At 68.4% G+C, this 56815-nt stretch carries 55 protein-coding genes, 3 pseudogenes and 1 riboswitch (1 of these 59 only partly in view); of the genes and pseudogenes, 31 read left to right on the forward strand and 27 right to left on the reverse strand.

The annotated features are described in order from the left end of the window. Positions 1 to 52: 52 nt before the first annotated feature. Positions 53 to 1468, forward strand: coding sequence for an acetate metabolism transcriptional regulator RamB (gene ramB, locus G6N26_RS14680; RefSeq protein ID WP_067166416.1), 1416 nt, complete (start codon positions 53 to 55; stop codon positions 1466 to 1468). Then, complete coding sequence (locus G6N26_RS14685; protein ID WP_083019442.1) at positions 1465 to 2025, forward strand: carboxymuconolactone decarboxylase family protein; 561 nt, start codon at positions 1465 to 1467, stop codon at positions 2023 to 2025. The genes ramB and G6N26_RS14685 overlap by 4 nt, the downstream gene beginning before the upstream one ends. On the opposite strand, the gene G6N26_RS14690 is transcribed toward G6N26_RS14685, so the two are convergent. From G6N26_RS14690 to exaC, 6 genes and pseudogenes are all read right to left on the reverse strand, one after another. After that, the gene (locus G6N26_RS14690) at positions 2020 to 2301 is read right to left on the reverse strand and encodes a hypothetical protein (RefSeq protein ID WP_067166422.1); all 282 of its coding nucleotides are present in this window, start codon (positions 2299 to 2301) and stop codon (positions 2020 to 2022) included. The two genes, G6N26_RS14685 and G6N26_RS14690, sit on opposite strands and share 6 nt — an antisense overlap. 7 nt (positions 2302 to 2308) lie before the next feature. Next, the gene (lpdA, locus tag G6N26_RS14695; RefSeq protein ID WP_067166425.1) at positions 2309 to 3706 is read right to left on the reverse strand and encodes a dihydrolipoyl dehydrogenase; all 1398 of its coding nucleotides are present in this window, start codon (positions 3704 to 3706) and stop codon (positions 2309 to 2311) included. 49 nt (positions 3707 to 3755) lie between these two features. Further along, a pseudogene (locus G6N26_RS14700) lies at positions 3756 to 4333 on the reverse strand (hypothetical protein). Next, the gene (locus G6N26_RS14705) at positions 4326 to 4604 is read right to left on the reverse strand and encodes a putative holin (RefSeq protein ID WP_179960212.1); all 279 of its coding nucleotides are present in this window, start codon (positions 4602 to 4604) and stop codon (positions 4326 to 4328) included. The pseudogene G6N26_RS14700 and the gene G6N26_RS14705 overlap by 8 nt, the downstream one beginning before the upstream one ends. A gap of 19 nt (positions 4605 to 4623) precedes the next feature. Then, positions 4624 to 5130, reverse strand: a complete 507-nt coding sequence (locus tag G6N26_RS14710) for a DUF779 domain-containing protein (protein WP_083019444.1) — start codon at positions 5128 to 5130, stop codon at positions 4624 to 4626. After that, positions 5130 to 6653: an acetaldehyde dehydrogenase ExaC gene (gene exaC, locus G6N26_RS14715; protein ID WP_083019446.1), complete on the reverse strand. Its 1524-nt coding sequence runs from the start codon at positions 6651 to 6653 to the stop codon at positions 5130 to 5132. The genes G6N26_RS14710 and exaC overlap by 1 nt, the downstream gene beginning before the upstream one ends. Positions 6654 to 6727: 74 nt before the next feature. On the opposite strand from exaC, the gene G6N26_RS14720 reads away from it, so the two are divergent. The 6 genes from G6N26_RS14720 to nrdF all read left to right on the forward strand — a co-directional run bounded on the left by G6N26_RS14720 (position 6728) and on the right by nrdF (position 12462). After that, positions 6728 to 8821, forward strand: a complete 2094-nt coding sequence (locus tag G6N26_RS14720) for a prolyl oligopeptidase family serine peptidase (RefSeq protein WP_083019448.1) — start codon at positions 6728 to 6730, stop codon at positions 8819 to 8821. Between the two features lie 10 nt (positions 8822 to 8831). Beyond that, a complete protein-coding gene (locus tag G6N26_RS14725) occupies positions 8832 to 9158 on the forward strand; it encodes a hypothetical protein (RefSeq protein WP_067171313.1) in 327 nt (108 codons plus the stop codon). Between the two features lie 2 nt (positions 9159 to 9160). After that, positions 9161 to 10066 (forward strand): crotonase/enoyl-CoA hydratase family protein, encoded by a 906-nt coding sequence (locus G6N26_RS14730; protein WP_067171316.1) that lies wholly within the window; start codon positions 9161 to 9163, stop codon positions 10064 to 10066. 79 nt (positions 10067 to 10145) lie between these two features. Next, positions 10146 to 10598: a DUF5078 domain-containing protein gene (locus G6N26_RS14735; RefSeq protein WP_067171319.1), complete on the forward strand. Its 453-nt coding sequence runs from the start codon at positions 10146 to 10148 to the stop codon at positions 10596 to 10598. Positions 10599 to 10849: 251 nt separating this feature from the next. After that, the gene (locus tag G6N26_RS14740) at positions 10850 to 11497 is read left to right on the forward strand and encodes a superoxide dismutase (RefSeq protein ID WP_083019450.1); all 648 of its coding nucleotides are present in this window, start codon (positions 10850 to 10852) and stop codon (positions 11495 to 11497) included. Then, a complete protein-coding gene (gene nrdF, locus G6N26_RS14745; RefSeq protein ID WP_067171325.1) occupies positions 11494 to 12462 on the forward strand; it encodes a class 1b ribonucleoside-diphosphate reductase subunit beta in 969 nt (322 codons plus the stop codon). Before G6N26_RS14740 ends, nrdF begins: the two co-directional genes overlap by 4 nt. Positions 12463 to 12495: 33 nt before the next feature. Here nrdF and G6N26_RS14750 read toward each other — a convergent pair whose 3' ends face one another. The 3 genes from G6N26_RS14750 to G6N26_RS14760 all read right to left on the reverse strand — a co-directional run bounded on the left by G6N26_RS14750 (position 12496) and on the right by G6N26_RS14760 (position 16738). Continuing rightward, positions 12496 to 15435: an MMPL/RND family transporter gene (locus tag G6N26_RS14750; protein ID WP_083019452.1), complete on the reverse strand. Its 2940-nt coding sequence runs from the start codon at positions 15433 to 15435 to the stop codon at positions 12496 to 12498. After that, positions 15432 to 15980 (reverse strand): MmpS family transport accessory protein, encoded by a 549-nt coding sequence (locus G6N26_RS14755; protein ID WP_083019454.1) that lies wholly within the window; start codon positions 15978 to 15980, stop codon positions 15432 to 15434. Before G6N26_RS14755 ends, G6N26_RS14750 begins: the two co-directional genes overlap by 4 nt. 71 nt (positions 15981 to 16051) lie before the next feature. Continuing rightward, positions 16052 to 16738, reverse strand: coding sequence for a TetR/AcrR family transcriptional regulator (locus tag G6N26_RS14760; protein WP_095577854.1), 687 nt, complete (start codon positions 16736 to 16738; stop codon positions 16052 to 16054). A 124-nt stretch (positions 16739 to 16862) separates the two neighbouring features. Here G6N26_RS14760 and G6N26_RS14765 point away from each other — a divergent pair, with 124 nt between their 5' ends. Next, complete coding sequence (locus G6N26_RS14765) at positions 16863 to 18605, forward strand: cytochrome c biogenesis protein DipZ (RefSeq protein ID WP_083019458.1); 1743 nt, start codon at positions 16863 to 16865, stop codon at positions 18603 to 18605. Positions 18606 to 18614: 9 nt separating this feature from the next. Here the strand turns inward: G6N26_RS14765 and G6N26_RS14770 are convergent, their stop codons facing one another. From G6N26_RS14770 to G6N26_RS14780, 3 genes are read right to left on the reverse strand one after another with little or no spacing between them, the layout of a single operon-like run. Further along, positions 18615 to 19469: a hypothetical protein gene (locus G6N26_RS14770; RefSeq protein WP_083019460.1), complete on the reverse strand. Its 855-nt coding sequence runs from the start codon at positions 19467 to 19469 to the stop codon at positions 18615 to 18617. Positions 19470 to 19479: 10 nt separating this feature from the next. Then, positions 19480 to 19998: a mycothiol transferase gene (locus G6N26_RS14775; protein WP_067164701.1), complete on the reverse strand. Its 519-nt coding sequence runs from the start codon at positions 19996 to 19998 to the stop codon at positions 19480 to 19482. Between the two features lie 10 nt (positions 19999 to 20008). Beyond that, complete coding sequence (locus G6N26_RS14780) at positions 20009 to 20380, reverse strand: VOC family protein (protein ID WP_067164698.1); 372 nt, start codon at positions 20378 to 20380, stop codon at positions 20009 to 20011. Positions 20381 to 20427: 47 nt separating this feature from the next. On the opposite strand from G6N26_RS14780, the gene G6N26_RS14785 reads away from it, so the two are divergent. The 4 genes and pseudogenes from G6N26_RS14785 (at position 20428) to G6N26_RS14800 (ending at position 23877) form a co-directional block, all read left to right on the forward strand. Beyond that, positions 20428 to 22170, forward strand: coding sequence for an N-acyl-D-amino-acid deacylase family protein (locus G6N26_RS14785; protein ID WP_083019461.1), 1743 nt, complete (start codon positions 20428 to 20430; stop codon positions 22168 to 22170). A gap of 39 nt (positions 22171 to 22209) precedes the next feature. Continuing rightward, positions 22210 to 22830, forward strand: a pseudogene (locus G6N26_RS14790) (PPE family protein); the annotation flags it as partial. Between the two features lie 63 nt (positions 22831 to 22893). Further along, a complete protein-coding gene (locus G6N26_RS14795) occupies positions 22894 to 23295 on the forward strand; it encodes a hypothetical protein (protein WP_067164692.1) in 402 nt (133 codons plus the stop codon). A gap of 18 nt (positions 23296 to 23313) precedes the next feature. After that, a complete protein-coding gene (locus G6N26_RS14800) occupies positions 23314 to 23877 on the forward strand; it encodes a carboxymuconolactone decarboxylase family protein (RefSeq protein WP_083019464.1) in 564 nt (187 codons plus the stop codon). Here G6N26_RS14800 and G6N26_RS14805 read toward each other — a convergent pair. The 3 genes from G6N26_RS14805 to G6N26_RS14815 form a co-directional block, all read right to left on the reverse strand. Then, positions 23866 to 24690 (reverse strand): SDR family NAD(P)-dependent oxidoreductase, encoded by an 825-nt coding sequence (locus G6N26_RS14805; RefSeq protein WP_067164685.1) that lies wholly within the window; start codon positions 24688 to 24690, stop codon positions 23866 to 23868. The genes G6N26_RS14800 and G6N26_RS14805 overlap by 12 nt on opposite strands. 183 nt (positions 24691 to 24873) lie before the next feature. Next, entirely contained in the window at positions 24874 to 26499 is a 1626-nt protein-coding gene (gene groL / locus G6N26_RS14810; protein ID WP_008261313.1) for a chaperonin GroEL, read from the reverse strand. A 233-nt stretch (positions 26500 to 26732) separates the two neighbouring features. Beyond that, a complete protein-coding gene (locus G6N26_RS14815) occupies positions 26733 to 27425 on the reverse strand; it encodes a M24 family metallopeptidase (protein ID WP_067164681.1) in 693 nt (230 codons plus the stop codon). 29 nt (positions 27426 to 27454) lie between these two features. Here G6N26_RS14815 and G6N26_RS14820 point away from each other — a divergent pair, with 29 nt between their 5' ends. From G6N26_RS14820 to moeA, 3 genes are all read left to right on the forward strand, one after another. After that, on the forward strand, positions 27455 to 27946 hold the full coding sequence (locus G6N26_RS14820; RefSeq protein WP_083019466.1) for a cupin domain-containing protein: 492 nt from the start codon (positions 27455 to 27457) through the stop codon (positions 27944 to 27946). 72 nt (positions 27947 to 28018) lie between these two features. Continuing rightward, on the forward strand, positions 28019 to 28969 hold the full coding sequence (locus G6N26_RS14825; protein ID WP_083019500.1) for an SDR family NAD(P)-dependent oxidoreductase: 951 nt from the start codon (positions 28019 to 28021) through the stop codon (positions 28967 to 28969). Between the two features lie 19 nt (positions 28970 to 28988). Next, positions 28989 to 30194, forward strand: a complete 1206-nt coding sequence (moeA, locus tag G6N26_RS14830) for a molybdopterin molybdotransferase MoeA (RefSeq protein ID WP_083019468.1) — start codon at positions 28989 to 28991, stop codon at positions 30192 to 30194. A gap of 20 nt (positions 30195 to 30214) precedes the next feature. Here the strand turns inward: moeA and G6N26_RS14835 are convergent, their stop codons facing one another. Next, a complete protein-coding gene (locus G6N26_RS14835; protein ID WP_083019502.1) occupies positions 30215 to 31429 on the reverse strand; it encodes an MFS transporter in 1215 nt (404 codons plus the stop codon). 65 nt (positions 31430 to 31494) lie between these two features. Here G6N26_RS14835 and G6N26_RS14840 point away from each other — a divergent pair, with 65 nt between their 5' ends. The 3 genes from G6N26_RS14840 to G6N26_RS14850 are packed head-to-tail and all read left to right on the forward strand — an operon-like array spanning position 31495 to position 35233. Continuing rightward, on the forward strand, positions 31495 to 32217 hold the full coding sequence (locus tag G6N26_RS14840; RefSeq protein WP_179960213.1) for a phosphatidylserine decarboxylase: 723 nt from the start codon (positions 31495 to 31497) through the stop codon (positions 32215 to 32217). Then, positions 32214 to 33074, forward strand: a complete 861-nt coding sequence (pssA, locus tag G6N26_RS14845) for a CDP-diacylglycerol--serine O-phosphatidyltransferase (RefSeq protein WP_083019470.1) — start codon at positions 32214 to 32216, stop codon at positions 33072 to 33074. The genes G6N26_RS14840 and pssA overlap by 4 nt, the downstream gene beginning before the upstream one ends. Further along, a complete protein-coding gene (locus G6N26_RS14850) occupies positions 33071 to 35233 on the forward strand; it encodes an AAA family ATPase (protein WP_083019472.1) in 2163 nt (720 codons plus the stop codon). The genes pssA and G6N26_RS14850 overlap by 4 nt, the downstream gene beginning before the upstream one ends. Here the strand turns inward: G6N26_RS14850 and G6N26_RS14855 are convergent. Beyond that, positions 35207 to 35803: a TetR/AcrR family transcriptional regulator gene (locus G6N26_RS14855; RefSeq protein WP_083019474.1), complete on the reverse strand. Its 597-nt coding sequence runs from the start codon at positions 35801 to 35803 to the stop codon at positions 35207 to 35209. The two genes, G6N26_RS14850 and G6N26_RS14855, sit on opposite strands and share 27 nt — an antisense overlap. 21 nt (positions 35804 to 35824) lie before the next feature. Between G6N26_RS14855 and G6N26_RS14860 the strand changes: the two genes are divergently transcribed. The 5 genes from G6N26_RS14860 to G6N26_RS14880 all read left to right on the forward strand — a co-directional run bounded on the left by G6N26_RS14860 (position 35825) and on the right by G6N26_RS14880 (position 41177). Further along, a complete protein-coding gene (locus tag G6N26_RS14860; RefSeq protein WP_083019476.1) occupies positions 35825 to 36643 on the forward strand; it encodes a DUF2867 domain-containing protein in 819 nt (272 codons plus the stop codon). Between the two features lie 109 nt (positions 36644 to 36752). Further along, on the forward strand, positions 36753 to 38189 hold the full coding sequence (locus G6N26_RS14865) for a long-chain-fatty-acid--protein ligase (protein WP_067167467.1): 1437 nt from the start codon (positions 36753 to 36755) through the stop codon (positions 38187 to 38189). Continuing rightward, a complete protein-coding gene (locus tag G6N26_RS14870) occupies positions 38186 to 39643 on the forward strand; it encodes an acyl-CoA reductase (RefSeq protein ID WP_082991314.1) in 1458 nt (485 codons plus the stop codon). The genes G6N26_RS14865 and G6N26_RS14870 overlap by 4 nt, the downstream gene beginning before the upstream one ends. Beyond that, positions 39640 to 40560 carry an SDR family NAD(P)-dependent oxidoreductase gene (locus tag G6N26_RS14875; RefSeq protein WP_083019504.1) on the forward strand — a complete coding sequence of 307 codons (921 nt, stop codon included), beginning with the start codon at positions 39640 to 39642 and terminating at the stop codon, positions 40558 to 40560. The genes G6N26_RS14870 and G6N26_RS14875 overlap by 4 nt, the downstream gene beginning before the upstream one ends. After that, complete coding sequence (locus G6N26_RS14880; protein WP_067167465.1) at positions 40557 to 41177, forward strand: TetR/AcrR family transcriptional regulator; 621 nt, start codon at positions 40557 to 40559, stop codon at positions 41175 to 41177. The genes G6N26_RS14875 and G6N26_RS14880 overlap by 4 nt, the downstream gene beginning before the upstream one ends. A 9-nt stretch (positions 41178 to 41186) precedes the next feature. Here G6N26_RS14880 and G6N26_RS14885 read toward each other — a convergent pair whose 3' ends face one another. From G6N26_RS14885 to G6N26_RS14915, 7 genes are all read right to left on the reverse strand, one after another. Beyond that, positions 41187 to 42005 carry an enoyl-CoA hydratase-related protein gene (locus G6N26_RS14885; protein ID WP_067167462.1) on the reverse strand — a complete coding sequence of 273 codons (819 nt, stop codon included), beginning with the start codon at positions 42003 to 42005 and terminating at the stop codon, positions 41187 to 41189. Continuing rightward, positions 42002 to 43024 carry a TIGR03617 family F420-dependent LLM class oxidoreductase gene (locus tag G6N26_RS14890; protein ID WP_083019478.1) on the reverse strand — a complete coding sequence of 341 codons (1023 nt, stop codon included), beginning with the start codon at positions 43022 to 43024 and terminating at the stop codon, positions 42002 to 42004. Before G6N26_RS14890 ends, G6N26_RS14885 begins: the two co-directional genes overlap by 4 nt. Before the next feature lie 22 nt (positions 43025 to 43046). Next, on the reverse strand, positions 43047 to 43685 hold the full coding sequence (locus G6N26_RS14895) for an LON peptidase substrate-binding domain-containing protein (RefSeq protein WP_067167457.1): 639 nt from the start codon (positions 43683 to 43685) through the stop codon (positions 43047 to 43049). Then, positions 43685 to 44815, reverse strand: a complete 1131-nt coding sequence (locus tag G6N26_RS14900; protein WP_067167455.1) for a glutamate--cysteine ligase — start codon at positions 44813 to 44815, stop codon at positions 43685 to 43687. Before G6N26_RS14900 ends, G6N26_RS14895 begins: the two co-directional genes overlap by 1 nt. Further along, positions 44805 to 45488: a superoxide dismutase[Cu-Zn] gene (gene sodC, locus G6N26_RS14905; protein ID WP_067167452.1), complete on the reverse strand. Its 684-nt coding sequence runs from the start codon at positions 45486 to 45488 to the stop codon at positions 44805 to 44807. Before sodC ends, G6N26_RS14900 begins: the two co-directional genes overlap by 11 nt. Positions 45489 to 45565: 77 nt before the next feature. Next, positions 45566 to 46039, reverse strand: a complete 474-nt coding sequence (locus G6N26_RS14910) for a LytR C-terminal domain-containing protein (protein WP_083019480.1) — start codon at positions 46037 to 46039, stop codon at positions 45566 to 45568. A gap of 19 nt (positions 46040 to 46058) precedes the next feature. After that, positions 46059 to 46367 (reverse strand): DUF3263 domain-containing protein, encoded by a 309-nt coding sequence (locus G6N26_RS14915; protein ID WP_067167448.1) that lies wholly within the window; start codon positions 46365 to 46367, stop codon positions 46059 to 46061. Positions 46368 to 46570: 203 nt separating this feature from the next. Between G6N26_RS14915 and G6N26_RS14920 the strand changes: the two genes are divergently transcribed. The 5 genes from G6N26_RS14920 (at position 46571) to G6N26_RS14940 (ending at position 54080) form a co-directional block, all read left to right on the forward strand. After that, positions 46571 to 47164 (forward strand): peptide deformylase, encoded by a 594-nt coding sequence (locus G6N26_RS14920; protein WP_067167445.1) that lies wholly within the window; start codon positions 46571 to 46573, stop codon positions 47162 to 47164. Next, on the forward strand, positions 47164 to 48045 hold the full coding sequence (locus G6N26_RS14925) for an N-acetylglutamate synthase, CG3035 family (protein WP_083019482.1): 882 nt from the start codon (positions 47164 to 47166) through the stop codon (positions 48043 to 48045). The genes G6N26_RS14920 and G6N26_RS14925 overlap by 1 nt, the downstream gene beginning before the upstream one ends. Positions 48046 to 48205: 160 nt before the next feature. Further along, entirely contained in the window at positions 48206 to 49012 is an 807-nt protein-coding gene (locus G6N26_RS14930) for an exodeoxyribonuclease III (protein WP_067167489.1), read from the forward strand. A 127-nt stretch (positions 49013 to 49139) separates the two neighbouring features. Further along, positions 49140 to 49613 carry a hypothetical protein gene (locus G6N26_RS14935; RefSeq protein WP_067167441.1) on the forward strand — a complete coding sequence of 158 codons (474 nt, stop codon included), beginning with the start codon at positions 49140 to 49142 and terminating at the stop codon, positions 49611 to 49613. Between the two features lie 63 nt (positions 49614 to 49676). Next, a complete protein-coding gene (locus G6N26_RS14940; protein WP_232067460.1) occupies positions 49677 to 54080 on the forward strand; it encodes a cation-translocating P-type ATPase in 4404 nt (1467 codons plus the stop codon). Here G6N26_RS14940 and G6N26_RS26570 read toward each other — a convergent pair. Beyond that, positions 54061 to 54138 (reverse strand): annotated as a pseudogene (locus G6N26_RS26570) (hypothetical protein); the annotation flags it as partial. The gene G6N26_RS14940 and the pseudogene G6N26_RS26570 sit on opposite strands and share 20 nt — an antisense overlap. A gap of 63 nt (positions 54139 to 54201) precedes the next feature. Between G6N26_RS26570 and G6N26_RS14945 the strand changes: the two are divergent. Then, positions 54202 to 54477 (forward strand): hypothetical protein, encoded by a 276-nt coding sequence (locus G6N26_RS14945; RefSeq protein ID WP_095577870.1) that lies wholly within the window; start codon positions 54202 to 54204, stop codon positions 54475 to 54477. A gap of 28 nt (positions 54478 to 54505) precedes the next feature. Here G6N26_RS14945 and G6N26_RS14950 read toward each other — a convergent pair whose 3' ends face one another. Further along, on the reverse strand, positions 54506 to 54886 hold the full coding sequence (locus G6N26_RS14950; RefSeq protein WP_067167437.1) for an STAS domain-containing protein: 381 nt from the start codon (positions 54884 to 54886) through the stop codon (positions 54506 to 54508). A gap of 111 nt (positions 54887 to 54997) precedes the next feature. After that, on the reverse strand, positions 54998 to 55657 hold the full coding sequence (locus tag G6N26_RS14955; protein WP_225323355.1) for a PAS and ANTAR domain-containing protein: 660 nt from the start codon (positions 55655 to 55657) through the stop codon (positions 54998 to 55000). A gap of 153 nt (positions 55658 to 55810) precedes the next feature. Then, a riboswitch (TPP riboswitch) is annotated at positions 55811 to 55921 on the forward strand. Here G6N26_RS14955 and thiC point away from each other — a divergent pair. Further along, positions 55913 to 56815 carry the 5' portion of a phosphomethylpyrimidine synthase ThiC gene (gene thiC / locus G6N26_RS14960; RefSeq protein WP_067167432.1) on the forward strand. It continues 738 nt past the right edge of the window, so 903 of the gene's 1641 nt are visible here — the first part of the coding sequence; it begins with the start codon at positions 55913 to 55915; the stop codon falls past the right edge of the window. It overlaps the preceding riboswitch by 9 nt.

The following is a 56815-nucleotide window of genomic DNA, read 5'->3' on the forward strand; positions in this document are numbered from 1 at the left end:
AGCTGCCAAGTCTGCGAACCATGCCTTCACAAAGCCGGGTAACCTCGGTGCGGTGTCCAAGACGTTCGTCGGCTCGCGGGTCCGCCAGCTGCGCAACGAGCGCGGGTTTTCCCAGGCCGCGCTGGCCCAGATGCTGGAGATTTCCCCGAGCTACCTCAATCAGATCGAGCACGACGTCCGCCCCCTGACCGTGGCCGTGCTGCTGCGCATCACCGAGGTGTTCGGGGTGGACGCCACCTTCTTCTCCTCGCAGGACGACACCCGGCTGGTGGCCGAGCTGCGCGAGGTCACCATGGACCGCGACCTGGACATCGACGTCGACCCGACCGAGGTCGCCGAGATGGTCAGCGCCCATCCCGCGCTGGCGCGCGCGGTGGTCAACCTGCACCGGCGTTACCGGATCACCACGGCGCAGCTGGCGGCCGCCACCGAGGAGCGGTACTCCGACGGCAGCGGCAGCGGGTCGATCACCATGCCCCACGAGGAAGTGCGCGACTACTTCTACCAACGGCAGAACTACCTGCACGAGCTGGACACCGCCGCCGAGGACCTCACCATCAAAATGCGGTTGCACCACGGCGATTTGGCCCGCGAGCTGACCCGCCGGCTCACCGAGGTGCACGGGGTGCACATCAACCGCCGGATCGATCTCGGCGACACCGTGCTGCACCGCTACGACCCCGCCACCAAAACCCTGGAGATCAGCAATCACCTGTCGTTGGGGCAGCAGGTGTTCAAGATGGCCGCCGAACTGGCCTACCTCGAGTTCGGGGATCTGATCGACAGCCTGGTCGCGCAGGGAAAGTTCACCAGCGACGAGTCGCACACGCTGGCCCGACTCGGGCTAGCCAACTACTTCGCCGCGGCCGCCGTGCTCCCCTACCGCCAATTCCACGACGTCGCAGAGAATTTCCGCTACGACGTCGAGCGGTTGTCCTCGTTCTACTCGATCAGTTACGAAACCATCGCGCACCGGCTCTCGACGATGCAGCGCCCGTCGATGCGCGGGGTGCCGTTCTCCTTCGTCCGGGTCGACCGTGCCGGAAACATGTCAAAACGCCAGTCCGCCACCGGTTTTCACTTCTCTTCCAGCGGAGGAACCTGCCCGCTGTGGAACGTCTACGAAACGTTCGCCAATCCGGGCACGATCCTGGTGCAGATCGCGCAAATGCCCGACGGGCGCAACTACATGTGGGTGGCCCGCACCGTGGAACGACGCGCCGCCCGGTATGGTCAGCCGGGTAAGACCTTCGCGATCGGCCTGGGCTGCGAGCTTCGCCACGCACACCGGCTGGTCTACTCGGAAGGACTCGACTTGTCGGGGGACATCTCCACACCGATCGGCGCGGGCTGCCGGGTCTGCGAACGCGACAACTGCCCGCAACGCGCCTTCCCGGCGCTCGGGCGCGCGCTCGATCTCGACGAGCACCGCAGCACCGTGTCCCCGTACCTGGTGACGCAACCATGAATCCCGACGGCCGCATCCCGCCGGGGCAATTCCGCCAACTGGGACCGATCAATTGGGTGATCGCCAAGCTGGGCGCGCGCACCGTGCGCGCCCCGGAGATGCACCTGTTCACCACCCTGGGCCAGCGCCAGTTGCTGTTCTGGACGTGGCTGGCCTACGGGGGCCGGCTGCTGCGCGGGAAGCTGCCGACCATCGACACCGAGCTGGTGATCCTGCGGGTCGGGCACCTGCGGGCGTGCGAATACGAACTGCAGCACCATCGCCGAATGGCCCGCTCGGCCGGGCTGGACGCGGACACGCAGGCCGCGATCTTCGCGTGGCCCGAACGGCTGGACCCGATCGAGGGACGCCTGACCGTGCGACAGCAGGCACTGCTGGCGGCGACCGACGAGTTCATCAACGACCGCACCGTCACCGACGCCACGTGGCGCGAGCTGGCGACTCACCTGGATCGACGGCAGCTGATCGAATTCTGCTTGCTGGCAAGCCAATACGACGGGCTGGCCGCGACGATGTCCGCGCTCGAGATTCCGCTGGACAACCCGCGGCAGCTATAGGTAGACGTCGGCGAGGATGGCCAGCGTCAGGACCACGGGAAGTACCGGCAGGCCGAAGGCGAACCCGGCCCAGGCGTGCTTCCCGCGCCGGAGCTGCCAGGCACCCCAGATCGCGGCGCCGATTCCCAGTATCACCGAGACCAGCAACACCAACGGACCCCACTGGCCCGCCGTCGCGTTGTCGCCGCTCGAAATGCCCAGCAGCCACACGACATAGCCGGTCGCCAGGCCGCCGACGGCACCCGCGATCGTCTGAGGCGTGACGGTGCGAATCATGTGCGGCTCAGAAATTGATCATGTGTCCGGTCAGGCCGTGGAAGCATTCCTGCAGCGCCTCGGACATGGTCGGGTGCGTGTGCACGTTGCGGGCCAACTCAGTGGCGGTCAGGTCCCACTTCTGCGCCAGCGTCAGCTCCGGCAGCAGCTCGGAGACGTCGTGGCCGACCAGGTGACCGCCCAGCAGCTCACCGTATTTGGAGTCGGCGATCAGCTTGACGAACCCGCTGGGGTCGCCCACACCGTGAGCCTTGCCGTTGGCGGTGAACGGGAACTTCGCCACCACCACGTCGTGGCCTTCCTCGCGGGCCTGCTCCTCGGTGAGGCCGAAGCTGGCGACGTTGGGCTGGCAGAACGTCGCGCGCGGCATCATTCGGTAGTCACCGAGCGCCAAAGTCTCTGCGCCGGCGATGGTTTCGGCAGCCACCACGCCCTGGGCCTCGGCGACGTGGGCCAGCTGCAGCTTCCCGGTAACGTCGCCGATGGCGTAGATGTGCTCGATGTTGGTGCGCATGTAGTCGGTGATGCCGATGGCCTTGCGGTCGGTCAGCGCGACCCCGGCCGCCTCCAGGCCGAACCCCTCGACGTTGGGCGCAAAACCGATGGCCTGCAACACCTTCGCGGCCTTGAGTTCCTGCGCGTTACCGTCCTTGCTGACGGCGACGGTCACCTCCGAGCCGTTGTCGGAGATGGACTCGACCTTGGTTCCGAGGAGGATCTTGACGCCCAGCTTCTTGAACTGCCGCTCGACCTCCTTGGAGACCTCGGCGTCCTCGTTGGGCAGCGCGCGCGGCAAGAACTCGACTACGGTCACGTCGACCCCGTAGTTGCGCAGCACATAGCCGAACTCCATGCCGATCGCTCCGCAACCGGCGATGATGATCGACTCCGGTAGCTCGCGGGACAGGATCAGTTCCTCGTAGGTGACCACGTTGGCTGACAGCGACGTGCCGGGAACCAGCCGGGTGCTGCTGCCGGTGGCGATGATGGCGTTGTCGAACGTGACCGTTTCGGTTCCGCCGTCGTTGAGTTCGACCGCGATGGTGTTGGCGTCGGTGAACCGGCCGTAGCCGTGGATCTCGGTGATCTTGTTCTTCTTCATCAGGAAGTGCACGCCGGCCACGCGCCCGTCGGCCACCTTGCGGCTGCGGTCGAAGGCGACGCCGTAGTCGAAGGTCGCCTCGCCGCTGATGCCAAAGGTCTTGGCCTCTTTGGTGAAGATGTGCGCGAGTTCGGCGTTGCGCAGCAGCGCCTTGGACGGAATGCAGCCGACGTTGAGGCACACGCCACCCCAGTACTTCGGCTCGACGACCGCGGTGGAAAGGCCCAGTTGCGCGGCGCGAATGGCCGCGACATATCCGCCGGGACCGGCTCCGAGGACGACGACGTCATAGTGAGAAGTCACGTGCCCACCCTAGTGGGCCAGGGCCCCCGCTGGCCGTCCGGGCGAGGCGTCAATACGGAATGACGCCGACGAGGCAGTGGCCCACCCGCTCGCAGTAGTAATAGCCGTACAGGGGGGCGGCGCCGGCCACGGCGGCGAACGGCCCGGACAGCAGCGCCAGCGACAGCGCGGAAACCAGCGGCCTGCCGTGGACCATCGCGACCATCACGCCGCCCACCACGCACGCCGTCACGTAGACGAGCACCGCGAACAGCGCGGGGGTCTTGTCGATCGAGTCGTACCACCACGAGAACAGGCCTAGCCCGACTACCGCGGCCGCCACCCACACACCGAGGAGCACCAGGGCCAACTTCCACCACCTGACGTAGAGGTAGCGGCCGGGGACGGTGACCGAGGGCACCGGGCCGGCGGATCCGGTGGCGACTTCGGCTCGGGCTCACCGGGCTCGGGCTCGGGTGCCGCGGGCCGCGCGCCGGTGTCCGCAAGCCCGCTGTCGGAGTCGGAGTCGTCGTCGAAGTCGGGGACCCACGATTGCGTGCCGGTGCCCTCGGCCTCGTCGTCATCGTCGGAGAAGTCCGGCACGAAAGCCTCGGTCCCGGGGCTCGCGGTGTCCTTGTCGTCAGGCACCGGCGGTCACCCGCAACGCGACGAGCACACCGAACCAGCCCGGGGCGACCGCCAGGATGAACGACCCCAGCGTGGTGACCCAGCGGCGCCCCGAAAACAGGATCATCGTCAGACCGAGGACGCTGGGAATACCGACGACCGAGGCGATCGCGATATCCGGGCGGACGCTGGCGTGGACCACCGCGGTGTACGCCACACACGCCAGGGCCCCGACCGCGCTTCCGATCAGCATGGCGCCGGCCAGTAACCAGGGACGGGGCAGGGGAATCACTTTCTCGACTGTACTGCGGTTACCGACCCGGAGGGCATGTCTGCGCGCCCGCGTCGGCCACCACCGGACCTCGCGTCGCGGGGCGTTCCCCACGCTCGTAACCGGCGCCCGTGATGACCGGCGCGCCGGTCAGGGACTCCTGTTCGGCCGCGGTGAAGCCGCGGCCGCGCGACAGGAACCTGACGCCGTCGGGCGCCTCCAGGCTGAATCCACCGCCGCGACCGGGCACCACGTCGATCACCAATTGGGTGTGCTTGTCGCGATAGTGGGCCGCGTACTGGGGGCCTGAAATCCACACCGGCACGCCATCTGTCCCGACATCGAGCACGCCGAGCAGGACGTCGCGATCGCCGACGAGGAAGTCGCCCAGCGGGTAGCACATCGGCGACGAGCCGTCGCAGCAGCCGCCGGACTGGTGGAACATCACTGGGCCGTGGGTCGCCTGCAGCCGCGTCAGCACCTCGGCGGCCGGGGCGGTGATGACCACTCCCGGTGGGGGTCCGGCGGCATCGCGGCGCCGCTCCATCAGAAGAACCCTTGCGCCTTCTCCGAATACGACACCAGCATGTTCTTGGTCTGCTGGTAGTGGTCGAGCATCATCTTGTGGTTCTCGCGGCCGATGCCGGACTGTTTGTAGCCGCCGAACGCCGCGTGCGCGGGATAGACGTGGTAGCAGTTCACCCACACCCGGCCGGCCTGGATGTCGCGCCCGGCCCGGTAGGCGGTGTTGCCGTCGCGGCTCCACACCCCCGCGCCCAGGCCGTAGAGGGTGTCGTTGGCGATCGACATGGCGTCGTCGTAATCGGAGAACGACGTCACCGCCACCACCGGCCCGAAGATCTCCTCCTGGAAGACCCGCATCGAGTTGTCGCCGCCGAGGATGGTGGGCTGCATGTAGAAGCCGCCGGACAGGTCGCCGCCGAGTTCGGCGCGTTCGCCGCCGGTGATCACCTTGGCACCCTCGCCTTTGCCGATTTCGATGTAGGACAACACCTTTTCCAGCTGGTCGTTGGAGGCCTGCGAGCCCAGCATGGTCTCGGAGTCCAACGGATCGCCCTGCCGGACCGCCTTGGTGCGGATCGCGGCCAGCTCCAGGAACTCGTCGTAGATGTCGGCCTGGACCAGGCTGCGCGACGGGCAGGTGCACACCTCGCCCTGGTTGAGGGCGAACATCGTGAAGCCCTCCAGCGCCTTGTCCTGATAGTCGTCGGCCTTGGCCATCACGTCGGAGAAGAAGATGTTGGGGCTCTTGCCGCCGAGTTCCAGGGTGACCGGGATCAGGTTCTGCGACGCGTACTGCATGATCAGTCGCCCCGTGGTGGTCTCCCCGGTGAACGCGATCTTGGCGATCCGGTTGCTCGACGCCAGCGGCTTGCCGGCCTCGGCGCCGAACCCACTGACGACGTTGATCACCCCGGGCGGCAGCAGGTCACCGATCAGCGACATCAGGTAGAGCACCGAAACGGGTGTCTGCTCAGCCGGTTTGAGCACCACCGCGTTGCCGGCCGCCAGCGCGGGCGCCAGTTTCCACGCACCCATCAGGATGGGGAAGTTCCACGGGATGATCTGCCCGACCACGCCGAGCGGCTCGTGGAAGTGGTAGGCCACGGTGTCGTCGTCGATCTGGCTCAGCGAGCCCTCCTGCGCCCGCAGCGCCGCGGCGAAATACCGGAAGTGGTCGGCCGCCAAGGGAATGTCGGCGGCCAGCGCCTCGCGGATCGGCTTGCCGTTGTCCCAGACCTCGGCCACCGCCAGCGCGGCGGTGTGCTCGTCGATGCGGTCGGCGATCTTGTTCAGGATCGCGGCGCGCTCGGCCGGCGCCGTCTTGCCCCACGCCGGTGCGGCCGCGTGGGCGGCGTCGAGCGCCTTGTCGACGTCGGCCTCATCCGAGCGGGCCACCTCGCAGAACGTCTGGCCGGTGACCGGTGTGGGGTTCTCGAAATAGCGCCCCCGCGCCGGCGGCACCCACTGCCCCCCGATGAAGTTCTCGTAGCGAGACTCATACGACATCAACGCCCCGGCAGCACCTGGACGTGCGAAAACGGTCACTGCTCTCACTCCTCATTCGGCCGTGTAATACACCTCACAGTACCGCCGCGGCCACAATGGCTTCCATGGCTTCCATGACGTCGCAAGCGCGCACCGCCCCGCAAGACGGCCAAGACCCCTACCTCTGGCTCGAGGACGTCACCGGTGACGAGGCGCTGGATTGGGTGCGGGCACGCAACGAGCCGACGCTGACGCGCTTCCGCGACGCCGACTTCGAGCGGATGCGCACCGAGGCGCTCGAGGTGCTCGACACCGATGCCCGCATCCCCTATGTGGTGCGCCGCGGCGAGTACCTCTACAACTTCTGGCGCGACGCCGCCAACCCCCGCGGGCTGTGGCGGCGCACCACGCTGGACAGCTACCGCGCCGACAGCCCCGAGTGGGACGTGCTGATCGACGTCGACGAGCTGGGCCGCGCCGACGGCGAGAAGTGGGTGTGGGCCGGCGCCGCCGTCATCTACCCCGAGTACACCCGCGCTCTGGTCAGCCTCTCCCGCGGCGGCTCGGACGCCTCCATCGTGCGCGAATTCGACATGGCAACAAGGGAATTCGTGGCCGACGGGTTTGAGCTGCCGGAAGCCAAGTCGCAGGTCAGCTGGGAAGACCCCGACACCGTCCTGGTCGGCACCGACTTCGGCCCCGATACGCTCACCGAATCCGGCTATCCGCGGGTGGTCAAGCGCTGGCGCCGGGGCACACCCCTGGCCGAGGCCGAGGCCGTGTTCGAGGGCGCCCGTTCCGACGTGAACGTGGCGGCCAGCGCCAGTCGCATTCCCGGCTTCGAACGCACCCTGATCGGCCGGGCCCTGGACTTCTGGAACGAAGAACTCTACGAGCTGCGCGGCGCGGAACTCATCCGCATCGACACCCCCACCGACGCCAGCGTGAGCCTGCACCGTGAATGGCTGCTGATCGAGCTGCGCAGCGAGTGGTCCTTCGGCGGCACGACCTATGGCACCGGGTCGCTGCTGGCCGCGAAATACGAGGAATTCCTCGCCGGCACAGCACAATTGCAAGTGGTCTTCGAACCCGACGAACACACGGCGCTCAACCACTACGCGTGGACCCGCGACCGGCTGTTGATCGTCTCGCTGGTCGACGTGGCCAGCCGCGTCGAGATCGCCACGCCGCCATCGCGTGACGACCCGCTGCGCCCGGCTCCGCCGCCCTTGCGATCGTCACGCGGGGCCTGGCGGCGCGAACCGGTGGCCGGGATTCCGGCCGCCACCAACACCGTCGTCGTCTCCGCCGACGACACCGGCGACGAGTTCTTCCTGGATTCCAGTGGATTCGATACCCCGTCCCGGCTGATGCGGGGCACCGATGACGGGACCCTCGAGCAGCTCAAATCCGCCCCGGCGTTCTTCGCTGCCGAAAACATCTCCGTGGCACAGTATTTCGTGAATTCGCAGGACGGCACGCCGATCCCCTACTTCGTAGTGCAACCCGGCGGAGCGGCGTCCGACGGGCCGGCGCCCACCCTGCTCTACGGCTACGGCGGGTTCGAGTCGTCGAACACGCCCGGCTACAGCGGGGTGCTGGGCCGGTTGTGGCTGGCCCGCGGCGGCACGTACGTGCTGGCCAACATTCGCGGCGGCGGTGAATACGGCCCCGGATGGCACACCCAGGCGATACGCGAGGGCCGGCACAAGGTGGCCGAGGACTTCGCGGCCGTGGCAACCGATTTGGTGGACCGCGGCATCACCCGCGTCGACCAACTCGGCGCGCAGGGCGGCAGCAACGGCGGCCTGCTGATGGGCATCATGTTGACCCAGTACCCGGAGAAGTTCGGCGCGCTGGTGTGCAGCGTGCCGCTGCTGGACATGAAGCGCTATCATCTGCTGCTCGCGGGCGCCTCGTGGGTTGCCGAATACGGCGACCCGGACAATCCCGACGACTGGGAATTCATCGCCGAATACTCGCCGTACCAAAACATTTCGTCGAGCCGCCGGTACCCGCCGGTGCTGATGACCACGTCTACCCGCGACGACCGGGTGCATCCGGGCCACGCCCGCAAGATGACGGCGGCCCTCGAGGCCGCCGGTCATCCGGTCTTCTACTACGAGAACATCGAGGGCGGCCACGCCGGCGCCGCCGACAACGAGCAGGTCGCGTTCAAGTCGGCGCTGACGTATTCGTTCCTATGGCAGATGCTCGCGCGGCCATAGGATCGTCGACGTGTCAGCGATCCAACGCATCGAACTCACCCTGCTGGCGACCGGGCTGATCTTCATCCTGGCCTCGGCGGCACAGGCGCGCTACCGCTTCGTCAAGCACCGTCGTGCCGGCCGGCGGTTCTACTGGGCGACCGCGATCATCGGCATCGTCTGCTTTGCGGTGGGGACCGGCCAGCTGTGGCCCAACGGCGTCGCCGCGGCGGCGATCTTTTCGGCCATCATCGCGTTCTCGGCCTACCTCACCACCCCGTACCTGAAGATCGGCGGGCGGATCTATGCGTCCTCGCCGGAAAACCGCGAGGCCGACCCGCCCACCGAGGAGCGCTAGCGATGCCGGACTTCGAGACGCTGCTCTACAAGACGGCCGGCGCGGTTGCCACCATCACCCTGAACCGGCCCGAGCAGCTGAACACGATCGTGCCGCCCATGCCCGACGAGATCGAGGCCGCCGTCGGCCTGGCCGAGCGCGACCCGGCCGTCAAGGTCATCGTGCTGCGCGGGGCGGGCCGGGCGTTCTCCGGCGGCTACGACTTCGGCGGCGGGTTCCAGCACTGGGGCGAGTCCATGATGAGCGACGGGAAATGGGATCCCGGCAAGGACTTCGCGATGGTCAGCGCCCGCGAGACCGGGCCGACGCAAAAGTTCATGGCCATCTGGCGCGCGTCCAAGCCGGTGATCGCCCAGGTGCACGGCTGGTGCGTGGGCGGGGCCAGCGACTACGCGCTGTGCGCCGATCTCGTCATCGCCAGTGAGGACGCCGTGATCGGCACCCCCTACAGCAGGATGTGGGGCGCGTACCTGACCGGGATGTGGCTCTACCGGCTGAGCCTGGCCAAGGTGAAATGGCACTCGCTGACCGGCCGCCCCCTGACCGGCGTGCAGGCCGCCGAGATCGAGCTGATCAATGAGGCGGTGCCCTTCGAGCGCCTCGAGGCGCGGGTGGCCGAGATCGCGGCCGAACTGGCGCAGATCCCGTTGTCGCAGTTGCAGGCGCAGAAGCTGATCGTCAACCAGGCCTACGAGAACATGGGCCTGGCCTCCACCCAGACGCTGGGCGGCATCCTCGACGGCCTGATGCGCAATACGCCCGACGCTCTGGGCTTCATCAAGATCGCGGAGGCCGACGGCGTGCGCGCGGCCGTCGAGCGCCGCGACGGTCCGTTCGGGGACTACAGCCAGGCCCCACCCGAGCTCCGGCCGGACCCCTCGCACGTCATCGTCCCTGATCGGGACTGATACTGAGACAGGCTAGGGATCCGCTGGAAGTGACCTGGGAAATGTCCGCGTCCGGCCAAAAAGTGCTACCGTAACTGCTATGTCTCGGCTGAGTACCGGCCTGCGTGCAGGCGCCACGTTCCTTGCTCTGGGTATTACCGCTGCGATTTTTCCGTCGACCGCGGTAGCCGACTCCACGGAGGACTTCCCGATCCCCCGCCGGATGATCAACACCACGTGTGACGCCGAGCAGATCCTGGCGGCCGCCCGGGACACCAGCCCGGTGTACTACCAGCGCTACATGATCGACTTCAACAACCACCCCAACGTGAACCAGGCCGCCATCGACAAGGCGCACTGGTTCTACGCGTTGTCGCCGCAGGACCGCCGGAACTACTCGGAGAACTTCTACGCGCCACAGTCCGATCCGCTGTGGCTCGCCTGGCCCAACCACATGAAGATCTTCTGGAACAACAAGGGCGTGGTCGCCAAGGCCACCGACATCTGCAACCAGTACCCGCCCGGCGACATGTCGGTGTGGAACTGGTCGTAATCCTCACGGCATAAGCGGTATTCACCCACCCAGCGCCCAGGAATCTCCTCCTGGGCGCTGAGTCTTTTGGTGTGCCCTCCTGCCGTTTTTCCACGACTAGAAAGGTACGGCCCGCACCGGAGAACCGGTGCGGGCCGCGTGGCTGTCGGTACACCCACCGACACGAATTACGGTACCTCGGAACAAATTATTTGGCTACCCGAAATCTCGCGGTATGTTCGGACGACAGCCCACACCGACGAGGGAGAGCCATGCCCCACTACGTCCTGCCCGACCTGACCTATGACTACGGGGCGCTCGAGCCCGCGATCAGCGGCGAGATCATGCAGCTGCACCACGACGCGCATCACGCCGCCTACGTCAAGGGCGCCAACTCGACCGTCGACCAGCTCGCCGAGGCGCGTGCCGAGCGCAACCTCGCCCACTTGCCGGGCCTGGAGCGGACGCTGGCGTTTCACCTCGCCGGCCATGCCTTGCACTCGATCTTTTGGACGAATCTCTCTCCGGAGGCCGCCGAAAGGCCCGAGGGGGAACTGGCCGCCGCCATCGACGAGTTCTTCGGCGGATTCGAGGCGTTCCGCGCCGAGATGACCGGGGCCACCTCCAGCGTGCAGGGCTCGGGGTGGGGCGCGCTGGCGTGGGACCCGATCGGGCGTCGTCTGGTCGTCCACCAGATTCACGATCACCACATCAGCGTGGCGATCACCAGCACTCCGCTGCTGGTGTTCGACGCCTGGGAGCACGCGTTCTACCTGCAGTACCGCAACGTCAAGGCCGACTATGTCGACAGGCTGTGGTCCATCGTGAATTGGGCCGACGTCGCCGTCCGCTTCGAGGCCGCTCGCCGCGGCGACCTGTCCGGGCTACACAGCAGCGACGAGATCGGCGGCGCGCGATGAGCATCCGATCGGTGGATCGAATGCGGGCGATCAACTGGAATCGCCTGCCCGACCCCAAGGACGCGCAGGTATGGGATCGGCTGACGGGCAACTTCTGGCTGCCGGAGAAGGTGCCGCTGTCCAACGACTCGGCGTCATGGCAGACGCTGACCGCGCAGGAGCAGCAGACGACCGTGCGGGTGTTCACCGGGCTCACGTTGCTCGATACGACGCAGGCCACCGTCGGCGCGGTGTCGATGATCGCCGATGCGGTCACGCCCCACGAGGAGGCGGTGCTGACCAACATCGCGTTCATGGAATCGGTCCACGCCAAGAGCTACAGTTCGATCTTTTCGACGCTGTGCTCCACCCGCCAGATCGACGACGCCTTCGACTGGTCCGAGCGCAATCCGCACCTGCAGCGCAAGGCACAGATCGTCGTCGACTACTACCGCGGGGACGACGCTCTCAAACGCAAGGCGGCGTCGGTCATGCTGGAATCGTTTCTGTTCTACTCCGGTTTCTACCTGCCGATGTACTGGTCCTCGCGCGGCAAGCTCACCAACACCGCCGACATCATCCGGCTGATCATCCGCGACGAAGCCGTGCACGGCTTCTACATCGGCTACAAGTGTCAGCGCGGACTCGCCGAGCTTTCGGAATCAGAGCGGTCCGGCCACCGCGAGTACACCTACGAGCTGCTGAATGCGTTGTACACCAACGAGATTGATTATGCCCACGATCTGTACGACGGCCTGGGCTGGACCGACGACGTACTGCCCTACATGCGGTTCAACGCGAACCGGGCCCTGGCCAACCTCGGGTACGAGCCGATGTTCGGGCCGTCGGACTGCCGGGTGAACCCAGCGGTGCTCTCGGCGCTCGATCCCGGCGCCGGCGAGAACCACGACTTCTTCTCCGGGTCGGGCAGCTCCTATGTCATCGGCTCCCACCAGGCCACCGAGGACGCGGACTGGGACTTCTGACCACCCGCAGCGGGCTGCTCACGCTTCGTAGGATCAGCGCGGCTGTACCACTCCGCCCGCCGGGTGCTCCTCGACGTCGTTGAGGATCAGCTCGCGCACCGCGGGACGCGGCCCGTATGGCCGCAGCATGGTGCTGGCCGGCCGTGGTCGCACATGCTGCGGCCACCAGAACCAGCGCCCGAGCATGGTGGCCAGCGACGGTGTCATGAACGACCGCACGATCAAGGTGTCGAACAGCAGACCCAGCGCGATCGTCGTACCCACCTGGGCCATCACCAGCAGCGGGCTGAACATGAACGTGGCCATCGTGGCGGCGAACACCAGGCCGGCGGAGGTGACCACCGAGCCCGAACCGGCCATCGCGCGGATCGTCCCGGTTTTGAGCCCGGCGTGGATTTCCTCTTTGAACCGCGATATCAGCAGCAGGTTGTAGTCCGAGCCGACCGCCAGCAGCAGGATGACCGCCATCGCCAGCACCATCCAGTGCAACTTCATACCGAGGATGTACTGCCATAAGAGCACGGACAGTCCGAATGAGGCGCCCAGCGACAGCAACACCGTACCGACGATCACGACGGCCGCCACGACGCTTCGGGTGATCACCAGCATGATGATGAAAATCAAAGTGGCCGCGGCGATTCCAGCGATCAGCAGGTCGATGTCGGAGCCGTCGTGCATGTCCTTGTACGTCGCGGCGGTGCCGCCGAGGTAGACCTTGGCGCCCTCCCAGGGCGTGCCCTTGATCGCCTCGTGCACAGCCTGCTTGATCGGCTCGATGTGGTTGATGCCTTCCGGAGTCGCCGGGTCGCCTTCATGGGAGATGATCAGCCGGACGGCGTGCCCGTTCGGCGAGATGAACTGTTTGAGACCTCGTGCGAAGTCCGGGCTCTTGAACGCCTCCGGCGGAAGGTAGAACGTGTCGTCGTTCTTCGCTTTGTCGAAGGCATCGCCCTGCGCGGTGGCGTTGTCGGACTGCGCTTTCGCCTGTTCGTTAAGACCCTGGGTGATCGCATAGTTCGACATGATCGTGTCGAGGTTGCGCTGCTGGCTCTCGATCTGCGGCGGTATCAGCGCCACCAGCTTGGGCTGAATCTTGTCCAGCTTGTCGAGGTTCGCGCTCAGGTTGACGATGTTCTCGGCCACCTGGTCGATGCCGTCGAGCGCGTTGAAGACCGACCGGAGTGCCCAGCAGGCCGGGATGTCGTAACAGTGCTTCTCCCAGTAGAAGTAGCTGCGGATCGGCCGGAGGAAGTCGTCGAAGTTGGCGATGTCGTCGCGCAACCTCTCGGTGATCTGGACGGTTTCCTTGGTGAGCTTGGTGGTCTCATGTGTCGTGTTGCTGAGATCCTGGGTCACCTGCATCTGCTCATGCAGCGTTGCCATCGTCTTGTGCAGCTCGTCCGCCTGCTTGAGCAGGTTCGCCGCCTGCTCGTCCTGATAGTGCTGGGTCTGGATCCGCCCCGCGGCTTGTGCGCCCATCTGAAAACCGAGGGTGCTGTGGTCGAGCGGCGTGCCCAACGGCCGGGTGATCGTCTGCACCCGGCCGATACCGGGGATGTGGAAGACCGCCTTGGCGACCTTGTCCAGGACCAGGAAATCGGCCGGGTTACGCAGGTCGTGATCGGTCTCGATCATCAACAGCTCGGGATTGAGCCGAGCCTGGTCGAAGTGCCGGTCCGCGGCGGCATAACCGACATTGGCCGGGGTGTCCGCCGGCAGGAAGTGGCGGTTGTCGTAGTCCGTCTTGTAGCCGGGCAGGGCGAGCAGACCCACCAACGCGATGGCGATGGTCACCGCGAGAACCGGTGCGGGCCAACGGACGACCGCGGTGCCCATGCGACGCCAGCCCCGGGTCTGCAGGATGCGCTTCGGGTCCATGAGTTTGAAGAACGACGCCACCGTCAGTATCGCCGGAGCCAGCGTCAAAGCCGCGAGCACCGCGACCAGCATGCCGACCGCACACGGCACCCCCAGCGACTGGAAGTACGGCAGCCGGCAGAAGCTCAGGCAGTACATCGCGCCGGCGATGGTCAGGCCCGATCCCAGCACGACATGCGCGGTGCTGTGGAACATGGTGTAGAACGCTTGTTCGCGGGTTTCGCCCAGACCGCGGGCCTCGTGATAGCGGCCGACCACGAAGATCGCGTAGTCCGTCCCGGCGGCGATCGCCATCAGCACCAGCATGTTGTTGGCGAAGGTCGACAGCCCCATGACGCCGTAGTTACCGAGCGTCGCGACGACACCGCGGGCCGCTGCCAGCTCGATGAACACCATGGCCAGCATGATCAGCACGGTGCTCACCGACCGGTAGACGAACAGCAGCATCAGGATGATCACCAAGAACGTGACGAGCGTGACCTTCGCTACGCCCTTTTCACCGGCGTGGGACTGATCAGCGAACAGCGGGCCCGCGCCGGTGACGTATGCCTTGATTCCCGGCGGCGCGGGCACCGAGTCCACGATCTTGCGGACGGCCGCGGCAGACTCGTTCGCCAGCCCGCCGCCCATGTTGCCGGCGAGGTAAACCTGGACGTACGCGGCCTTTTGATCGTGGCTCTGGGAACCCGCCGCCGTCAGCGGATCGCTCCAGAAATCCTGGACGTGCTGAACGTGTTTCTTGTCTTGCTCGACGCGCCTGACGATCTCGTCGTAGTAGCGGTGCGCTTCGGCCCCGAGTGGCTTGTCGCCCTCCAGCAGGATCATGGCCGAGTTGTCGGAGTTGAACTCTTTGAACGTCGACCCGACTTTCATCATCGACTGAAAGGACGCCGCGTCGGTCGGACTCATCGACACCGAGTGGGTTTTGGCGACGACCTCCAGCTGCGGGGCCACGGTGTTGGTGACGAACACGATGCCCAACCACACCAGGACGATCGGCAGGGCCAGCTTATGGATCATCCGCGGCAGGAACGGCGGGATCAGCGGCTGCGAGATGGGCTGCGCGGCAGAATCAGCCGCGCCCGGCTCGCTCATGCGGACTTGTCCAGGCAATAGACGAAGGCGTTCACGGTTTGGTTGGGATCTGAGCGGTTCGGCGTCTTGATGACGTCACCGCTCCCGTCGTGCTTGTTCACCACGAACTGGCAGGCGATCCAACTGCCGTCGCCTTGCGCCACCAGGTTTGCCGGGATGCCGGGCTTCGTTGAACTCAATACTTTGCTCCAGGGCAAGGGCACGTTGAGTGCCTGCTGCGGATGAGAGTTTTCGTCGAGGTAGTTGATGGTTGCCGTGCTGCCCGGTGGGCCCCAGACCTCGAGCGTGATCGTCTTGGCGTTGAACTCGTCGAGGACTTCGCCCGAGGTGCCACCGCCGAACGAACCGCGGTGAACGCCGAAGACGCCGTGCAATCGGTATACGACGAACCCCGACAGCGCGACGACAGCTGCGATCGTGAGCACCAGCCAGAAACGCCCGAAGAGCCCCTTTTTCTTGGCGCGCTGCGAAGCGACCTTTTTGCCCTCGCCGCCGGCGGAGCCCTGCTTCTGCAGCGGTTCCGTCCTTGGCTCAGTCGTCGTCATGGGCGCTCCAAGTCCTTCCCGTTCACCGGTTGCCGTTCGCCAAGCCACAGCCCCCCGGCCTCCCTTCCTGTTCATTCCGATCCCGAGATGAGGCCAATGCACGTGGCAGTCAGTAGACGCGTCAGCGCGGTCGCAAAGTCCAGATTCCACTCCGGCGGAGCCACTTCCGGCTCCTCAGCGTAGACGTCGGTGAGATCCGCCGGCGGGTTCGCGACCTGCCACAGGGTGGCCGCCAGTGAGTACGCGGCCAGCAGGATGTCGAGCGACCCCGACCGCCCCAGTTCGGGCAGCGCCCTCTCGATGGCATCGGCGAGCGAGCGCGTGGCGGCGGTGCTGATGCGCCTGACCTCGATGACCCGCTCCGCGTCCACCTCGTGTTCCAGGTGCAGGTGCAGGTTGGCCAGCAGGTCGCAGAACAACGGATCGTCGGCCAGCGCCTCGGCCAGCGTCCCGGCGATGCGCGACGGCGATTTGGCGCCCGGCTCGGCCAGCTTGTCCGACACGGTATTCGACCATCGCACCCAGCCCTCGGCGGAAAGGCGCAGCAACACTTCCTTGTGCGACGTGAAGTAGCGGCGCACCGCCGAATAGTGAATTCCGGCGCGGCTGGCGACCGCGGTCAGGGTGACCGACGCGACGCCCGTCTCCATCGCCAGCGAGCGTGCGGCTTCCACGAGGGCCTCCGCACGTTGGCGCTTTTTTTCCTCGGTGCGGGCGCGCTGGAATGTTAGTTGCGCCACCGGCTGAGCGTAACGCACGTCGTGTGATTTGTATAACGCACGTTGCGTGATTTGTGCGAGGTCACCCTCGCCGACGGCGCAAACGGGTAAAGGTGGAACCATGCTCACCGTCCGGCGCCCGTGGCGTCCTTGGAAGTAGCGCGTGCAGACCATCGCCCTGATCGGGTTTCTCGGCGGCCTGATCACCGGCATCTCGCCGTGCATCCTGCCCGTACTCCCGGTGATTCTGCTGTCCGGTGCGGGCATTACGCGAGCCGACGCGCGCCGCGTGAGTTCCGTGGCCCGGCCGTATCTGGTGATCGCGGGGCTGGTGTGCAGCTTCAGCCTGGCCACGCTGCTCGGCTCCGCGCTACTGACGGCGCTGCACCTGCCGCAGGACGCGATCCGGTGGGCCGCCCTGGTGGTGTTGACCCTCATCGGCCTGGGGCTGATCTTCCCGCCGGTGCAGCACCTGATCGAGCGGCCGTTCGCCTACCTCCCGCAGCGCCAAATCGGCGCCAACGCAGACGGTTTCGGCCTTGGCCTGACGTTGGGTGCGCTCTACGTGCCGTGCGCAGGCCCGGTGCTGGCGGCGATCGTGGTCGCGGGCGGGACCTCGTCGATCGGGCCCGGTGCGCTGGTGTTGACGGCGACGTTTGCCCTCGGAAATGCCGTGCCGCTGTTGGCTTTTGCGCTGGCCGGGCGTCGCGTCGCTGAGCGCGTCGCCGCGTTCCGACGACGGCAGCGCGCGATTCAGATCGCCGGCGGTATCGCGATGATCGTGCTGGCCGTGGCGTTGGTGTTCAACCTGCCGGCGATGCTGCAGCGGGCCGTCCCCGACTACACGGCGGCGATGCAGAACAAGCTGGGAGCCAACGACATCGGACGCAGCCTGCATCCCACCCCCGTGCAGCAGCCGAACGACGGCAGCGGCCTGCGGCTGAGCCCGCCCAGCACCACCGTCGAGGGGGCGCTCAGCGACTGCTCCAGCGGTTCGGCCGAGCTGCAGCAGTGCGGGCCGGCGCCGGGCCTGACCGGCGTCACCGGGTGGCTCAACACCCCGGATGGCAAGCCACTGGACGCTGCCGCGGTGCGTGGCAAGGTTGTGTTGATCGACTTCTGGGCCTACTCGTGCATCAACTGTCAGCGCGCGATTCCACACGTAATCGATTGGTACAAACGGTATCACGACGCCGGACTCCTCGTCATCGGCGTGCACACCCCGGAGTACGCGTTCGAGCGGGTTCCCGAGAATGTGGCCAGCGGCGCCGCCGACCTGCATATCCCCTACCCCATCGCCCTGGACAACGACTACGCGACGTGGAACAACTTCGCGAACCTGTACTGGCCGGCCGAGTACCTGATCGACGCGAACGGACAAGTGCGACACACGAAGTTCGGCGAGGGCGACTACGACGGCACCGAAAGACTCATCCGCCAACTGCTCGCGGACACCCACCCCGGCGCCCCGCTGCCGGCGCCGACGAATTCGGCCGACACCACCCCGCAGACCCGGCTCACGCCCGAGACTTATCTCAGTGTCGACAGGGCGGGAAACTACGGCGGCAGTGGCGATTACAAGTCGGGTACCGCCACGCTGGACCTCCCGCCGACCCTGGCCGAGGACAAGTTCGCCCTGCGCGGCCGCTGGACGCTGGACGATCAGGGCGCCACCGCGGAGGGCGACGACTCCACCGTGCGGCTGAACTACACCGCGAAAGATGTCTACGCGGTCGTCGGCGGCACTGGGACGCTCACCGTGACCCGCGACGGTAAGACCACCGCGACGCCGATCGGCGGGGCACCGACCCTGCATCGGATCGTCGCTGACGATGGCGCGCACCGCGATCAGCTGGACATGCGGGTCAGCAAGGGCCTGCAGGTGTTCTCGTTCACATTCGGGTAGCGGAGCTCGTCAGGATTTCTTCCAAAGACTGCCGACCATCGCGACGATCACGCCGAGTCCCACCACCCCGGCGCCGGCCAGCAACGTGACGTTAAGCCATTGGTGCAGATCGGCTTCGGCGTGTCCCACCATCGCCTCGGCGACGCGCCGGATGTCGCCGGTGGTGCGGTTGAGCGCCTTGTCGACGTAGCGGCCGGCGACCTCGAGGCCGGCCCAGCCGGCCGCACCGACGAGCAGGGCGGAGACCCCTAGGCTGCTCAGCGCCTTGCCGCGGCGCCGCGCGGCCGCCAGCGTGAGCAGTGCGCAGACCCCGCACAACGCCGCCGCCCCCGCGCTCACCCACGGACCCCAGGTGGACAGCCGGCTCAGTCGGCCCTCGCGCATCGTTGGCGGCAGCGAAACCGTCAGCGGGACAGTCAGTTTCGCGGGGATGGTCACATTGTGGCGGCCGAGCAGCGGCCGGATCGAGTCATCGTTGAGCATCGGGGCGACGTCGACCGCCCATTGGTTGCCGCTTTCGCCGGCCCCCGGGTCGCCGAACAGCCAGCCGTGCGCCGCGCGGTTGGCCTGGGCGAACAGCGGCGGAAACGCCGGCCCGGCGGTGAAGGCGCTGGCGGCGTCGTGCACTTCGGAGTTGTCGACGGGATAGCGGGCCCCGCCGTGTTCGGCGATGAGAGCCGTTGCCCGCGTGGTCAGTTCGGCCGCCATGGCGGACTGCAGATCTGGGTCGGCCGCCGCGCCCCGCGCCATCGCGGCGTAGCCGTCAGGGTCAACGACATGCAGTTGCGCCCACACCGCGGGGATCGCCACCGCCAGCGCAAGCGTGGTGGTGAGCCACAACAGCACGCTCGCCGCGAATCGCACGCCTGCGAATCTACGCAATCCCCCGCACGTACGCGGCCTGCCCGAGATGCTGGGCGCAGTCGTCGATGATGCTCACCAGACGCGCGCTCGCCGTCACCGGCGGATCCCAGTTGGTGTCCACGACGCGGGCCAGCTCGTCGGCGGTCACCCCGTCGATGTAGTCGCACGTGAGCTGGTGCACCGCGTGGTAGTAGCCGGACAGCAGGTCCGCGGGCGCCTTCACCTTGGCCACGTCGTCGGGCGAATGCCCGTAGCCCATGTCTCCCTTCGGCAGGTCCAGCCCGAACCGGTCCACCCAGCCGTCGCGCAACCACACCTGCTCGACCCCGGCGACGTCCGCGAGCTGGATGTCCTGCACCCGCGCGCTGTGCCAGAGCAGCCAGGCGATGCTGTTGGCGTCCGGCGTCGGCCGATAGGCCGACACCTCCTCGGTCAATCCCCGGGTGATCTCGTCGACGTGCTCGATCAACCGGGTGAACGCGTCGCGCAGGAGGTCTCGGATTACGGCGGCATCGTCGGTGCTGGCCATACTCGCGACACTACGGGAGCGCGGCGTGGAAGACAGCCTCGACGTTGTTGCCGTCGGGGTCGCGCACGAACGCGCCGAAATAGCCCGGGTGGTATTCGGGCCACAGGCGCGGCGCATGCAGCGGCTCGGCGCCCAGCTCGACCGCCACGCGATAAAACTCGCGCACCGCTTCCTCGTCGGCGGCCTCGAACGCCAGGTGAACCTCGCGATTGGGTCCGGCCAGCGCGCCCGAGATCCAGAACGTTGGCTTGCCCGCACGCCCGTACCCGATGGCGGGCCCCACATCCAGCTGCCGGGAATAGCCCAGCGTCCCCAGCACCGCGTCGTAGAACCGCTGGGACTTCGCGTAGTCGGCGCAGTTGATGCCCACGTGGTCGATCACGGAGAAGATCCTGGCACGAGCCGCCGCCACGGTCGTAGATTGTTTGGATGACTTACGACCTCATCATCCGCAACGGCACCATCGTCGACGGGCTGGGGGGCGAGCCGTACGTCGGTGACGTGGCGGTGGCGGACAACGTCATCAAGGCGGTCGGTGCGATAAACGGCGCCACCGCCGGCCGCGAGATCGACGCTACCGGGCTGTTGGTCACGCCCGGCTTCGTCGACCTGCACACCCACTACGACGGCCAGTCCATCTGGTCCGAGCGGCTGACCCCATCGTCGGCGCACGGGGTGACGACGGTGGTGATGGGGAACTGCGGGGTCGGCTTCGCGCCGTGCCGCCAGGACGACCACGACGTGCTCGTCGACGTGATGGCCGGCGTCGAAGACATCCCCGGCGTCGTGATGACCGACGGCCTGCCCTGGACGTGGGAGACCTTCCCCGAATACATGGACGCCCTCGACGCGGGCAAGCGCGATATCGACGTCGCCGCGTACCTGCCGCACTCGCCGCTGCGCGTGTACGTGATGGGTAAGCGCGGCGCCGACCGCGAGCCTGCCACCGAGGACGACCTGGCGAAGATGAGGGCGCTGGCCAAGGAGGCGATCGAGGCCGGCGCGCTGGGCTTCGCGTCGTCGCGGTTGACCATCCACAAGACCGAAAGTGGTTCGCCCATACCGAGTTACGACGCCGCCCGCGAGGAGATCGAGCAAATCGCCCGCGGTGTCGTGGACGGCGGCGGCGGCCTACTGCAGTTCGTCCCCGACATCCCGGCCGGCGGCTACCAGCCCGTGCTGCAGACGGTGTTCGACGTCGCCGAGGACGTCGGGCTGCCGCTGACCTTCACGCTCGTCGTCGGCAATTCGGGTGACCCGGCGTGGCCGGACGCCATCACCATGATCGAGAAGGCCAATAAAAATGCGGGGGCGGGCGGGGCACAATTCACCGCGCAGCTGTTGCCGCGTCCGATCGGGTTGATCATCGGGCTGCAACTGTCGGCCAACCCGTTCGTGCTCTACCCGAGCTATCGCGAGATCGCGCACCTGCCGCTGGCCGAGCGCGTCGCCGAGATGCGCAAGCCCGATGTCCGCGCCCGCATCCTGGCCGACAAGCCGGGCCAGGGGCACCCGATCCTGTACGTCGCCCAGATGTGGGACTGGATCTACCCGCTCGGCGAGGACCCCGACTACGAGCCCGACCCGTCGACCAGCATCGGCGCCCGCGCCCGCGCGAAGGGGGTGGAGCCGATGGAGGAGGCCTACGACCGGCTGCTCGACGACGACGGCCGGGCCATGCTGCTGGTCGCGACCAGCAACCTGCAGGGCAACTCGCTGGACACCGTCGGGGAGCTGCTGCACCGCGACGACGTGGTGCTGGGCCTCGGCGACGGCGGCGCGCACTACGGCATGATCTGCGACGCCAGCTACTCGACGTATTTCCTGACGCACTGGGCGCGCGACCGCAAGTCCGGCCGGTTCACGGTGCCCGAGGCGGTTCGCGAACTCACCTCGGTGCCGGCCCGCATCGCCGGGCTGAGCGATCGCGGCCGTATCGCGGTGGGCTACAAGGCCGATCTCAACGTCATCGACCACGCCGGCCTGCGGCTGCACAAGCCGATCATCAACTACGACCTGCCCGCCGGCGGGCGGCGCCTGGACCAGACCGCGGACGGCTATGTCGCCACGATTGTGTCCGGGGAAATCATCGCTGAACACGGCGTCCCCACCACCGCCCGTCCGGGCAAGTTGGTGCGTGGCCGTCAGCCCGGTCCGGCGCCCTTGCAATAACGCCACCAAAAGTGGCATATACCAGCTAAGTTGGGTCCCGTGACGAACCCGCATTTTGCGTGGTTGCCGCCGGAAGTCAACTCGGCACTAATTTTCTCCGGTCCTGGTCCCGGGCCGCTGCTTGCTGCCGCGGCGGCGTGGGACGGGCTGGCTGGGGAGCTGGCGTCGTCGGCATCGTCATTTTCTTCGGTGACATCGGATCTCGCCAGCGGGTCCTGGCAGGGCGCGTCGTCGGCCGCCATGATGACCGTGGCCAGCCAATATGTGAGCTGGCTCAGCGCGGCGGCCGCGCAGGCGGAAGAGGTGTCCCACCAGGCCTCGGCGATCGCGACGGCGTTCGAGGTGGCGCTCGCGGCCACGGTGCAACCCGCGGTGGTGGCGGCCAACCGCGCCTTGGTGTCGGCGTTGGCGGCTAACAACCATCTGGGCCAGAACACCCCCGCGATCGCCGACATCGAGGCGGCCTACGACCAGATGTGGGCCTCGGACGTGGCGGCGATGTTCGGGTATCACGCCGACGCGTCGGCGGCCGTGGCCAAGTTGCCGCCCTGGAATCAAGTGCTGCAAAACCTCGGATTTCCCAACGCCAGCACCGCCGTCACGCGCCCCGCCAGTTCCGGCGCCGTCGCCCGCGGCTACACGTCGCGCATCGCGGGGTTCCTCACGCCCCCAGCGCCGCAGTAGCGCAGGACCGCATTCGGTTCGCACCTATCCTTAAACATCATGCGCAGCAAGAAGAAGGTCGATTTCGCAGCGCTGGCCGACGCGCTCGCCGATTTCCCGTACGCCTACCTGATCACCGTCGGCGACGACTACCGCTCGCACACCGTGACGGTCGAACCCGAGTTGCGCGGACAGACCCTCGACGTCGGTCTCATCGGCGGCCGCACGCAGCAGAACCTGGCCCGCCGCCGCGACGTCACGCTGCTGTGGCCCCCGGCCGAACCCGGCGGTTATTCGCTGATCGTCGACGGCGAGGCCGCGGTGGCATCTGACGACCGAGCCGGCGACGCCGTCGCGCTCACCGTGACGCCCACGCGCGCGCTGCTGCACCGCGACGCCGACTCCCCCGAGGCGGCCAAGGGCTGCCTGCACGACTGCGTCGTGTTCTCGCTGCCGGCCTGACGCCGTACAGTCTCATCCGTGAGCCGCATCGCACCCCTCGCCCCGCCGTGGAGCGAGGAGGATGCCGCCGGCATCAACAGCTGGGGCCACCCGGACCGCACCTATGAGCCGCTGCTGCTGGTGCGGTGCCTGCAGCGCCACCCCGTGCTGGCCTCCCGGCTGCGCAAGCTCGGCGAATCCCTTTACACCGCAGCGCTTTTGCCGCCCCGGATGCGCACGATCGCCATCCTCCGGATCTGCGCGCTGCTGCGCTGCGCCTACGAGTGGGGCGGGCAGGCCGCCTTCTGGGGTCCGATCGCCGGTGTCAGCGACGACGAGTGCGACGCGCTGGTGTTGGCCGGCCCCGACGACCCGCGGTGGGGCGCGACCGAGCGGACGCTGATCGCCGCGGTGGACGAGTGCGAGCGCACCGGCTCGTGGTCGGCGGCGACGTGGGACGCGCTGGGCGGCTTCCTCGACGACGAGCAGCGGATCGAATTGCTCACGGCCGTCGGCTGGTATCGCACGATCTGCACGCTGTGCAACGCGCTCGCGCTTCCGGTGGAGGGCTGGATGCGGCCCTGGCCGGGGTCAGCCGGCTGACCGATCCCTGCGCAGGCTCGGATGCTGGTTCTTCAACAGCGGCAACAGCACCCGTCGCGGCATGAACTGAAACAACCGGGTGCTGAGCTGGCTGGGCAGCCCGGGGATCACGGTGCCGCGGTCGTGCTCGAGCGCATCGACGCCGGCGCGCGCCACCTCACGCGACGGCTTCCACATGAACTTCGGGAACGCGTCGGCGAAGTCCCGCTCGTCCATGCCGGCGCTCTTCACGAACTCGGTGCGCACCGGGCCCGGGCACAGCACCGCGACGGTGACGCCGGTGCCGGCGAGCTCGCCGCGCAGCCCCTGGGTGTAGTTGTTGACGAACGCCTTGGTGGCCGCGTACCCGGCCTGCCCCGGGAAGGGTTGGTAGCCCGCGGTCGAGCCGACGTTGAGGATCGCGCCACGCCCGCGCGGCACCATCTGCTGCGCCGCCCGGGTGCTCAGATCGATGACGGCCTCGACGTTGACCCGCACCTGCGCGATCTCGTCGGCGACGGGGATTTTCGTCACCGACCCCATGGTGCCGACGCCGGCGTTGTTGACCAGGATGTCTATCGTCAGGCCGCGGCGCTCGACTTCGTCGAACAGGCCGGCGCGAGCGGCGGCATCCGCGACGTCGCAAGCGATCACCTCGACGCGCACCCGGCCGGCGAGTTCGTCGGCCAGATCGCGTAGCCGGTCTTCGCGGCGGGCGACGAGCGTCACGCCGTGGCCGCGGTCGGCCAGCTCGCGGGCGATGTCGGCGCCGATGCCCGACGATGCGCCGGTCACGACGGCGGTGCTGGTGGGTGAGGGAGTCGGAAGAGCCACGCGTTTAAACGTACAAGGCGGGTTTCGGGCGGCGAGTGTGAAGCCTGGGCGGCGAGTGTGAAGCCAGGGCGGCAATCGCGAAAATCCCGCAGTGAGTTCACGTTCGGCACGCACGAAAAGCCTCGGCGCGCACGAAAAAGCCCGGCCCCTTGGGGGGGACCGGGCTTTTTCGTAATGCGGGACTTAGAAGTCCATACCGCCCATGCCACCGGTCGGGTCGCCGACGGGAGCGGCGGCCTTCTCCGGCTTGTCAGCGACGACGGCCTCGGTGGTCAGGAACAGGCCCGCGATGGACGCCGCGTTCTGCAGCGCCGAACGGGTCACCTTCACCGGGTCGGCAACGCCGGCCTTGAGCAGGTCCTCGTACTCACCGGTGGCGGCGTTCAGGCCGGTACCGGCGGGCGAGTTGCGGACCTTCTCGGCCACGACGCCAGGCTCCAGACCACCGTTGAAGGCGATCTGCTTCAGCGGAGCCTCGAGCGCGACGCGCACGATGTTGGCGCCGGTCGCCTCGTCACCGGTGAGCTTCAGCTCGTCCAGCGACGGGGTGGCGTGCAGCAGGGCCACGCCACCACCGGCGACGATGCCCTCCTCGACGGCCGCCTTGGCGTTGCGCACCGCGTCCTCGATGCGGTGCTTGCGCTCCTTGAGCTCGACCTCGGTCGCGGCCCCGGCCTTGATCACCGCAACACCGCCGGCCAGCTTGGCCAGGCGCTCCTGCAGCTTCTCGCGGTCGTAGTCGGAGTCGCTGTTCTCGATCTCGCTGCGGATCTGGGCCACCCGCCCGGCGATGGCGTCGGAGTCACCGGCGCCCTCGACGATGGTGGTCTCGTCCTTGGTGACGACGACCTTGCGGGCCTTACCCAGCAGGGCGACGTCGGCGCTCTCGAGCGACAGGCCGACCTCTTCGCTGATGACCTGACCACCGGTGAGGATGGCCATGTCCTGCAGCATCGCCTTGCGGCGGTCACCGAAGCCGGGGGCCTTGACGGCCACCGACTTGAAGGTGCCGCGGATCTTGTTGACGACCAGGGTGGAAAGCGCCTCGCCCTCGACGTCCTCGGCGATGATCAGCAGCGGCTTGCCGGCCTGGATGACCTTCTCCAGCAGAGGCAGCAGGTCCTTGACCGTCGACACCTTGGAGCTGACGAGCAGGATGAAGGGGTCCTCGAGGACCGCTTCCTGACGCTCGGCGTCGGTGACGAAGTAGCCCGAGATGTAGCCCTTGTCGAACCGCATGCCCTCGGTGAGCTCGAGCTGCAGGCCGAAGGTGTTGGACTCCTCGACGGTGATGACGCCCTCGTTGCCGACCTTGTCCATCGCCTCGGCGATCAGGTCACCGATCGACTGGTCGCCCGCCGAAATCGCCGCGGTGGCAGCGATCTGGTCCTTGGTCTCGACCTCTTTGGCCGACTTGAGCAGGGTCTCGGTGACCTTCTCGACGGCCTTCTCGATGCCGCGCTTGAGACCCAGCGGGTTGGCGCCGGCGGCGACGTTACGCAGGCCCTCACGGACCAACGCCTGAGCCAGCACCGTGGCCGTCGTCGTGCCGTCACCGGCAACGTCGTCGGTCTTCTTGGCGACTTCCTTGACCAGCTCGGCGCCGATCTTCTCGTACGGGTCCTCCAGCTCGATCTCCTTGGCGATGGAAACACCATCGTTGGTGATCGTGGGGGCACCCCACTTCTTCTCCAGGACGACGTTGCGACCCTTGGGGCCCAACGTCACCTTTACCGCGTCGGCGAGGGCGTTGAGCCCCCGCTCGAGGCCGCGACGGGCCTCTTCGTCGTACGCAATTGTCTTGGCCATTGCGAAGTGATTCCTCCGAAATATGGGGTGACACATGGGGCGACCGTTTGTGGGGTCGCCTCATTGGACGCTGTGGCCGGGTGCAGTGCCCGCGACGGACGGCCTTGGGTGTCCCCGCTGACGCGGCCCAGGCCTCACCGTCCCGACCTAGCACTCACTGGTCGCGAGTGCCAAGTCATTCTTAGCACTCGCCTATGCCGAGTGCAAGAAGAAGGCCCGACGAAGCGGCCCGCTCAGGGCAGGTCGAGCAGCTGCTCGTAGAAGCCGCCGAAGCCGCGCTCGCGGTCGACGAGATGGATTTCGAGGATCCAGTGGCAGACGCGCCCGCGCGGGTCTGTGCGCCGCATCGGCTTGTCCGAGCCGGGCATGATGTACCACTCGATGCCGGGGCCGGCGATCTTCTTGTGCGGGAACTCCCCCACCAGGTGACCGGCGATGCGGCTGGCCCAGTCGAAACCCTCCGCGCGGGCCACCCCGACGGTGAAGTCGAACAGCTCGGCGCCGGTCACATCGGGATGGCCGGCGAAGTAGTCGCGCCCGGCCTGCCACACCCGCGGCAGCGCATCGCGGACGGCCTTCTTGTGCGGGTCGTCGCCCAGCAGGAACGTCCGGCCGAAGTCGGCCTCCCACTCCTCGAAGATGGGCCCCAGGTCGAGGAAGACGATGTCGTTGTCGACGATCAGCCGGTCCGGCGGGCGCTCGTGGAACGGTTGCAACGTGTTCTCCCCGGCGCGCACGATCCGCCGATGCCAGTGCCGGGTCACCCCGAACATCTCGCCGGCGAGATCGTGGATCTCATCGGAGAGTTGCTTCTCGCCGATCCCGGGGCGAATCATGGCCCGCCGCTCGATTTCGTCGAACAGTTCCGCCGCTTTGCGTTCGGCGTCCAGCAGCCGTTCCACGCGCACTTCCTCCGCGGCCTCCATTCCCGCGATGCTATGCGCACACTGGAGCCATGTCCCTCGTCGTGCCGCCCTACCCGCCGGCCCGCTACACCAAGGAAGAGCCGGAGATCAGCGCCTGGCTCAAGCGCGCTGACGAACCTCCCGACTACGAGACCTCCGGGGTCCGCTACCACTATTTGGCCAACCAACGGGACACCGCCGGCGATTACGGGCTGTACCGGGTCGACATCGCGCCGGCCGGCGGCGGACCCCCGGCCCACTTCCACCGGGCCATGTCGGAGGCCTTCTTCGTGCTCTCCGGGACGATGAAGCTCTACGACGGCACCGAGTGGGCCGACGGCCACCAGGGCGACTTCCTCTACGTCCCGCCCGGCGGCGTCCACGGTTTCCGCAACGAGGCCGACGAGCCGGCGTCCATCCTGATGCTGTTCGCGCCCGGCGCCCCCCGCGAGGCCTACTTCGAAGGGTTCGCGGCGCTGGCCGACCTGACCGACGAGGAACGCCGGGAGTGGTTCGTCCGCCACGACAACTACTGGGTCTGACCGCTCAGGTCGCCGTTCACTAGCGCCTCGCCCACCCGGCGGCGTCCGGTCCGGATGAGTATGTTTTGGGCCATGGCTTCCAACGACAAAGAGAACCGCATCTGGTCGGACGCCGACGTCCCGGATCAGAGCGGGCGCGTCGCCGTCATCACCGGCGCCAACACCGGCATCGGGTATGAGGCGGCCGCCGTGCTGGCCCACCGCGGCGCCCACGTCGTGCTCGCGGTGCGCGACCTCGAGAAGGGCAATGCGGCGCTGTCGCGCATCGTCGCCGCCGGGAGCCAAGGCTCCCGAGAAGTCAATGTCACGCTGCAGCAGCTGGACCTGACTTCGCTGGACTCGGTGCGCTCGGCCGCCGACGCGTTGCGGGCGGCCTACCCGCGCATCGACCTGCTGATCAACAACGCCGGGGTGATGTGGACGCCCAAGCAGGTCACCGCGGACGGATTCGAATTGCAGTTCGGTACCAACCATCTGGGCCACTTCGCGCTGACCGGATTGCTGCTCGACCACCTGCTCCCCGTGCTGGGCTCGCGGGTGGTGACCATCAGCAGCCTCGGCCACCGGCTGCGCGCCGCGATCCACTTCGACGACTTGCAGTGGGAACGCCGCTATGACCGGATCGCGGCCTACGGGCAGTCCAAGCTGGCCAACCTGCTGTTCACCTACGAGTTGCAGCGCCGGCTGGCGGCCACGCCCGACGCGAAGACGATCGCCGTCGCCGCGCACCCCGGCGGCTCCAACACCGAGCTGACCCGCAACATGCCGGCGATCTTCCGGCCCGCCGCCGCGGCGCTGGGCCCGGTGCTGTTCCAGAGCGCGGCAATGGGTGCGCTGCCGACGTTGCGGGCCGCCACCGATCCGGACGTCCAGGGTGGGCAGTACTTCGGTCCGGACGGCTTCCTCGAACAGCGTGGCCACCCGAAGCTCGTCAAGTCCAGCGCCCAGTCCCACGACGCGGAACTGCAACGCCGGCTGTGGGCGGTCTCCGAAGAGCTCACCGGCGTCAGCTTCCCGGTCTGACGCGCGGATAATGGCCCCGATGCGATCAGTCGCGGAACATCAGCGCGTTGTCACCGATTTGATTCGTTCGCGGCCGCCGGTCTCGGTCGCGCTGCACGACGCCCAGGGCCTGGTCCTGGCCGAGGACGTGGTCGCCGAACTGGCGCTGCCGGTCTTCGACAACTCCGCGATGGACGGGTACGCGGTGCGCGCCGAGGACACGTCGTCCGCGACGCCGGAACACCCGGTGGTATTGCCGGTCGCCGAGGACATTCCGGCCGGGCGCATCGACGAGCTGACGCTGCAACCCGGTACGGCGCACCGGATCATGACGGGGGCTCCGCTGCCCGCGGGTGCGACGGCGATCGTTCCGGTCGAGGCCACCGACGGCGGGGTGGACGTCGTGTCGATCCGCGAGCCCCGCGAGGCCGGCAAGCACATCCGGCGGGCGGGTGAGGACGTCGCCCCGGGCACCACCGTGTTGCGCCGTGGCCAGGTCGTGTCACCGGCGGTGCTCGGCTTGGCCGCCGCGCTGGGGATCGCGGAGTTGCCGGTGATCCCACGCCAGCGGGTGCTGGTGATCTCGACCGGATCGGAGCTGGTGACGCCGGGCACCGCGCTGCAGCCCGGGCAGATCTACGAGTCCAACTCGATCATGCTGGCGGGGGCGGTCCGGGATGCGGGCGCCGAGCTGGTCGCCGTAGCGACCGCCGAAGACGATGTGGCCCAATTCAGTTCGATCATCGACCGGTATGCGGGCGATTCCGATTTGATCATCACCAGCGGCGGTGTCAGCGCCGGCGCCTACGAGGTGGTCAAGGACGCCTTCGGACGCGAGGGCGACCAGGGCGTGGAATTCGTCAAGGTGGCCATGCAGCCCGGAATGCCGCAGGGCGTCGGCCGGGTGGCCGGCGCGACGATCGTCACGCTGCCCGGCAACCCGGTCAGCGCGCTGGTGTCCTTCGAGGTGTTCATCCGGCCCGCGCTGCGCACTGCCATGGGCCTGCCGGACCCGGAACGCCCGCACCGGTCCGCCGTCCTGGCCGAGTCGCTGACCTCGCCGCGGGGTAAGCGGCAGTTCCGGCGCGCGGTGCTCAGCGACGACGCGAGCTCGGTCACCAGCTACGGCCCACCGGCGTCGCATCACCTGCGCTGGCTGGCGTCGGCGAACGGGCTGCTCGACATCCCCGAAGACGTCGTCGACGTGCCCGAGGGAACGCAGCTGCAGGTCTGGGATCTGCGCTAGCGGGCAATCGGGCTCAGCACTCAGGCCGCGGGTGTCGCCACGTCCCGGTGGAATTCGTCGGCCTTGTCGAAGGCCGGGGTGTAGCGGATCGCGATGCCGACGATCGACATCATCACCGGGATGGTGACCAGGGCCGCCGACAACCCCACCCACCCGGACAGGTGACCGATCAGCGGCGGGCCGAGCAGGTAGCCCAGCCAACCGGTCGCCGCCACGATGGCGATCGCCGATCCCGCTTCGCTCGCGCCGTAGGCCGCGCTGAACGCGGTGGGCACCAGCAGCGCCGCACCGATGCCCAACGCGGCGAAACCGAGCACGCTGAGGCTTACGTTGGCGGTCGCCAGGGCCACGCTCATGCCCACGACGGCCACCAGCGCCAAAGCCGGGAGCAGCCGGCGACTGGGGAGCCGCGCGTGCAGCCGGGGCGCGCCGAACCGGGTGATCACCATCGTCAGCGTGTAGGCCGCGTAGCTCAACGCCGAGACGCTCGGGCCCGCGCCGACGACGTTGCGCAGGTAGTTGGCCGACCAGTCGGTGGCCGCCCCCTCGCACAGAAACGACGCGAAGGAGACCGCGGCCAGGATCGCCACCGTCGGCGTCATCCAGGCCCGCCTGCCCTGGGCCGGTCCCGACGACGCGTCGGAGTCATCGGCCGCATCGGGGATCAGGCGACGGGTCAGCGCTACGACCACCACCAGCACGACCGCCCCGAGGACCGTCAGTTGCGCGGTCAGACCAATGCCCGCGCCGACGCACCCCGCGCCGATGACGGCGCCGACCAGCGTCCCAACGCTCCACATGCCGTGAAACCTCGCCATGATCGGCGCCCGGGCGGCCCGCTCGACCGTCGCGGCCTGGGTGTTCATCGCGACGTCCAGCGCGCCCTGGAACGTCCCCCACAACGCCAGCGCGCCGAACAGTGCGGGCCCGGATCTGGCCAGGCCGACCGTCGTCCCCGCGGCCGCATAGCCGGCGACCATGACCGGGATCAGCCGGTGGCTGCCCCACCGGCGCAGCGCCCAGTGGCTGAGGAGCGTGGCCACCACCGATCCCAGCGGCGCGCCGAACAGCGCCGTGCCCAGCGCCGCGTCGGAGAGGCCCAGCTCGGCCTTGACCCGCGGAATGTGGGCGGCCCACGACGAAAACACCAGACCGTGGGCGACGAATGCGGCAGTGACACCGCGTTTCGCCTGACGCACCGGTGTCGCCCGCCGATCAGCACTGTGCGGTTGCATGTCGATGGTCAACGTTCCCTCTGCGGGCGTCCACGAATCAACCGCGGGCTCCGTAAGATGGCCGCGTGGCACGACGCCCTCGCACTATTGGCCCCACGGCTTCGGACCCGGGCTTCAGCCCCCAACACGCGCTGGGGCTGGTGCGCTCCGCCATCCCGCCGGTGCACCCGGCCGGGCGCCCGTTCATCGGCGCCGGGCTGGCGCTGGCCCTGGCGGGCCGCCGGCACCGCTGGGTGCGACGGGCGGGCCTGCTGGTGGCCGGGGCCTGCGCGGGGTTCTTTCGGCATCCGCCCCGGGTGCCACCAACCCGGCCCGGGGCCATCGTCGCCCCCGCCGACGGAGAGATCTGCGTGATCGACTTCGCCACGCCGCCCGCCGAACTCGGCATGGGCGACGCGGCGCTACCGCGCGTCAGCATCTTCCTGTCTCTGCTGGACGCCCACGTGCAGCGCGCACCGGTCAGCGGCGAGGTGGTCGCCATGCAGCACCGGCCGGGCCGCTTCGGGTCGGCCGACCTGGCCGCCGCGAGCACCGAAAACGAACGCACCAGCTTGCACATCCGCACCCCGAGCGGGGCCGACGTGGTCGCGGTCCAGGTCGCCGGGCTGCTGGCCCGGCGCATCATCTGCGACGCGCACGTCGGGGACAAGTTGTCGATCGGTGACACCTACGGGCTGATCCGGTTCGGCTCCCGGCTCGATACCTACCTGCCGCCCGGCTGCGAACCGCTGGTGAAAGTCGGCCAGCGCGCGATCGCCGGCGAGACCGTCCTGGCCGAGCTGCCATGATCAGCAAGCCGCGCGGACGGGCGGTCAATCTGCAGATCCTGCCCAGCGCGATGACGGTGCTCTCGGTGTGCGCGGGATTGACCTCGATCCGCTTCGCCCTCGAACACCAGCCCAAGGCCGCGATGGCGCTGATCGCGGCGGCGGCTATCCTCGACGGCCTGGACGGGCGGGTCGCGCGCATTCTGGACGCCCAGTCGCGAATGGGCGAGGAGATCGACTCGCTGGCCGACGCGGTGAACTTCGGCGTGACCCCGGCGATCGTGCTCTACGTGACGCTGCTGACCAGCTCGCCGGCCGGCTGGGTGGTGATTCTGCTCTACGCCGTCTGCGTCGTGTTGCGGCTGGCCCGGTTCAACGCGTTGCAGGACGACGGCAGCCAGCCCGCCTACACCCACGAATTCTTCGTCGGCATGCCCGCCCCGGCCGGCGCGATCTCGATGATCGGTTTGATCGGGCTCAAGCTGCAGTTCGGTGACGGCTGGTGGACCTCGCCGCTGTTCCTGTGCATCTGGATCACCGGAACGTCGATCCTGATGGTCAGCAAGATCCCGATGCGCAAGATGCACGCGGTCGCGGTGCCGCCGAGTTGGGCCGCCCCGCTGCTGGCGATCCTGGCGATCTGCGCGGCGGCGGCGGTGCTGGCGCCCTACGTGTTGATCTGGGTGATCATCATCGCCTACCTATGCCACGTGCCGTTCGCGATCCGCAACCAGCGCTGGCTGGCCGCCCACCCCGAGGCCTGGGACGACGAACCCAAGCAGCGCCGCGCCACGCGCCGCGCGATCCGCCGGGCGCAGCCCAACCGCCGGTCGGTCGCGCGGCTGGGTCTTCGGAAGCCGGGCAGGCGCGTGCCGTGAGTGACGGCTCGAGCCGCCAGCTCACCTTGACGGCTCGGCTGAACACCTCGGCCGTCGACTCCCGCCGCGGTGTCATCCGATTGCATCCGAGTGCCGTTGCCGCACTGGGGATTCGGGAGTGGGACGCGGTGTCGCTGATCGGGTCGCGGACGACGGCGGCAGTGGCGGGCCTGGCCGGACCGGGCACGCCGGTCGGCACCGTGCTGCTCGACGACGTGACGCTGTCGAACGCGGGACTGCGCGAGGGGTCCGCGGTGGTCGTCGGCGCGGTCACCGTCTACGGCGCGCGATCGGTGGCGCTGTCCGGCTCGGCGTTGGCCACCCAGTCGATCACGCCGGTCACGTTGCGCCAGGCCCTGCTCGGCAAGGTGGTCATGGTGGGCGACGCCGTGTCGCTGCTGCCCCGCGACCTGGGGCCGGGCACGTCAACGTCGGCAGCCACCCGCGCGCTGGCCACCGCGGTCGGCATCAGCTGGACCTCGGAGCTGCTGACGGTCACGGGGGTCGATCCCGAGGGCCCGGTCAGCGTGCAGCCCAACTCGTTGGTCACCTGGGGCACCGGCGGTATCGCGTCGGCGTCGCGGGTATCGGTCGAAGTCGCCCGGCCGGAGATGGTCGTCGAGGAGCTCAAAGGCACCCAGCCGCAGGCCGCCAAGCTCGTCGAATGGCTCAAGCTCGCGCTCGACGAACCGCACCTGCTCAAGACTTTGGGCGCCGGCACCAACCTTGGCGTGCTGGTGTCGGGCCCGGCCGGGGTGGGCAAGGTGACGCTGGTCCGCGCGGTCTGCGGCGATCGCCGGCTGGTCACGCTGGACGGCCCGGAGGTCGGGGCGCTGGCCGCCGAGGACCGGCTCAAGGCGGTGGCCTCGGCGGTGCAGACGGTGCGCGACGGCGGCGGCGTGCTGCTGATCACCGACGTCGACGCCCTGCTGCCGGCCACCGCCGACCCGGTGGCCTCCTTGATTCTGGGTGAGCTGCGCACCGCGGTCGCCAGCGAGGGCGTCGCGCTGATCGCCACTTCCGCGCGACCCGACCAGCTCGATGCCCGGCTGCGGGCGCCCGATCTGTGTGACCGCGAGCTGGGCCTGCCGCTGCCCGACGCCGCGACCCGCAAAGCGCTGCTGGAGTCACTGCTCAGAAACGTCCCCGCCGGCGGCCTTGATCTCGATGAGATCGCCTCGCGCACACCCGGTTTCGTCGTCGCCGACCTGGCGGCGCTGGTGCGGGAGGCGGCGCTTCGGGCGGCGTCGCGGGCCAGCGCCGACGGCCGGCCCCCCGAACTGACCCAGGAGGACCTGGCCGGCGCGCTGACCGTCATCAGGCCGCTGTCCCGCTCGGCCAGCGAGGAAGTGAGCGTCGGCGACATCACGCTCGAGGACGTCGGCGACATGGCCGAGGCCCGCCAAGCGCTGACCGAGGCCGTGTTGTGGCCGCTGCAGCACCCCGACACCTTCGCCCGGCTGGGCGTCGACCCGCCGCGCGGGGTGCTGCTCTACGGCCCGCCCGGCTGCGGCAAGACCTTCGTCGTGCGCGCGCTGGCCAGCACCGGGCAGCTGTCGGTACACGCCGTCAAGGGCTCCGAGCTGATGGACAAGTGGGTGGGAAGTTCGGAAAAGGCTGTGCGCGAACTGTTTCGGCGCGCCCGGGACTCGGCGCCCTCGCTGGTCTTTCTCGACGAGGTGGACGCGCTGGCGCCGCGGCGCGGGCAGAGCTTCGATTCGGGCGTCACCGATCGGGTGGTGGCAGCGCTGCTGACCGAACTCGACGGCGTGGATCCGCTGCGCGACGTCGTCGTTCTGGGCGCCACCAACCGGCCGGATCTCATCGACCCCGCGCTGCTTCGTCCCGGCCGGCTGGAGCGACTGGTCTTCGTCGAACCTCCCGATGCCGCCGCGCGCCGCGACATCCTGCGCACCGCAGGCAAATCGGTGCCGCTGAGCGCCGACGTCGACCTCGACGAGGTGGCGGCCGGACTCGACGGCTACAGCGCCGCCGATTGTGTGGCGCTGCTGCGCGAAGCCGCATTGACGGCCATGCGCCGATCCCTCGATGCCACCGATGTGACGGCCGCCGACCTCGCGGCGGCCCGCGAAACCGTCCGTCCCTCCTTGGATCCCGCGCAGGTCGAGTCCCTACGGGCTTTCGCCAAAGCTGTTTAGCACGGCCAACGCCGCGCCGGCCACGTCCTTTTCCAGCCATGACGGCATCGGGTCGTCGTGGGCGTGGCGCCGCACCACCGCGTAGGGCAGGTCCGCGACCGCCCGCGCGACGGCATCGATGGAGCGCGGCCTGGCGTTCCCGTACAGTTGCCGGGCCAACACCGCGATCCGCTCGGTCAGCGGGGCATTCATCGCGGTGAGCGTCCGCCGGAATGCCGCGTCGGGCTCGTCGTCGAGCAGGTCGCCCGGGCGGATCGTCAACAGCAGCCGCGCGTCCTCGGGCAGGGCGCGCGCGAAACCCACGGCCGCCACGGCCATCGCCACGGCCGTATCCGCCGCGGTATCCCCATTCGCGGCCAGCGCCCGCGCCTGGAAGCGTTCCAACGCGCGCAGCCACGCCGCCGTCAGGATGCCGTCGCGGTTGCCGAAGCGGTGATACAGCGTGCCCGCCGGTGCGCCACTGGTTTTCGCGATGGCGGCCACGCTCGCCGCGCGCGGCCCGCCGTCGAGGACCAGCGCCCGGGCGGCGTCAAGGATCACATCGGTTTCATGCTTCCGCGGAGGGGCCATGATCTAGTACAGTCCTTCTATATGGAACGATTACCCTATATTGATGAGCATGCCATAACCATCGAGGCAAACCGCGCAGACACGTGGTCGGCGCTGCTGCGGGTGATGTGCCGCGACCCGCACGACGCGACGACGGCGCCGGTCGGCTTCGTCCTGGACGAAGCGCGTGCGCCGGTGCGATTCGCGCTGAAGGGCCGCCACTGGTTCGCGATCTACCAGTGGGTGTTCGAGCTGGACGAACTCGACGGCGCCCACACCCGGCTGCGCGCGGCCACCTGGGCGGCCTTCCCGGGGATCCACGGGAAGGCGTATCGGACACTCGTCATCGGCACCGGCGCACACCGCGTCGTCGTGCGATCAACGCTGAAACGCGTTGCGTCCTCGGCGCTTTCCGGGCCGGCGCGGAGCGGCGATGCGGCCGATTACGTGGACGTCTTCGAAGTGCCGATCGCCGTCGGCGACGCGCGCACCGCGGAACAAACCTTTCGTGACGCGCTGGGCGACACGCCGGGGGCCCTCGGGAAGCTCGTCTTCTGGGTCCACCGCCACGTGCTGAGGCTGCGCCTGGGCCCGGCCCGCTCGCCGCAACACCTGATCGGCTGGACGGTCGTGCGATCGGATCCCGACGAGCTGATGCTGGCGACGTGCGGGCCGCTCATGCGCGGCGAGCTGACGCTGCGACGCCAGGACGATCAACGCGCCGTCCTGACCACCCGCCTGCACTACCGCCAGAAACGCGCCGCCCGGACGATCTGGGCGCTGGTGGGCCCCCTGCACCGGATCCTGGCCCCGCGGCTGATGCAACGCGGCGCTGCCCGCGGCCTTGTCCCCGCGAGATAAACGAGTCGCGCCAGCTCCATTTTTTGCAGTTGACTGCAATATTGCGTGTCACTGCATTCACGGGCTATGGTGACCCTCGAGCGATGCCGCAACGAATCGAGGGACGCCGATGACAATCACGCGCCACGCGGCGCGGCCGCTGAACGAGTTCATGAACGACCCGATCAGCTTCTTCGGCCAGTCGTATACGCGGATGCACAGCATCGAACGTCCGGAACTCGAAGAGCTGCAGCGTCAAGCCATGCGCGTCCGCTTCGCCGAGCACTATCGGAGCATCGAGATCCTGCGCAAGCTGGCCGACCGGCTGGGCATTAGCGCGCTCGATGACTTCGATGACATTGTGCCCCTGATGTTCTCGCATACGGCGTTCAAGTCGTACCCGGCGGCGCTGATCGACAAGAAGCGCTTCGACCTGTTGACCCGGTGGCTGGACAAGCTGACCAGCTACGACTTGTCGGGCGTAGACACCGCGGGGTGCGCCGGCATCGACGACTGGATCGACCGCCTCGACGAACAAACCCCGCTCGAGGTCATCACCTCCAGCGGCACCACGGGAACCATTTCGATCCTGCCCAAGGACAAGCAGGGCGCCGAAGAGGGCATGGTGCTGTGGAAGATCTGTCTGTTTCAGACATTTGGCCAAGAACCCACCGAGGCGGAGCTCAATCCGTCGGTCGATGTCGTGTGGCCCAACTTCGCCAGCGGCAAGCTCGGCCATCTGCGCATCGCCAACATGATCAAGCGCGGCTTCACCGGCGGCGACGAAACCAGATTTCACGCCCTGTATCCGGGCGCGATCGACACCGACCTGATGTTTCTGGCCTCCAAGATGCGCGCGGCCGCCTCCCGCGGTGAACTCGACCGACTTGAAATCGACCCCGCACTGGCCGCGCGCAAGGATGAGTTCATCGCCATGCAGGCACGCCAGGCGGCCGACATGGAAGCGTTCTTCACCCGGCTCAGCGACCAGTTGCGCGGGAAGCGCGTCTTCATGCTGGGCACCTACCACCTGATGTATGACATCGCCAAGGCCGGCCTGCAGCGCGGAGTACGAAACGTGTTCGCCCCCGACTCGGCGATCCTCACCGGCGGCGGCATGAAAGGCATTGCGCTGCCTGACGATTTCATGGACGTGATCAAGGAGTTCCTCGGCGTCGACCGCATCCAGGTCGGTTACGGCTTCTCCGAATCGAGCACCTTTCACTGGGGTTGCAGCCAGGGTCGCTACCACGTGGCGCCGTGGGTCATCCCGTTCGTGCTCGATCCCGACACCAGCGAGCCGCTCCCCCGCACCGGCGTCCAGACCGGCCGCGCTGCCGTCTACGACATCCTGCTGCGCGCCCACTGGGGTGGCGTCATCTCCGGTGACGAAGTCACCATCAACTGGGATCTGCGGTGCCCGTGCGGGCAGACCAGCGTCGCCTTCGAACCCGACATCATCCGCTACAGCGAGAAGCAGGGCGTTGACGACGACCGGATCACCTGCGCCGCAACGCAAGAGGTGCACGACGAGGCGGTCAACTTCATGAAGGGCATCGAGCTGTGATCGCCTACACCGTCCCGCTGTTCTTGCGGGGCCAGGTCATCGTCGATGATCTCGTGCCCTTCGAGACCCGCATCGGCGCCTCGCAATTCCAGGCGCCGGACATGAGCAAGTACGTCGAACACCTGCCGCTGAAGAATCCGGGGCAGATGAGCGACCTCTACGCGCTGAGCTTCGACGAGATCCTCGACGTGCTGGCCGCCCTCGGCGACGCTTTGGACTTCGAGACGAACTCCCACCTGCAGGAAGCCTACGAAGCCTCGTTGCTCGCCAACGTGCTGCCGGCGGAGATGCTCAAGAACAGCTATCGGGTGCTGCCGCCGCTGTTTTCCCGCGAGAACGTCACCGAAATCGCCGATACTCAGGTCGGCCTGGATTACCTCAACGGGTGGGTGCCGCACACCTTGCGCGACGGCCGTGAATTGCGCGTGCGGGCCTTTGGATCCCGCGTGCTGCACATCCCGGCGGGCAATGGCGGCCTGGTCTCGGCGGTGACGATCCTGCGGTCCGTGATCACCCGGTCCGACGTCATCGTCAAGGTCCCGTCCAACGATCCCCTCACCGCGATCGCCATCGCCCGCACGCTTGCCGACATTGCACCCGATCACCCGATCACCAAGCACCTGGCCGTCGGGTATTGGAAGGGCGGCGACCTGGCGGTCGAGGAAGCCCTCTACCAACCGCACCACATCGAAAAGATCGTGGCCTGGGGAGGATTGGCCTCGGTCAAACACGTGACCCGCTACATTCAGCCCGGCTTGGAGCTGATCGCCCTGGACCCCAAGCGCAGCGCCACCATCATCGGCGCGGAGGCATTCGCGGACGAAGCGACGCTCAGCGAAGTGGCCCGCCGCGCCGCGATCGACATCGGTGTGGCCAATCAGGAAGGGTGCGCGAACGCACGCGTCATCTATGCGCTCACCGGAACCGACGCGGCGGGCCTTGCCGACGCCAACCGCCTGGGCGAACTGATCTACTCCGAACTCGTTCGTCTACCCGCGGTGGTCAGCACCCCGCCGCGCTATCCCAGCCGGGAGCTCTTCGACCACGTCGAGTCCTCGCGGATGGCCGAGGACTTCTATCGCGTCGTCGGTGGCGAGCGTCGCGAGGGGGCCATCGTCATCTCGCAGATCGATGAGCCCGTGGACTATTCGCCAATGTTGTCCGGTCGTGTCGCCAACATCGTGCCGGTCGATAGCATCGACAAGGTGACCGCCGCCGTGAACGCCTACACGCAGACCATCGGCGTCTACCCCGAATCGCTCAAGCGCCGGCTGCGCGACACCCTGCCGTTGTTCGGCGCCCAGCGCCTGACCAGCTTGGGGTATGCGTGCAGTGTCGCGATCGCCATGCCCCAGGACGCCATCGAGCCGATCCGACGGATGTGCAAATGGATCGTCGACGAGGAGTGCGACCCCGCCGTCGTCCTCCCCCTGTGGCAAGCGGCGACGGCATGACCGAACATCCGACCGCATACGACGTGGTCGACGGAATCGACCTGTCCGGCAAGACATGTGTGATCACCGGAGCGTCGTCGGGCCTGGGCCGCGAGTCGGCCCGGGCGCTGGCCGGCACCGGCGCGCACGTCATCATGGCGGCCCGCGACCGCGAAGCGCTGGCGGAGACGGCTGCGTGGATCGCGGCCGGGGTGCCCCGAGCCCGGATATCGACGGTGCAGCTCGACCTTGCCGCACTGTCCAGCGTCCGCGCGGCGGCGGCCACGATCGGTGACCTCGCGCCGGTCATCGACGTGTTGATGAACAACGCCGGCGTCATGTTCACCCCGCCGGGCAGGACACAGGATGGCTTCGAACTGCAAATCGGGACAAACCATTTCGGCCATTTCGAGCTGACCCGTCTCCTCGTGCCCCGGCTCGCCGCCGCCGGCGGCGCCAGAGTGGTGATCCTCTCGTCCGGCGGGCACGTCATGGCCGACATCGACTTCGACGACCTCAACTGGGAGCGTCGCGAATACGACAAGTTCGCCGCCTACGGCGCAGCCAAGACGGCCAATATCCTGCACGCGTTGGAAGCCGACCGGCGCCTGCGGGACGCGGGGATCCGGGCCTACGCCGTACATCCCGGCACCGTGGCCACGTCGCTCGCACGGTACATGTCCCGGTCGGATTTCTCGCAGCTGCGCCAGCTTGTCGCCGGCAACGCCGGCGAGCCCTCCGACGGCTTCCTCGACTTCGTCATGCCCGAACAAGGCGCGGCTACCCAGGTGTGGGCCGCGGTGAGCCCCGAGTTGTCCGACCGGGGCGGTCTCTACCTGGAGGCGTGCGGGATCGGCGAGGCCGCGCCCCACGCCCGCGACGCCCGGCGCGCTGCCGAATTGTGGGAACTCTCCGAGAAGCTCTGCGCCACACCATGAGCAGGCTCGAGCGCCGCAAACGCGAGGTGCGGGAAAAAATTCTCACCGCCGCCTTCGACCTGTTTTTGGACCGCGGCGTCGCGGTCACCACCATCGAGGAGATCTGCGAACAAGCCGACGTTGCCAACCGAACGTTTTTCAATCACTTCGCCACCCGGCAGGAGATGATCCGCGCGCTCGCCGAACAGCGGCTGGTCAACCTGCACGACGTCGTGTTCGATCGCGCCGACGAAGCGATCCCGGCGCGCCTGGTCGGTGTGTTCGACGACATCGCCGCCACACTGGCCGGGTCGGGCGACACCTACCGCGAGATGATCGGGGAAATGCTGGCCACCACCGGCTATGGCATCCAGCGCGGATCCAACCTGCACGACACCTTTGTCGAGTTGGTCAAGGAGGGCGTCGCGCGGGGTGAGGTCGGCGCGCGCCACGACGCACAAACGTTGGCCGACATCATGGTTGGCGCGCTGTCCGGGGGCATCCTCAACTGGACCCTGGATCGGTCCTATTCGCTGGAGACCAACCTGCACAACCTCGGCGTCGCACTCGCCGAACTGCTCACTTCCGGCGCCGGCCCGCCACGCCGGCGCACACGCCGGGCAGATTCCGGCGGCTAGTCGCCGCGCTCACGGTTCGGGAAGCGGCGCCCACTCCCGCGACAGCCGCGCGGTGAAATTCGGCGGGCGGCGGTCCAGGAAGGCGGCGACGCCCTCGCCGGCGTCGGCCCCGCCCATCACCCGTTCGTGCAGCTGGGTTTCCAGCGCGGCGACCTGCCGCGGTGTGTAGCGATTGATCGCGCTGTCCCAGAGCAGGCGCTTACACAGCGCGGCCGACATCGGGGCCACGTTGACCGCGATGTCGCGGGCCACGGTCAGCGCGTGCTCGAGGACCTGCTCGGCGGGCAGCGCCCGATTCGCGATACCGAGCGTCACGGCCTCCGCGCCGCCGAACGTGCGCCCGGTGAGCAGGATGTCCGCGGCCACCCCCAGGGTGGTCAACTGGGTCAGCGTCCAGTGCGCCATGCAGTCGGGGATCACTCCCCGGCGAACCTGCACCACACCGTATTTGGCGTCCTCGGCGACGATGCGGATGTCCGCCTGCAACGCGATCGTGAGGCCGATTCCGATGGCGTGGCCGTTGAGCGCCGCGATCACCGGCTTGCGCAATTCGAAGGCGGCCGGGGTGATCGGTGACGCCGAGAACGTGCCGTCATCGGCGGGCGCATCGAACGGGCTTGCGCCGCCGGAGAAGTCGGCGCCGGCGCAAAAGGTGCGTCCCGCCCCGGTCACCACGATGGCCCGCACGCCGTCGTCCTCGTCGCACTCGCGGTAGGCCCGGCTCAGCAGCGCCCCCATCTCGGCGGTGTAGGCGTTCAGGTGCTCGGGCCGGTTGAGCGTGAGAACCGCGACGCCCGAATCGACTTCGACCCTGAGATCATCGCTCATGGCAGGGCCGGCGCTCGGTGCAGGGCGCCGATCAGGTCGGCGACGTCGGCGTCGCGCGGCGTGTAGCCGGGGAAGTAGCAGCACACCTCCCCGGCGTGCTCGCCGAACCGGGCGGCGATCTGCTGCGCGCATTCCTCGGGCGTTCCGACGATCCCGATCCGGGCCACCATTTCGTCGCTGATCAGCCGGCGCATCTCGGAGAAGCGCCCCTGCTTGGACAGGGTGTTGAGTTCGGGCTGGACGTCTGCCCAGCCCTCGACCTGCAGCACGGGCAGGTAGGCCGGCGTCGAGCCGTAAAACGCGATGAGCGAAGCCACCCCGTTGACCGCGGCCGCCAGATCCGCCTCGTCCCGGCCGACCGCGACCATGGCCTGGGCGATGATGGTGAACTCACCGAACGCCCGGCCCGAACGACGCAGCCCCTCACCGATCGCGGGTACGGTGCGTTCGGCGAAATGGCGGGCGCTGTTGAACGGCATCACCAACAAACCGTCGGCGACCTCGGCGGCGGTGCGCGTCATCACCGGGCCGAGCGCGCCCAGCAGCACCGGCGGCGGCCCGAACGGGTTCGGGCCGGGGTTGAAGTTCGGCGCCATCACGGTGTGCGTGTAGAACTCGCCGCGAAAGTCCAAGCGTCCCTGGCCCTCCCACGCGGCGAAGATGGCCTTGATCGCCGCGATGGCCTCGGCCATGCGGGCGGCGGGCTTGTCCCACTTACTGCCATAACGCTTTTCGATGTGCACCTTGATCTGTGAGCCGAGGCCGAGGCGGAACCGGCCGCCGCTGTAGAGCTGCAGGTCGTAGGCGGAGTGCGCCAGGTGTAACGGGCTGCGCGGCGGCGCGATCGCCACGTTCGTCATGAGGTCCAGGCCGGTCGTGCCGGCGGCGAGGAGCAGCGGGAAGAACACATCGTGCTGGCCTTCGAACGTGAACAGGCCGTCCGCGCCCCTCGCGGCGATCTCGGCGGCGCTCGCCGTCGCCCCCGCCGGAGAGCCGTCCACCTGGAGGTGAACCTTCATCGTAAGCTCCTGTCGCGCAGTGTTATTCGGAGAGCTGAAACTCGACCACCTCGGCGACCGCGTTCACGGCTTCGCTTAGCGCGGCGAGGCGCTCGGCGGCCGTCGGGGCCGCCAGCACCGTGTAGCGGTCGGCCGTGCCGATCGGGATGCGCGAGGCCAACGCGAACAGGCGCTCCCCCGCTGGGCCCTGCGAGTCGTGGCCCAACAGGACCTCGCGGCCGGGCAGGGTGATCCCGCGCGCCTGCGCGATCCGCTCGAACAGGGCCACCGCGCGGTCTTCGACGTCGAGCAGCTGGGCCGGCGAAACCTCGGGGCCCGGCTCGTCGGGCCATAGCGTGATCCGCGCCCGCGGATAGGGATCGTCGGGCAGCCATTCGCACACCCGGATGCGTTCCCCGGTCCGGCAGTGCAGCGCGTACCGGCCCGCACCCTGGTCGGCGCATTCGGTGATCCGCGACAACACCCCGACGTCGCAACGCGAATCACCGCCGCCCACCTCGCGCCCCTGCGAGATCAGCACCACCCCGAACGGATCGCCCGTGTCCACGCAGTGCCGCACCAGCGCGCCGTAACGGGGCTCGAAGATGCGCAGCGGCAGGTCCTGGTCGGGCAGCAACGCCGACTCGAGCGGAAACATCGCCAGCTCAAGGGATTCCATCATCAGATTTCCAGCTCGGAGACCAGCGCGTCGACGACCGCGCGCAGGTCGCCGTCGTGTTCCTCGGCCACTCGGCGCTGGCGCTGGTAAGACGCGCCCTGCCTGGGTATCTCGGCCACCGCGGCCAGCTCGTCGACGCAGTTCAACTTCTTGGCGACCGGCTCCAGCCGGTTGAGCACCTCATCGAGGTCCTCGGTGACCAAACGCTCGTTGCTGTCGGCGTCCAGGATGATCACCGCGTCCAGGCCGTAGCGCGCCGCGCGCCACTTGTTCTCCTGGTTGTGCCACGGCGGCATGCTGGGCAACGACTCGTCAGCTTCCAGCCTGCGGTCCAAATCGACCACCAGGCAATGGGTGAGCGCGACCAGCGCGCCCAATTCCCGCAGGTTGGACACGCCGTCGCAGATCCGCATCTCGATCGTGCCCAGGTGCGGGGAAGGCCTGATGTCCCAGCGGACTTCGTCGACGTGATCGATGATGCCGGTCTTCTTCTGGTCGTAGACGAATCCCTCGAACTCCGACCAGGTCTGGAACTGGAACGGCAGTCCGGCGGTGGGCAGCTGCTGAAACATCATCGCCCGGTTGCTGGCGTACCCGGTGTCCACGCCGGTCCACCACGGTGAGGATGCCGAAAGCGCCAACAGGTGCGGGTAGTAGTTCAGCAGCGACGTCATGATCGGCATCACCTTGTTCGGCGACGAGATCCCGACGTGCACGTGCACACCCCAGATCAGCATCTGCCGTCCCCACCACTGGGTGCGCTTGATCAGCTCGGCGTAGCGCGCGCCGGAGGTGAGCTTCTGGCTGGTCCACTGCGCGAACGGATGTGCGCCCGCGCAGAAGAGCTCCATGCCCCGATCCCGCACGATGCGGCGCGCGGGTCCCAGGGTCTGCCGCAGGTCCTCCATCGCCTCGCCCGCGGATTGGCAGATGCCGGTGACCACTTCGACGGTGTTGCGCAGCAATTCCTTGTGCACGCGCGGGTTTTCGCCGATCTCGGCGATCACCGCGGTGGCTTCGTTGCTCAGATCGCGGGTCTGCGCGTCGACGAGCGCGAACTCCCACTCCACCCCGATGGTCGGCCGTGACGAACGGGCGAAATCGATGCGCGCGTCACGCCTTTTAGCCGGCACCGATGACACCGCACGCCACCCGCTTGCCGGCGTCACCGGTGGTCATCGTCATCTCGTCGGGGCCCGGCGTTCCGTTGGTCTGGTTGTAGCGCTCGGCGGGGATGTTGGCGAAGTTGTCCGCGCCGGCGTGAATGATGATCGCGGTCTTCTGCCCGGTGAGCAGGTCCTCCATGGCGAAGGCGTCCGTGGTGGTCACCAACGTCCCGGAACCGTCCTTGCGCACCTGCAGGGAGGTCAGGTCTCCGCTGGCGGGCTCGCCGGCGTGGCCGGACACCTGGAAGTGGCCGCCCGCGGACAGGAAGTCCCCGGGCGCACCGCCGTTCGGGGCGACCGAGTTGGGTTCACACTTGCCCACCTTGTGGATGTGGACGCCGTGAAAACCGGGCGCGAGTACGCCGTTGGCGGTCGTCTCGATGGTGACCGTCGCGTAGCCGTTGTTGAATTCGAACTTCGCGACCGCGACCTGGGTGCCGTCCGGTGCCTTCAGGTGCGTGGTGACGGTCGGCACTTCCGCTGGCCCGGCCTCCGCGCCTTTGGCGCCCTGCGGCGACGGCGATCCCGTCCAGACCGCGGGCGTGGTGCCCGGGACGGACGACGCGTACTGCGGCGTCGAGCAGGCGCCCAGCAGCGCGACGCAACCGGCCAGAACCAGTGAGGGGGGCAGCTTACGCATAGCCAGCAGCCTAGCCCGGCGACGATGCGAGCCGGAACGGCTCGCGGAGGAGTCGGGCGATCGAATCCGGCGCTGATCTAGCCCGCGACGAGGACGATGACGCCCGGCGGCTCGCCGCTCAGCGCGGGAATGCGCGGTTCGACGGGGGCGCCCAGCTTTTTGCCGATCGCGTCGGCGGTGGCGTGCTCGTCGTCGGCATCGGTGTAGTAGACCGTGGTGGCCGAGACGTCGGGCACGGTCATGTTGTCGACCTTGGTGACCTTGAAGCCGGCGGACGTCAGCTGGTCTCCGGTGCGCGCGGCGACACCCTCTTTGGTGGAGATGTTGTACACCTGCACCTCGGCCTGGGTGGTCGCCGGCTTGTTGCTCGTCGACGTGGCCGACGCGGTGGCGGTCGCGCTGGATACCGGCGACGCCGAATCGTCGTCAGAGTTCCCGGAGGTGCCGAGCGCCTGCCAACCGAGCAGCAGGAAAATGACGCCGAGGAACAACAGCACCATCACCATGGCCCGCAGGGGCAGCCCAGTGGAGTCGGGAACTCGTTCTTTCATCGAGCCCTACTGTAACGAGTCAGGTCACCTCGAAGCCGAGACGCCGCGCCGCACGTGCCTTCTGCCTGCTCGCGCGCAACCGGCGCAGCCGTTTCACCAGCATCGGGTCGGCCGCCAGCGCCTCAGGCCGGTCAACGAGCGCGTTGAGCACCTGGTAGTACCGCGTCGCCGACATCGAGAACAACTCTTTGATGGCGTCTTCCTTCACACCGGCGAACTTCCACCACTGGCGTTCGAAGGCCAGGATGTCGTGCTCGCGGCGGGTAAGTCCATCTGCGACGTCAGAATCGTCCCCCGATCGATTTGCCCGCGCCATGGCGCTGTCCATATCGCTTCCCCTGGACCCTTCCGGCGAATTCCGAACTGCTCGAATGACTTGACTTAGCTAAGGGCGTGTTTCGGCGAATATTGAAACACGCCCCAAACCCTCAAGCCGTCATCCAGACCCGCGAGTCGGCCGATTGGCCTAATTGCCCACCCCCGAAGATCGGCGGCTGAGCAGCCCACGGGCGTGCGGTAGCTTAGCCGACCATGGCAGTCGTTCCGATCCGCATTGTGGGAGATCCCGTCCTGCATACCCCGACGAAACCGGTGCCCGTCGCTGCCGACGGTTCGCTGCCCGCGGAGCTGCCCGCGTTGATCGCCGACCTCTACGACACCATGGACGCCGCGCACGGGGTCGGGCTGGCGGCCAACCAGATCGGGGTCGGCTTGCGGGTCTTCGTCTACGACTGTGCTGACGAACGCGGGCGCACCGAGCGCCGGCGCGGCGTCGTCGTCAATCCGGTCCTGGAAACCTCCGAGATACCCGAGACGATGCCCGATCCCGACAACGACGACGAGGGCTGCCTGTCGGTCCCCGGCGAGTCCTTTCCCACCGGCCGGGCCAAGTGGGCCCGGGTCACCGGGCTCGACGCCGACGGCAACCCGGTCACCCTCGAGGGCAACGACCTGTTCGCCCGGATGCTGCAACACGAGACGGGGCACCTGGACGGCTTCCTGTATCTGGATCGCCTCGTCGGCCGGCACGCCCGCAGCGCGAAACGGGCGGTCAAGTCCAACAACTGGGGCGTTCCCGGCCTCTCGTGGCTGCCCGGCGAGGGACCGGACCCGTTCGGCCACTGATGATCTCGTGGCCGGCCCTGGGGACGCGGGTGATGGTTCGATACCGGCTCGCCGAGGGATCGGTACCGCCGTTGACCGACGCGGTGGGACACCTGCTCGCGGTCGACCCGGTGGTGCGGGTGCAGACGAAATCGGGTGCGGTCGTCGACTGCCGGCCCGCCGACGTGGTGATGCTGCGGGTGCTGACGTTCGCGCCGTTGCGCACCTCGGACATCCGGGCGCTCGAGCACGCGGCGGCCATGGCCTGGCCCGGCGTCGAACACACCTGGCTGGAGGGCTGGCTGCTGCGGGCCGGCCACGGGTCGGAACTTCCCCCCAATTCGGCGGTGCCGCTGGATCTTTCGGCCCGGCTCAGCACCGTACCCGCGATCGCGGACTGGTATGGGCGCCGCGGCCTGACCCCGCGACTGGCCATACCCGACCGGTTGTTGTCGGTGCCGACCGGCTCGACCGGTGAGCACCCCGAGAGTGTCCTGGTGCGCGACGTGTCCGAGATGGCGGCGCGCGAACCCAACCCGTCCGTGCGCCTGTCGGCGCAGCCCGACGATGCCTGGCTGTCGATATTCGGGCCCGACGTCGACGTCGACGTGCTCACCGCGGTCAGCGACGGCGAGCTCATGTTCGGGACGGATGGCGCGGCGGTCGCGCGTGCCGCGGTGACCGAGGCACCCGACGGCCCGCGCTGGGTCGGGCTGTCAGCGATACGGGGCGACGACGACCGGGCCACAACGGCCTTGTGCGAGGCGCTGTTGGCGTGGGGCGCGGGTCGCGGTGCCACGCGCGGCTACGTCGCCGTCCCCGATACCGAGGCCGACACCGGGTGGCTGGACTTCCGGCTGCATCACCACCGCCGCTACTTCCCGGTCCGACAGGGCGCCTGAGATACCGTCTGATCCCATGCCCGATGGCACGTTCAGTGATGGCGGCGACCCGCTGCGCCCGGCTTCACCGCGCTTGCGATCGCCGCGCAGCGATGGCGGCGACCCGCTGCGCCCGGCTTCACCGCGCTTGCGATCGCCGCGCAGCGATGGCGGCGACCCGCTGCGGATTGCCACCTGGAACGTCAATTCGATCCGCTCCCGCCTGCCCCGCGTCGTCGACTGGCTGGCCCGCGCCGACGTCGACGTGCTGGCCATGCAGGAGACCAAATGTTCCGACAGCCAATTCCCGACGCTGCCGTTCTTCGAACTCGGCTACGAGGTCGCCCATGTCGGTTTCAACCAGTGGAACGGCGTGGCGATCGCCTCGCGCGTCGGCCTCGACGACGTGCAGATCGGATTCGACGGCCAGCCGACCTGGAGCGGCAAGCCGGAGGTCGCCGCCGCCGCCGAGGCCCGCGCCCTGGCCGCCACCTGCGGCGGCGTCCGGTTGTGGAGCCTTTACGTTCCCAACGGCCGGGCACTAGGCGACCCGCACTATGCCTACAAGCTCGATTGGCTTGCTGCCCTGCGTGATTCGGCAGAGGGATGGCTACGCGACGATCCCGGCGCCGCGATCGCGCTGGCCGGTGACTGGAATATCGCGCCGCAGGACGACGACGTGTGGAGCATGGAGTTCTTCGCCGGCGCCACACACGTCTCCGCACCGGAGCGCCGCGCGTTCAACGCGATCGTCGAGGCGCAATTCACCGACGTGGTGCGGCCTTTCGCGCCGGGGCCCGGCGTCTACACCTACTGGGACTACACCCGGCTGCGGTTCCCGAAGCGGCAGGGCATGCGCATTGACTTCATCCTGGGCTCACCGGCATTGGCGAGCCGGGTGACCGACGCGCAGATCGACCGCGAGGAACGCAAAGGCAAATCCGCGAGTGATCACGCGCCCGTTCTCATCGATGTACGCGTCGACTGACGCTGCGACCCGGCGTAGGCTAACTGGCAGCGCAATTCCGTAGATCCCCTCAACTGTGCGATCCACGGTATACATGAAAACAGCGAACGCGAATTGCATGAATACGAAATTGGGCCAGGGAGTCAACATGGGTGTCGTCGACGGAGCGGTTCGCAGCGTAGGGCGAACACTGAATCGTGCGGCATCGGTCACCACCTCCACCGCCGGCGCGGTCGGCGGCGCGGCGGTGAACGGTGTCGTCGGCGGCATCAAGGGCGCCGCGGACGGCATTCAGCAGGGCATCAGCAAGGGCAGCAAATCGACGACGGCCGCCGCGGTGGGCCTGGGGGCGCTCGGCGCCATCGGCCTGATCGAGTGGCCGGTGCTGCTGGCGGTCGGCGGCGGGGCGCTGGTGTTGCAGCGGATCGCCCGCCAACAGAAGGAGTCGGCCCCGCCGCCCCGGGCAAAGCTGACGACGGTGCCGACCAAGCCCGAACCCGAGCCCCAACCGCGCAAATCGCCGCCCCAAAAGGCCCCCACCAAACGGGCGGCCGCCAGTAAACCGGCCAAGAAGGCCACCGGCCGTCGCGCCGGCAGCGCCGCGCTGCGCAGCACCAACTGACACGGAATCCTTACTGAACTCTTGAGTATCACAACGTCTCTGCGACGGTCGCTGCCGTCGCGAATGATTTTTGCGGGCCTACAGGCGACAACCGATCTGGCGCGAGCGAGTATCGAAACCAGTATCGACATCGCGACCATCCCCTTGCGCGAGGGCGCCAAGGCGCTGTCCGGCGAACTCACCCGGGCCACGCTGCGCCGGCATTGTTGGCGTGGCAACAGCCGCGCGTGGATCGAGGTGCGCGGGCTGGCCGACGCGGCCGACGGCCCACTCGGCCCGACCGTGCTCGAGGCCATCCTGGCCCATCCCGGCGTGGCGTCAGCAAAGTTGAATTACCCCCTGTCCCGGGTGGTCGTGGACCTCGACGATCCAAACACCTCGCTGAGCGACCTGTGCGGCGTCGTCGAGGAATCCGAAAACCGTTGCGCGCCTTCACAAGGTGCCGACCGGCCGGCGACGGCGTCGGCGAGCCTGCCGGGCGACGGCCTGGTGCTGGCGACCAGGGCGGTCACCGTGGCCGCCAACGCGGCCGGGCTGGGCGTGGCACTGTTCGGCCGGGCGACGCGGCTGCCCCGACTGCCGGTCACCATCGCCGCGAGCATCACGTTCTTCGACTACCAGCCCTGGCTGCGCCGCCGGCTCGAGGACCGGATCGGGGGCCCCGCCACCGACACCGTGATGACGCTGGTCCAGGCGACCAGCCAAACGCTTTCTCAGTCGCCGACGTCGCTGTCGCTGGGGCTGACGATGCAGTCGCTGAAGGTCGCCGAGTGCCGCGCCGAGGCGCGCGCGTGGGAAGAGCACGAACCCGAGCTCGCGCGGCACGCCGACCAACCGCTGACCTACCGCTCGCCGCGACCGCAGCCGTCGCGGGGCATGGAGCGGGCTCCCGGTCGCTTCGCGCTCCTCCAGGCGCTCAGCGCCGGAGCTATCGGCGCCGGCACCCGCAACCTGAACATGGCCGCCACCGCGGTGCAGGTAACCACCCCCAAGGCCAACCGGACCACCCCCGAGGCGTTCGCCGCAACGCTGGGTCGCGGCCTGGCCGAGCGACACTCAGTGCTCCCGTTGCGGCCGGAAAGCCTGCGGCGGCTGAACAAGATCGACACGATCCTCATCGACCCCCGCGTGTTGTGTACCGACACGTTGCGGGTGGCCCGCATCCGCGGCGCGAGCGACAGCGAGCTGGCCGCGGCGTGGAGCCGCGCCCAGCTCATGCTGGACAACACTGGTCTGCGCCCCGGCTGGCGCAAGGTTTCGGGCGGCCGGTCCGATGCGCAGGTCGAGGCGCTCTTCCTGCCCGCCCACGACCCGCTCGCCTCGGCGGTGGTCGGCGAGGCCAACCGCGCCGGGGCGCAACTGCTGACGGTCGACCACGAGTCCCTCGACGAGTTGCGACCGGCGTTCGACGAGGTCCGGCCGCTGAAGAGCGGGACCGACAAAGCAGTCGACGACGCACTCGCCGCCGCGGTGGACGACCTGCAGGAGGCCGGTCGCACGGTGGCCGTGTTGTCATCAACTGCCGCACAAGCCATTTCGTCGGCGCACCTCGCGCTGGGCGTGTTGCCCGCGAGCGGTCGCGCCGCCCCGCTGTGGAACGCCGATCTGCTGTTGCCGGACCTGGCGGCCGTCTGGCGGGTGCTGCACGCGCTGCCCGCGGCCGCCGCCGCGACCCAGCGCGGCATCGGGATTTCAGCCGGCGCCACCGCGATGGGGTCGCTGTTCATGATCCCGGGCGTGCGAGGCAACCTCGGATCCGAAACGGTGAACGTCGGCGCGGCGGCCGGTCTGCTCTCGGGCTATCTGCTCGCCCGCGGGATCCTCAATGCGGACACCCCGCGCCCGACCGCCACGCACGAATGGCACGCGATGCCGGTCGAGCAGGTCCGTAAGGCGTTGCCGGAGCAGGATTCCCCGGCGCCCGCCCCGACGGAGCGAGACACCCCCGCGGCCCTGCGCGTGGCGGAGACGCCCGCGCAAGCGGTCTGGCAGCTCGCCAAGGCCGTGCGCGCCGAATTGTCCGACCCGCTGACCCCGGTGATGGCGCTCGGCTCGGCGGCCAGCGCCGTGCTCGGTTCGCCCGTCGATGCGATGTTGGTCGGCACCGTGCTGACCGGGAACTCTATCCTGGCCGCGGCGCAGCGGCTGCGCGCCGAGAAGCGGTTGAATTATCTCCTGGCCCAACAGGTTCCGCCCGCCCGCAAGGTCGTCATCGGCGCGGACGGTGAGCGGACGTACGCGCTCGTCGACGCCGCGCAACTGCGGCCGGGCGACGTCATCGAGGTGCGCACCCACGAGGTCGTGCCCGCCGACGCCCGCGTCGTCGAAGAGGTCGACGTCGAGGTCGACGAGTCGACGCTCACCGGCGAATCGCTGTCGGTGGAGAAGCAGGTCGAGGCGACGCCGGGGGCGCCGCTCGCCGAGCGCCGCTGCATGGTGTTCGCCGGGACCACCGTGGTAGCCGGCACCGCGGTGGCGCTGGTGACCGCGGTCGGGCCCGACACCCAGCAGCGTCGCGCCGCCGACCTCATCTCGGGCGAGCTGTCCTCCGACATCGGCCTGCAGCACCAGCTCGGCCAGCTGACCACCAAGGCGCTTCCGGTGAGCATCACCGGCGGTGCGCTGGTCGGCGCGCTCGGGCTGTTGCGCCGCCTCCCCCTGCAGCAGGCGGTGGGCAGCGCCATCGCCATCGCGGTCGCCGCCGTTCCCGAGGGAATGCCGCTGGTGGCCACGCTGGCCCAGGCGTCGTCGGCGCGACGGCTGACGAAGTTCGGTGCGCTGGTGCGGGTTCCGCGCTCGGTGGAGGCGCTCGGCCGCATCGAGGTGGTGTGCTTCGACAAGACCGGGACGCTCAGCGAAAACCGTCTCCGGGTCTCGCAGGTCCACCCGGCGGCCGGGCACTCGCGCGAGGAGGTGCTGCGCTGCGCCGTGCACGCCGCGCCCATGACGAACGGCGGCACCCAGGTGCACGCCACCGATGTCGCCATCGTCGAGGCCGGTGCGGAGGCCGCGTCCGCCGACGGCGCGGCAACCACACCGCGGACCGCGCACCTGCCGTTCCGCTCCGGTCGGTCGTTCTCCGCCTCGGTGACCGGCGCCGAGCTGACCGTCAAGGGCGCGCCCGAGGTGGTCTTGGCCGCCAGCGGGGACACCGGGGCGATGGAGGGCACGGTCGCCGAACTCGCCGCCGGCGGGCTGCGTGTCATCGCGGTGGCGCGCCGCGAGCTGACCGCGCAACAGGCTCGGGCGATCGCGGACAATCCCGATGACATCGCCGAGTACTGCACCAGCGGGCTGACGCTCACCGGATTTCTCGGCCTGTCCGACACCCCACGCGCGACGGCCAAGCAATTGCTCGGCGACCTCGACGGCCTCGGCGTCGGCGTCAAGCTGATCACCGGTGACCACCCGATCACCGCCAAGGCCATCGCCGCCGAACTCGGGCTCAGCGTGACCGCCGATCAGGTCATCAGCGGCGCCGAATGGGAGGCCTTGTCACGCAAGGACCAGGAGCGCGTCGCGGCGGAGCGGGTGATCTTCGCCCGCATGACGCCGGAGAACAAGGTCCAGGTCGTCCAGGCGCTCGAGAACGCGGACGTGCGGACCGCGATGGTCGGCGACGGCGCCAACGACGCCGCCGCCATCCGGTCCGCCACGGTCGGCATCGGCGTCGTCGCCCACGGCAGCGATCCCGCCCACCTGGTGGCCGACGTGGTGCTGGTCGACGGCCGCATCGAGGCGCTGATGGAGGCCATCCGGGAAGGACACCAGCTGTGGCGGCGGGTGCAGTCGGCGGTGTCGGTGCTGCTCGGCGGCAACGCCGGCGAGGTGATCTTCGCGATCATCGGCAGCGCCATCACGGGGACGTCGCCCCTGAACACGCGCCAGCTGCTGCTGGTCAACACGATGACCGACGCGCTGCCGGCCGCCGCACTCGCGGTGAGCAAGCCCAGCGGCCCGATCGACCCGCGGTTGCGCGGCGCGGATCAGGCCGCGTTGTGGCAGGCGGTGACCATCCGGGGCGTCACCACGGCGGCGGCGACGACGGCGGCGTGGGCGATGGCGGGCCTCAGCGGCCCGCTGAGTAGTCCGCAACGCGCCTCGACCGTCGCGCTGGTCGCGCTGGTGGGGACCGAACTGGGCCAGACGCTGGTGGAGTCTCAGGCCCCGCTGGTGGTGCTCACCGCGTTGGGTTCGCTCGGCCTGGTCGGGGTGCTGATCAGCACCCCGGGCGTCAGCCAGCTGCTCGGCTGTACGCCGCTCGGACCGTTCGGCTGGGCCCAGGGCCTGGGCGCCGCCGCGGCGGCGACGGTCGCAACCGGCGTGCTGTCGCGTGTGCTGACGGGTCCGGACAAATCAGATCCCGAGCCTCCGTCGGATCTCGCCGAGCCTCCCGCTGCGGGTTCCGAATCTCGACCACCCCGACGCGCCACAACAGCGCATAGAGTTCCAGTAACGGCACCCTGAGCACCGAAGCAATCGACGAAACTAGCGGATCGCCCCCGGTGTCGGTCATCGTCGACATAGGTCCGACGTTGTACGCGTGACCCAGCGAGGCGGGAAACCCTTCGTTACCGAAAGGCAAATCATGGCGGAAAAGAAGTCGCGGCGGGACACCTCTCAGCGCGATGCGGTGGACAAGATCCGCGAGGGCGAAACGTTTGTGGTGAACCTGCCGGGGATCGGCCAGGTGGAGATCCCCCGGCCTGAGCAGCTGGCGTACTTCGGGGGGCTGGCGGCCCTGGCGGCGCTCGAACTCATCGACTGGCCGGTGGCCGTGGTCATCGCCGCCGGGCACCTTTTGGCGAGCAACCACCACAACAAGCTCCTCGAGGAACTCGGCGAGGCGATGGAGGAGGTCTAACCGGGCCGCACGGCAGGCGGACCCGCGTTCATCGTTGGCGTCCGCGCTGCAACGCGTCCGACAGCGTCGGGTAGATGTCGAACACGCGATCCAACTCGGTGACCTGAATCGGGCGTAGCACCTGGTCGTCATCGGCGACCAGGCGGACCGGCGTCCCACGGGCCGCGCCGCTCTCGTGGCAATCGAGCACCGCATTCAATGCCGCGCTCCCGAAGAAGTCGACGTTTTGCAAGTCGATGATTACCGGACGGGCCGGCTGCGTCGCGGCCTGCTCCACCGCGGTCGCCAAGTGGGCGGCGAGCTCACCGACGGTCCTGGAGTCGACAGCGCCTTTGACCCGCACGACGATCGCGTCCTCATGCGCCTCGTATTCGACCGCCAACAAGTTCGTGCCTTTCGCCGCAGCCACCGGTCAGATCTGCAGCCGCTAAGCCCGACGACGCGGCGGGGATGCGCGGTCGCGCATTGCAGACCACCAGAGATTAACTCCTACCCGAACTGCCGTTTAACAAATCGCGGGTTACCCGGCGGGCTCGGGCGAAATCCTCTCGTGCACGGTCAGCAGCAAATGATCGAACTGGCTCTGCACGGTCGCCGCCGGCGCCGGCAGGGTGGCCAATTCGTCGAGCAGCTGCCTGGCCAGCGCGCGTAGTTTCACATTGGTCTCTTGCGAGCGCCACTGCAGCACGCGGAACGCCTGCTCGGCGCTGACCCGGTAGACGTACATCAGCACACCCTTGGCCTGTTCGATGGCCGCGCGGCTCTCGAACAGATCCGGCAGCGCCTCGTCGAGCACTTCCTGCCGGGTTTCGTCGAGCGTGTTGGTGAGATCGATGTAGTAGCCCTCGGTGCCCACCACGGCGCCCGACACGTCGCGCATGCGGTCGGCGACGACGATCGCGTCGTGCACCGTACCCGCGGTGTCGATGAACCGGTGCCGGCTCGAGAACGACCCTTCCGACTGCAGGGCGTGGTCGAGCAATTCCTGGACATGGGCGCGGTCGTCGGGATGCTTGTGCGACAACAACAGTTGGGTCGTCGGCTCGACATCCCCCGGTCCGTAGCCGTGCATCCTGGCCACCTCGTCGGACCATTCCCAGCGTTGACCCACGAACCAGAACCGGAAGGTGCCGATGGTCAGGTATTCCGCCGGCGTCTCGCCGGGGCCCGAGGATCGCACGCCGTCCGCATCGGTCGATGATTCTGCCGCTCGCCCGCGCTGTTGCACGTATGCATTTTTCCATTCGGGAAATGTCTTCGGCTACTGCCCCGGAAGAAAGGGCCGTCACCCTGCCGTGTGGTCCGGGGTGGGGGTAACGTCGCGTGCGGACCCATCCATCAACGCGGGAGCGCATGCCGAGTGCGCTGAGAGGACGGCTCGGGGCCGTCGACCGTACGAACCTGACCGGGTAATGCCGGCGTAGGGAGATGAAAAATGACCGAGACATTGTCGGGAACCACTGCACCGTCCGTCACCACCGGCCCGATTGCGGGCAGCCACAAGATCTATCGCGATGTCGCGGGCGGGCGGGTCCCGTTCCGCCGGGTGGACCTGTCCAATGGCGATCACTTCGACCTCTACGACACCTCGGGCCCCTACACCGATCCGGACGTGACGATCGACCTGGCGGCGGGACTGCCTCCGCGGCCCGGAGTGATTCGCGACCGTGGCACTCAGCTGCAGCGCGCCCGCGCGGGCGAGATCACCGCGGAGATGGCGTTCATCGCCGCGCGCGAGGGCATGCCCGCGGAATTGGTGCGCGACGAGGTCGCCCGCGGGCGCGCGGTGATCCCGGCCAATCACAACCACCCCGAGATCGAGCCGATGATCATCGGCAAGGCCTTTGCCACCAAGGTCAACGCGAACATCGGCAACTCGGCGGTGACGTCGTCGATCGCCGAGGAGGTCGACAAGATGGTGTGGGCGACCCGGTGGGGTGCGGACACCATCATGGACCTGTCCACTGGCAAGAACATTCACGAAACCCGCGAGTGGATCATGCGCAACTCGCCGGTTCCGGTCGGTACCGTGCCGATCTACCAGGCGCTGGAAAAGGTCAAGGGCGATCCGACCGAACTGACGTGGGAGATGTACCGCGACACCGTGATCGAGCAGTGCGAACAGGGCGTGGACTACATGACCGTGCACGCCGGGGTGCTGCTGCGCTACGTGCCGCTGACCGCCAAGCGCGTCACCGGCATCGTCTCCCGCGGCGGCTCCATCATGGCCGCCTGGTGCCTGGCGCATCACCGGGAGTCGTTCCTCTACACCAACTTCGACGAACTCTGCGAGATCTTCGCCCGCTACGACGTCACCTTCTCGCTCGGTGACGGGCTG

Source organism: Mycobacterium marseillense (assembly GCF_010731675.1).
GTDB lineage: Bacteria > Actinomycetota > Actinomycetes > Mycobacteriales > Mycobacteriaceae > Mycobacterium > Mycobacterium marseillense.

Coding starts and splice junctions, on each gene's coding strand:
- G6N26_RS14685 (WP_083019442.1), top strand. CDS start 1,465: ATGAATCCCGACGGCCGCATCCCGCCGGGGCAATTCCGCCAACTGGGA.
- G6N26_RS14690 (WP_067166422.1), bottom strand. CDS start 2,301: ATGATTCGCACCGTCACGCCTCAGACGATCGCGGGTGCCGTCGGCGGC.
- G6N26_RS14710 (WP_083019444.1), bottom strand. CDS start 5,130: ATGGAGCGGCGCCGCGATGCCGCCGGACCCCCACCGGGAGTGGTCATC.
- G6N26_RS14720 (WP_083019448.1), top strand. CDS start 6,728: ATGACGTCGCAAGCGCGCACCGCCCCGCAAGACGGCCAAGACCCCTAC.
- G6N26_RS14730 (WP_067171316.1), top strand. CDS start 9,161: ATGCCGGACTTCGAGACGCTGCTCTACAAGACGGCCGGCGCGGTTGCC.
- G6N26_RS14735 (WP_067171319.1), top strand. CDS start 10,146: ATGTCTCGGCTGAGTACCGGCCTGCGTGCAGGCGCCACGTTCCTTGCT.
- G6N26_RS14740 (WP_083019450.1), top strand. CDS start 10,850: ATGCCCCACTACGTCCTGCCCGACCTGACCTATGACTACGGGGCGCTC.
- nrdF (WP_067171325.1), top strand. CDS start 11,494: ATGAGCATCCGATCGGTGGATCGAATGCGGGCGATCAACTGGAATCGC.
- G6N26_RS14750 (WP_083019452.1), bottom strand. CDS start 15,435: ATGAGCGAGCCGGGCGCGGCTGATTCTGCCGCGCAGCCCATCTCGCAG.
- G6N26_RS14755 (WP_083019454.1), bottom strand. CDS start 15,980: ATGACGACGACTGAGCCAAGGACGGAACCGCTGCAGAAGCAGGGCTCC.
- G6N26_RS14775 (WP_067164701.1), bottom strand. CDS start 19,998: ATGGCCAGCACCGACGATGCCGCCGTAATCCGAGACCTCCTGCGCGAC.
- G6N26_RS14785 (WP_083019461.1), top strand. CDS start 20,428: ATGACTTACGACCTCATCATCCGCAACGGCACCATCGTCGACGGGCTG.
- G6N26_RS14795 (WP_067164692.1), top strand. CDS start 22,894: ATGCGCAGCAAGAAGAAGGTCGATTTCGCAGCGCTGGCCGACGCGCTC.
- groL (WP_008261313.1), bottom strand. CDS start 26,499: ATGGCCAAGACAATTGCGTACGACGAAGAGGCCCGTCGCGGCCTCGAG.
- G6N26_RS14815 (WP_067164681.1), bottom strand. CDS start 27,425: ATGGAGGCCGCGGAGGAAGTGCGCGTGGAACGGCTGCTGGACGCCGAA.
- G6N26_RS14820 (WP_083019466.1), top strand. CDS start 27,455: ATGTCCCTCGTCGTGCCGCCCTACCCGCCGGCCCGCTACACCAAGGAA.
- G6N26_RS14825 (WP_083019500.1), top strand. CDS start 28,019: ATGGCTTCCAACGACAAAGAGAACCGCATCTGGTCGGACGCCGACGTC.
- moeA (WP_083019468.1), top strand. CDS start 28,989: ATGCGATCAGTCGCGGAACATCAGCGCGTTGTCACCGATTTGATTCGT.
- G6N26_RS14835 (WP_083019502.1), bottom strand. CDS start 31,429: ATGCAACCGCACAGTGCTGATCGGCGGGCGACACCGGTGCGTCAGGCG.
- pssA (WP_083019470.1), top strand. CDS start 32,214: ATGATCAGCAAGCCGCGCGGACGGGCGGTCAATCTGCAGATCCTGCCC.
- G6N26_RS14855 (WP_083019474.1), bottom strand. CDS start 35,803: ATGGCCCCTCCGCGGAAGCATGAAACCGATGTGATCCTTGACGCCGCC.
- G6N26_RS14860 (WP_083019476.1), top strand. CDS start 35,825: ATGGAACGATTACCCTATATTGATGAGCATGCCATAACCATCGAGGCA.
- G6N26_RS14865 (WP_067167467.1), top strand. CDS start 36,753: ATGACAATCACGCGCCACGCGGCGCGGCCGCTGAACGAGTTCATGAAC.
- G6N26_RS14875 (WP_083019504.1), top strand. CDS start 39,640: ATGACCGAACATCCGACCGCATACGACGTGGTCGACGGAATCGACCTG.
- G6N26_RS14880 (WP_067167465.1), top strand. CDS start 40,557: ATGAGCAGGCTCGAGCGCCGCAAACGCGAGGTGCGGGAAAAAATTCTC.
- G6N26_RS14885 (WP_067167462.1), bottom strand. CDS start 42,005: ATGAGCGATGATCTCAGGGTCGAAGTCGATTCGGGCGTCGCGGTTCTC.
- G6N26_RS14890 (WP_083019478.1), bottom strand. CDS start 43,024: ATGAAGGTTCACCTCCAGGTGGACGGCTCTCCGGCGGGGGCGACGGCG.
- G6N26_RS14895 (WP_067167457.1), bottom strand. CDS start 43,685: ATGATGGAATCCCTTGAGCTGGCGATGTTTCCGCTCGAGTCGGCGTTG.
- sodC (WP_067167452.1), bottom strand. CDS start 45,488: ATGCGTAAGCTGCCCCCCTCACTGGTTCTGGCCGGTTGCGTCGCGCTG.
- G6N26_RS14910 (WP_083019480.1), bottom strand. CDS start 46,039: ATGAAAGAACGAGTTCCCGACTCCACTGGGCTGCCCCTGCGGGCCATG.
- G6N26_RS14915 (WP_067167448.1), bottom strand. CDS start 46,367: ATGGACAGCGCCATGGCGCGGGCAAATCGATCGGGGGACGATTCTGAC.
- G6N26_RS14920 (WP_067167445.1), top strand. CDS start 46,571: ATGGCAGTCGTTCCGATCCGCATTGTGGGAGATCCCGTCCTGCATACC.
- G6N26_RS14925 (WP_083019482.1), top strand. CDS start 47,164: ATGATCTCGTGGCCGGCCCTGGGGACGCGGGTGATGGTTCGATACCGG.
- G6N26_RS14935 (WP_067167441.1), top strand. CDS start 49,140: ATGGGTGTCGTCGACGGAGCGGTTCGCAGCGTAGGGCGAACACTGAAT.
- G6N26_RS14940 (WP_232067460.1), top strand. CDS start 49,677: ATGATTTTTGCGGGCCTACAGGCGACAACCGATCTGGCGCGAGCGAGT.
- G6N26_RS14945 (WP_095577870.1), top strand. CDS start 54,202: ATGGCGGAAAAGAAGTCGCGGCGGGACACCTCTCAGCGCGATGCGGTG.